The sequence below is a fragment of the Halomonas sp. B23F22_3 genome, assembly GCF_043496965.1.
Taxonomy (GTDB): Bacteria; Pseudomonadota; Gammaproteobacteria; order Pseudomonadales; family Halomonadaceae; genus Halomonas.
This window is the reverse complement of sequence record NZ_JBIEKG010000005.1, coordinates 441,537-489,404: the sequence shown is the minus strand read 5'-3', so window position 1 is coordinate 489,404 and position 47,868 is coordinate 441,537. Positions and strand designations below refer to the sequence as shown.

General features: G+C 67.7%; 44 protein-coding genes and 1 rRNA gene (1 of these 45 cut by a window edge). 21 read left to right on the top strand and 24 right to left on the bottom strand.

Features of this window, described 5'->3' with window-relative positions; all coding sequences use genetic code 11:
• The 3 genes from rrf to rlmM all read left to right on the top strand — a co-directional run.
• Window positions 1-75, top strand: a 5S ribosomal RNA gene (gene rrf, locus ACGTNG_RS18125); the annotation flags it as partial.
• A gap of 109 nt (window positions 76-184) precedes the next feature.
• Window positions 185-628 (top strand): DUF2721 domain-containing protein, encoded by a 444-nt coding sequence (locus ACGTNG_RS14340; RefSeq protein WP_394797197.1) that lies wholly within the window; start codon window positions 185-187, stop codon window positions 626-628.
• On the top strand, window positions 612-1,679 hold the full coding sequence (gene rlmM / locus ACGTNG_RS14335) for a 23S rRNA (cytidine(2498)-2'-O)-methyltransferase RlmM (RefSeq protein WP_394797196.1): 1,068 nt from the start codon (window positions 612-614) through the stop codon (window positions 1,677-1,679). Before ACGTNG_RS14340 ends, rlmM begins: the two co-directional genes overlap by 17 nt.
• Before the next feature lie 31 nt (window positions 1,680-1,710).
• On the opposite strand, the gene ACGTNG_RS14330 is transcribed toward rlmM, so the two are convergent.
• A complete protein-coding gene (locus ACGTNG_RS14330; RefSeq protein ID WP_349756950.1) occupies window positions 1,711-2,001 on the bottom strand; it encodes an antibiotic biosynthesis monooxygenase family protein in 291 nt (96 codons plus the stop codon).
• Between the two features lie 42 nt (window positions 2,002-2,043).
• Between ACGTNG_RS14330 and tusA the strand changes: the two genes are divergently transcribed.
• Window positions 2,044-2,295, top strand: a complete 252-nt coding sequence (gene tusA / locus ACGTNG_RS14325) for a sulfurtransferase TusA (RefSeq protein ID WP_394797195.1) — start codon at window positions 2,044-2,046, stop codon at window positions 2,293-2,295.
• A 15-nt stretch (window positions 2,296-2,310) separates the two neighbouring features.
• Here tusA and ACGTNG_RS14320 read toward each other — a convergent pair whose 3' ends face one another.
• From ACGTNG_RS14320 to ACGTNG_RS14310, 3 genes are all read right to left on the bottom strand, one after another.
• Entirely contained in the window at window positions 2,311-3,039 is a 729-nt protein-coding gene (locus ACGTNG_RS14320; protein ID WP_394797194.1) for a hypothetical protein, read from the bottom strand.
• Between the two features lie 97 nt (window positions 3,040-3,136).
• The gene (locus ACGTNG_RS14315; RefSeq protein ID WP_394797193.1) at window positions 3,137-4,144 is read right to left on the bottom strand and encodes a DUF3080 family protein; all 1,008 of its coding nucleotides are present in this window, start codon (window positions 4,142-4,144) and stop codon (window positions 3,137-3,139) included.
• Between the two features lie 46 nt (window positions 4,145-4,190).
• Window positions 4,191-5,582, bottom strand: coding sequence for an MATE family efflux transporter (locus ACGTNG_RS14310; RefSeq protein ID WP_394797207.1), 1,392 nt, complete (start codon window positions 5,580-5,582; stop codon window positions 4,191-4,193).
• A gap of 202 nt (window positions 5,583-5,784) precedes the next feature.
• On the opposite strand from ACGTNG_RS14310, the gene ACGTNG_RS14305 reads away from it, so the two are divergent.
• Together ACGTNG_RS14305 and ACGTNG_RS14300 are read left to right on the top strand one after the other, a co-directional pair.
• Window positions 5,785-6,369: an elongation factor P hydroxylase gene (locus tag ACGTNG_RS14305; protein WP_394797192.1), complete on the top strand. Its 585-nt coding sequence runs from the start codon at window positions 5,785-5,787 to the stop codon at window positions 6,367-6,369.
• A gap of 36 nt (window positions 6,370-6,405) precedes the next feature.
• Window positions 6,406-8,586 (top strand): thiamine pyrophosphate-dependent enzyme, encoded by a 2,181-nt coding sequence (locus tag ACGTNG_RS14300; RefSeq protein WP_394797191.1) that lies wholly within the window; start codon window positions 6,406-6,408, stop codon window positions 8,584-8,586.
• A 9-nt stretch (window positions 8,587-8,595) separates the two neighbouring features.
• Here ACGTNG_RS14300 and ACGTNG_RS14295 read toward each other — a convergent pair whose 3' ends face one another.
• The gene (locus ACGTNG_RS14295) at window positions 8,596-9,150 is read right to left on the bottom strand and encodes a hypothetical protein (protein ID WP_394797190.1); all 555 of its coding nucleotides are present in this window, start codon (window positions 9,148-9,150) and stop codon (window positions 8,596-8,598) included.
• A gap of 1 nt (window position 9,151) precedes the next feature.
• Window positions 9,152-10,039, bottom strand: a complete 888-nt coding sequence (locus ACGTNG_RS14290; protein ID WP_394797189.1) for a TatD family hydrolase — start codon at window positions 10,037-10,039, stop codon at window positions 9,152-9,154.
• 115 nt (window positions 10,040-10,154) lie between these two features.
• Here ACGTNG_RS14290 and ACGTNG_RS14285 point away from each other — a divergent pair, with 115 nt between their 5' ends.
• Window positions 10,155-12,092, top strand: coding sequence for an ATP-binding cassette domain-containing protein (locus tag ACGTNG_RS14285; RefSeq protein WP_394797188.1), 1,938 nt, complete (start codon window positions 10,155-10,157; stop codon window positions 12,090-12,092).
• A 67-nt stretch (window positions 12,093-12,159) separates the two neighbouring features.
• Here the strand turns inward: ACGTNG_RS14285 and ACGTNG_RS14280 are convergent, their stop codons facing one another.
• A complete protein-coding gene (locus tag ACGTNG_RS14280; protein ID WP_394797187.1) occupies window positions 12,160-12,606 on the bottom strand; it encodes a universal stress protein in 447 nt (148 codons plus the stop codon).
• 107 nt (window positions 12,607-12,713) lie between these two features.
• On the opposite strand from ACGTNG_RS14280, the gene ACGTNG_RS14275 reads away from it, so the two are divergent.
• The gene (locus ACGTNG_RS14275; protein ID WP_394797186.1) at window positions 12,714-13,259 is read left to right on the top strand and encodes a preprotein translocase subunit YajC; all 546 of its coding nucleotides are present in this window, start codon (window positions 12,714-12,716) and stop codon (window positions 13,257-13,259) included.
• Window positions 13,260-13,265: 6 nt separating this feature from the next.
• On the opposite strand, the gene slyA is transcribed toward ACGTNG_RS14275, so the two are convergent.
• Window positions 13,266-13,709 (bottom strand): transcriptional regulator SlyA, encoded by a 444-nt coding sequence (slyA, locus tag ACGTNG_RS14270; RefSeq protein WP_394797185.1) that lies wholly within the window; start codon window positions 13,707-13,709, stop codon window positions 13,266-13,268.
• A 236-nt stretch (window positions 13,710-13,945) separates the two neighbouring features.
• Entirely contained in the window at window positions 13,946-15,226 is a 1,281-nt protein-coding gene (locus tag ACGTNG_RS14265; RefSeq protein WP_394797184.1) for a DUF5924 family protein, read from the bottom strand.
• A gap of 145 nt (window positions 15,227-15,371) precedes the next feature.
• Here ACGTNG_RS14265 and fadB point away from each other — a divergent pair, with 145 nt between their 5' ends.
• Together fadB and fadA are read left to right on the top strand one after the other, a co-directional pair.
• Window positions 15,372-17,573 carry a fatty acid oxidation complex subunit alpha FadB gene (gene fadB / locus ACGTNG_RS14260; protein WP_394797183.1) on the top strand — a complete coding sequence of 734 codons (2,202 nt, stop codon included), beginning with the start codon at window positions 15,372-15,374 and terminating at the stop codon, window positions 17,571-17,573.
• 44 nt (window positions 17,574-17,617) lie between these two features.
• Window positions 17,618-18,796 carry an acetyl-CoA C-acyltransferase FadA gene (fadA, locus tag ACGTNG_RS14255; RefSeq protein WP_394797182.1) on the top strand — a complete coding sequence of 393 codons (1,179 nt, stop codon included), beginning with the start codon at window positions 17,618-17,620 and terminating at the stop codon, window positions 18,794-18,796.
• A 108-nt stretch (window positions 18,797-18,904) separates the two neighbouring features.
• Here fadA and ACGTNG_RS14250 read toward each other — a convergent pair whose 3' ends face one another.
• From ACGTNG_RS14250 to ACGTNG_RS14230, 5 genes are all read right to left on the bottom strand, one after another.
• The gene (locus tag ACGTNG_RS14250; RefSeq protein ID WP_394797181.1) at window positions 18,905-19,882 is read right to left on the bottom strand and encodes a TAXI family TRAP transporter solute-binding subunit; all 978 of its coding nucleotides are present in this window, start codon (window positions 19,880-19,882) and stop codon (window positions 18,905-18,907) included.
• Window positions 19,883-20,288: 406 nt separating this feature from the next.
• Entirely contained in the window at window positions 20,289-22,463 is a 2,175-nt protein-coding gene (locus ACGTNG_RS14245) for a patatin-like phospholipase family protein (RefSeq protein WP_394797180.1), read from the bottom strand.
• Between the two features lie 396 nt (window positions 22,464-22,859).
• Window positions 22,860-23,576, bottom strand: a complete 717-nt coding sequence (locus tag ACGTNG_RS14240; protein WP_394797179.1) for a response regulator transcription factor — start codon at window positions 23,574-23,576, stop codon at window positions 22,860-22,862.
• Window positions 23,573-25,396 carry a sensor histidine kinase gene (locus ACGTNG_RS14235; protein WP_394797178.1) on the bottom strand — a complete coding sequence of 608 codons (1,824 nt, stop codon included), beginning with the start codon at window positions 25,394-25,396 and terminating at the stop codon, window positions 23,573-23,575. Before ACGTNG_RS14235 ends, ACGTNG_RS14240 begins: the two co-directional genes overlap by 4 nt.
• A 376-nt stretch (window positions 25,397-25,772) precedes the next feature.
• Window positions 25,773-26,198: a response regulator transcription factor gene (locus tag ACGTNG_RS14230; protein ID WP_394797177.1), complete on the bottom strand. Its 426-nt coding sequence runs from the start codon at window positions 26,196-26,198 to the stop codon at window positions 25,773-25,775.
• A 379-nt stretch (window positions 26,199-26,577) separates the two neighbouring features.
• Here ACGTNG_RS14230 and ACGTNG_RS14225 point away from each other — a divergent pair, with 379 nt between their 5' ends.
• The 3 genes from ACGTNG_RS14225 to ACGTNG_RS14215 all read left to right on the top strand — a co-directional run bounded on the left by ACGTNG_RS14225 (window position 26,578) and on the right by ACGTNG_RS14215 (window position 30,606).
• On the top strand, window positions 26,578-27,111 hold the full coding sequence (locus tag ACGTNG_RS14225) for a hypothetical protein (RefSeq protein WP_394797176.1): 534 nt from the start codon (window positions 26,578-26,580) through the stop codon (window positions 27,109-27,111).
• Between the two features lie 4 nt (window positions 27,112-27,115).
• Window positions 27,116-27,970: a carbonic anhydrase gene (locus ACGTNG_RS14220; RefSeq protein WP_394797175.1), complete on the top strand. Its 855-nt coding sequence runs from the start codon at window positions 27,116-27,118 to the stop codon at window positions 27,968-27,970.
• A gap of 677 nt (window positions 27,971-28,647) precedes the next feature.
• Window positions 28,648-30,606, top strand: a complete 1,959-nt coding sequence (locus ACGTNG_RS14215; protein WP_394797174.1) for a DUF3604 domain-containing protein — start codon at window positions 28,648-28,650, stop codon at window positions 30,604-30,606.
• 174 nt (window positions 30,607-30,780) lie between these two features.
• Here the strand turns inward: ACGTNG_RS14215 and ACGTNG_RS14210 are convergent, their stop codons facing one another.
• The 3 genes from ACGTNG_RS14210 to ACGTNG_RS14200 all read right to left on the bottom strand — a co-directional run bounded on the left by ACGTNG_RS14210 (window position 30,781) and on the right by ACGTNG_RS14200 (window position 34,172).
• A complete protein-coding gene (locus ACGTNG_RS14210; protein WP_394797173.1) occupies window positions 30,781-31,242 on the bottom strand; it encodes a flavodoxin family protein in 462 nt (153 codons plus the stop codon).
• Between the two features lie 67 nt (window positions 31,243-31,309).
• Window positions 31,310-31,771 (bottom strand): potassium channel family protein, encoded by a 462-nt coding sequence (locus ACGTNG_RS14205; protein ID WP_394797172.1) that lies wholly within the window; start codon window positions 31,769-31,771, stop codon window positions 31,310-31,312.
• Between the two features lie 127 nt (window positions 31,772-31,898).
• Window positions 31,899-34,172, bottom strand: a complete 2,274-nt coding sequence (locus ACGTNG_RS14200; RefSeq protein ID WP_394797171.1) for a tetratricopeptide repeat protein — start codon at window positions 34,170-34,172, stop codon at window positions 31,899-31,901.
• A gap of 367 nt (window positions 34,173-34,539) precedes the next feature.
• Here ACGTNG_RS14200 and ACGTNG_RS14195 point away from each other — a divergent pair, with 367 nt between their 5' ends.
• The 3 genes from ACGTNG_RS14195 to ACGTNG_RS14185 all read left to right on the top strand — a co-directional run bounded on the left by ACGTNG_RS14195 (window position 34,540) and on the right by ACGTNG_RS14185 (window position 37,853).
• Entirely contained in the window at window positions 34,540-36,123 is a 1,584-nt protein-coding gene (locus ACGTNG_RS14195) for a thymidine phosphorylase family protein (protein WP_394797170.1), read from the top strand.
• Window positions 36,123-37,028 carry a ribose-phosphate diphosphokinase gene (locus ACGTNG_RS14190; RefSeq protein WP_394797169.1) on the top strand — a complete coding sequence of 302 codons (906 nt, stop codon included), beginning with the start codon at window positions 36,123-36,125 and terminating at the stop codon, window positions 37,026-37,028. Before ACGTNG_RS14195 ends, ACGTNG_RS14190 begins: the two co-directional genes overlap by 1 nt.
• Window positions 37,029-37,205: 177 nt before the next feature.
• The gene (locus ACGTNG_RS14185) at window positions 37,206-37,853 is read left to right on the top strand and encodes a hypothetical protein (RefSeq protein WP_394797168.1); all 648 of its coding nucleotides are present in this window, start codon (window positions 37,206-37,208) and stop codon (window positions 37,851-37,853) included.
• A 48-nt stretch (window positions 37,854-37,901) separates the two neighbouring features.
• On the opposite strand, the gene ACGTNG_RS14180 is transcribed toward ACGTNG_RS14185, so the two are convergent.
• The 5 genes from ACGTNG_RS14180 to ACGTNG_RS14160 form a co-directional block, all read right to left on the bottom strand.
• Window positions 37,902-39,167, bottom strand: coding sequence for a M20/M25/M40 family metallo-hydrolase (locus ACGTNG_RS14180; RefSeq protein ID WP_394797167.1), 1,266 nt, complete (start codon window positions 39,165-39,167; stop codon window positions 37,902-37,904).
• A 99-nt stretch (window positions 39,168-39,266) separates the two neighbouring features.
• A complete protein-coding gene (locus ACGTNG_RS14175) occupies window positions 39,267-40,220 on the bottom strand; it encodes a zinc metalloprotease HtpX (RefSeq protein WP_394797166.1) in 954 nt (317 codons plus the stop codon).
• Window positions 40,221-40,465: 245 nt separating this feature from the next.
• Window positions 40,466-40,705 carry a hypothetical protein gene (locus ACGTNG_RS14170; RefSeq protein ID WP_394797165.1) on the bottom strand — a complete coding sequence of 80 codons (240 nt, stop codon included), beginning with the start codon at window positions 40,703-40,705 and terminating at the stop codon, window positions 40,466-40,468.
• 482 nt (window positions 40,706-41,187) lie between these two features.
• Window positions 41,188-41,775, bottom strand: a complete 588-nt coding sequence (locus ACGTNG_RS14165; RefSeq protein ID WP_394797164.1) for an NADPH-dependent FMN reductase — start codon at window positions 41,773-41,775, stop codon at window positions 41,188-41,190.
• A 95-nt stretch (window positions 41,776-41,870) separates the two neighbouring features.
• Window positions 41,871-42,926, bottom strand: a complete 1,056-nt coding sequence (locus tag ACGTNG_RS14160) for an SO_0444 family Cu/Zn efflux transporter (RefSeq protein ID WP_394797163.1) — start codon at window positions 42,924-42,926, stop codon at window positions 41,871-41,873.
• A 229-nt stretch (window positions 42,927-43,155) separates the two neighbouring features.
• Between ACGTNG_RS14160 and ACGTNG_RS14155 the strand changes: the two genes are divergently transcribed.
• From ACGTNG_RS14155 to ACGTNG_RS14140, 4 genes are all read left to right on the top strand, one after another.
• Window positions 43,156-43,914, top strand: coding sequence for a VIT1/CCC1 transporter family protein (locus tag ACGTNG_RS14155; RefSeq protein ID WP_394797162.1), 759 nt, complete (start codon window positions 43,156-43,158; stop codon window positions 43,912-43,914).
• A gap of 195 nt (window positions 43,915-44,109) precedes the next feature.
• A complete protein-coding gene (locus ACGTNG_RS14150) occupies window positions 44,110-44,547 on the top strand; it encodes a nucleoside deaminase (RefSeq protein WP_394797161.1) in 438 nt (145 codons plus the stop codon).
• 583 nt (window positions 44,548-45,130) lie between these two features.
• Window positions 45,131-45,739, top strand: a complete 609-nt coding sequence (locus tag ACGTNG_RS14145; RefSeq protein ID WP_394797160.1) for an EamA family transporter — start codon at window positions 45,131-45,133, stop codon at window positions 45,737-45,739.
• Window positions 45,740-46,068: 329 nt separating this feature from the next.
• Window positions 46,069-46,572 carry an Hsp20/alpha crystallin family protein gene (locus tag ACGTNG_RS14140; protein ID WP_394797159.1) on the top strand — a complete coding sequence of 168 codons (504 nt, stop codon included), beginning with the start codon at window positions 46,069-46,071 and terminating at the stop codon, window positions 46,570-46,572.
• Between the two features lie 57 nt (window positions 46,573-46,629).
• On the opposite strand, the gene ACGTNG_RS14135 is transcribed toward ACGTNG_RS14140, so the two are convergent.
• Window positions 46,630-47,268: a DsbA family oxidoreductase gene (locus tag ACGTNG_RS14135; RefSeq protein WP_394797158.1), complete on the bottom strand. Its 639-nt coding sequence runs from the start codon at window positions 47,266-47,268 to the stop codon at window positions 46,630-46,632.
• A gap of 169 nt (window positions 47,269-47,437) precedes the next feature.
• Here ACGTNG_RS14135 and ACGTNG_RS14130 point away from each other — a divergent pair, with 169 nt between their 5' ends.
• Window positions 47,438-47,776: a zinc ribbon domain-containing protein YjdM gene (locus ACGTNG_RS14130; protein WP_394797157.1), complete on the top strand. Its 339-nt coding sequence runs from the start codon at window positions 47,438-47,440 to the stop codon at window positions 47,774-47,776.
• Window positions 47,777-47,778: 2 nt separating this feature from the next.
• Here the strand turns inward: ACGTNG_RS14130 and ACGTNG_RS14125 are convergent, their stop codons facing one another.
• Window positions 47,779-47,868: the 3' portion of a complex I NDUFA9 subunit family protein gene (locus ACGTNG_RS14125; RefSeq protein WP_394797156.1), read on the bottom strand. The gene runs 825 nt beyond the window's last position; 90 of the gene's 915 nt are visible here — the last part of the coding sequence; the start codon falls outside the window, past its right edge — the gene reads right to left on this strand; it ends in the stop codon at window positions 47,779-47,781.

Sequence of the window (47,868 nt, the reverse complement as noted above, 5' to 3'; positions counted from 1 at the left end):
GAACTCAGCAGTGAAACCGATCAGCGCCGATGGTAGTGTGGGGCCTCCCCATGCGAGAGTAGGTCATCGTCAGGCACCTATTCCGAGAAAACCCCGAGCTCAACGAGCTCGGGGTTTTTTCATGTTGAGTCTGTGACAGCGTCGACTGTCGCCATGAGCGTAGCCATCATCCCGGAGATCGCCCGTGACGCTGACCACTCCCGCCCTGCTGTTTCCCGCCATCTCACTGCTGCTGCTGGCCTATACCAATCGTTTTCTCACACTGGCCCAGCTGATTCGCAAGCTGGCCGACGAGGAGCGAAGCGAGCACCACGAGGGCAATGCCAAGCAGATCGTGCTGCTGCGCCGGCGCATCTCCCTGACCAAGCGGATGCAGCTGGCCGGTGTGTTGAGCTTCCTGTTCTGCACCCTCTCGATGTTTGCGCTCTTCCTGTCGCTGGATCTACCGGGGCTGGTGCTGTTCGGGGCCAGCCTCGTGCTGCTGTCCGTCTCGTTGATCTACTCCTGCTGGGAGATCCAGATATCCACCAACGCCCTCAACGTCCAGCTCCAGGACATCGAGGCGCTGGTGGCCTCCGGTTCCCGGCGACCACCGTCGAGCAAGGAACACCATGACCAAGCCGAGTGAACTGCTGCTCTACTGCCGTCCGGGCTTCGAGTCGGACCTGGCCACCGAGATCACCGAAAAGGCCGCGGCTCTCGGCCGATCCGGGACCACCGAGTATCGCCCCGATGGCGGCTTCGTGCGTTTCCTGGTCGAGGAGGGCGAGCCGGCCAACGGGCTGCATCGGGACCTGCCGCTTGCCGGCCTGGTGTTCGCGCGCCAGAGCCTGGTGGCCCTGCCGCCGCTGTCGCTCTCTCGGGAGGATCGGCTGTCGCCCATCCTCGACCAGGTGAAGGAAAGCGGCTGGAGTTTCGAGTCGCTGTGGCAGGAGACCCCGGATACTAACGAGGCCAAGGCCCTGGCCGGCCTGATCAAGGCGCTGAAGCGTCCGCTGGAATCGATGCTGAAGAAGCGCGGTGCCCTGCGGCGCAAGGCGGGCGGCCGTCGGCTGCACCTGCTGTGGAGCGACGGGGATCGGGTCCAGCTGGGCATGAGCTTTCCCGGCAACCGTAGCGAACTGCTGGGGGGCATCCGGCGGCTGCGCTTCCCCCATGCGGCCCCCAGTCGGTCCACGCTCAAGCTGGAGGAGGCCTGGCACGAGTTCGTTCCGCGAGACGAGTGGGACGAACGGCTGGGGGAGGGCATGCAGGCGGCCGATCTGGGGGCGGCTCCCGGAGGCTGGACCTGGCAGCTGGTCCAGCGCGGCATGCATGTCTATGCCATCGACAACGGGCCCATGGACAAGGGACTGATGGCCACCGGGATGGTGGAGCATCTGCGCGAGGACGGCTTCGTCTGGGCGCCTCCCGGGCGGCTCGACTGGCTGGTCTGCGATATCGTCGATCAGCCGTCACGGGTGATGGCGATGGTCCAGCGCTGGCTGGTGCGTCGCTGGTGCCGCGAGGCGGTGTTCAATCTCAAGCTGCCGATGAAGCGGCGCTGGCAGGAGGTCGCCGGCTGCCTGTCACGCCTCGAGTCGGCGCTCGCCGAGGCCGGTGTGCGGGCGGAGGTGGCGTGTCGCCACCTCTACCACGACCGGGAAGAGGTGACGGTGCACGTGCGACTTAGGGATTGATGGCGCTCTTTGCGAACGCCGGCGGCGGTCGTCAGCCGCTGGTCGCCTCGTAAATCCGGATGCGCTCGTCCTCGGTCAGCAGCGGCAGCAGGCCCTGCATGACACGGGCGCGGGTCTCGCTCTGGTACCACTCCTTCCAGGCGCGCAGGTCGCGCCACTTGGTGATCATCAGGCGTCGATCGCTGTGGCCGAACTCGACGAGGCTCTCGCCCCCGACGAAGCCCGGTGCGCCGAGGGAGTGGCGCATGGCGTCCCGGGCAGCCGCCTCGTATTCCTCCTCCAGGCCGGGCATGATACGACGTTCGATAATGATCTTGATCATCCAGTCACTCTCCTACTTTCCTGTCCTGCAACGAGGTCATCGATGGTTGATTCCGCGGATTCCTTGCCGCCCACTGATGCACGGCTCGATACCACCGGGCTCTACTGTCCCGAGCCGATCATGCTGATGCACAACCGGGTGCGCGACATGCGCCCCGGAGAGGTGCTCGAGGTGGTGGCCAGCGATCCGGCCACGACGCGTGACATCCCCAAGTTCTGCAGCTTTCTCGGCCACGAGCTGATCTACCAGCACGAGGATGACGATCATTACCGCTACCTGATCCGTCTCGGCTGAGGCGCCCCCGGCCCCTTACTCGGCCCCGGGTTTGGCTTCAGGGGCCGCGTCGCCGTCGGGCATGACCATCAGCGCCAGGGCCTCGAGGGTCGTGGGATCCTCCTGGCGGATGCGGCTGGCGATCTGACGCTGGAAGAAGTAGACCACCCGGTGCTGGCTATGGCCGGGATAGAGGCAGGGGTCGCCGGGCAGGATCGGCGTCGTCTCGATGCGGCGTTCATCGGCGAGCAGGGCCTCCACCGCGCCGTCGCTGTAGAGCCGCCAGCCGAAGACCTGCTTGAGCTGCCAGGGGGCGTCGCCCTCGTCCATGCACAGGGCGTGAGTGCCCTGCGTCTCCGGGAGCTGCTGGATCAGTGTGGTCTCGTCGGTCTCCTCGTAGTCGAAGTAGGCCGCGGCGTGCTCGAGCTCCAGCACCTTGTGCTCCGGCGCCTGCTCGAAGAGCTCCTCGGTCTCCGGATCGCGATAGCCGATGAAGTGACCGTGATCGGCGTCATCGAGGCGGTGGCAGGGCGTCAGGGCCTCCATCCAGGGTACCAGGCCCACCACTTCGCCATCCTCCTGCAACCCCCACGCCAGCAGCGGCATGCCGTAGAGGGTGTCGCCATCCGAGGAGAGGCGATAGACCATTTCCAGGTTGTCCAGCTCGGGTGACAGGCGAACCAGTCGGCGGCGTGCCAGCTGGCGTTGGCGCATGGCCTCGAGATCGATGACTCGAGCGCTGCGGGGTGACTGCGGGATTCCCATGATGTCCCTCCAAGTGCTGCATGGTCGCGGCATCGGCCTGGTCAGCAGCGCACTGCGTCACTGTAGCTTCATCAATAGCACAGAGTGATTGCCGAGGTTAAGTCCCGGCGGTGGATTGGCAGCGACGGTTGAAGCGAGAGAGCAGCGCCTGGTGGTGATCGCGGGCCTCGGCGAAGGCCGGCAGGGGGGCCTCGGGGTGGCTCAGCGACAGCCAGTCGCGGCGATACTCGGCGACCGCCGGAGGCGCGGCCACCTGCGCATCCAGCAGGGCATCGATGGCCTCGAGCCAGTGGCGGGCCGAGCGCTCCAGACTCGCCAGCCACTCGCTCAGGCGAGTGGCCTCGGGGGCGTCGGTCAGGCGCTCGGGGGCGACGCGACAGGCCTGCCTGTCGGCGCGGGCCAGCGCCTGCTCGAGCAGCGTCGAGGCCTCGTCCAGTCGCTGTTCGGCCAGCAGCAGGGTGCGCAGCAGCTCGGCGGAGAACGGGCGCTCCTGCAGCGTCTTGAAGTGGCCCTCCAGGGTGGCGGAATCGGCGCGCCAGTCGGGATCGAACTGGCGCAGGGTCGCCTCGCGCAGATAGGCCAGGGCGGCGCTGCGGGGCGCCGCCTCGCCGAGGGCCTCGGGCGCGAGGGGGGCACTGGCACGGGAGAAGTTCTTGACCCACTCCTCGGAGGCGAACAGGGCATTCCAGCTCACTCGCGGCAGCTGCTCGGTCTTGAGGTCGGTGAGTCGCGCGAGCCGCTTCCGGCTGGTGTCGGAGAGTGTCGCCGGCACCTCGGTGTTCCAGCACTCGCTGAGCTGTCGCCACAGCTCGAGCTCGTAGAGCCAGCGTTGGCTGGGCGGCGCCACCCGCCCCAGCTGATTGTTGCGTCCCGCCACCAGGGAAGCGATATGGCAGCCGCGCAGGGCGTAGACGTCGAGCATTCCCTCGCGGGTCTCGGCGACCTCGAGCAGCCGCTGGTCCCGCTCGGGGAAGGCGCCGATATTGTCCGGGGAGGCACGGGGCGGAGCCTCGAGGGCCAGGGTGTCGGCCAGATGCCGCTGATAGTCGCCCAGTAGCGCCTCGCTTTCGCCTTCGCCGCAGCCGGCCAGCAGTGCCAGCGCCATGGCCAGCAGCCATCGAGGCCGGTGGTGACGACGTGGGTGAACGCCGTTAATCGACGTAAGTCTCGAACCTGTCATGAGCCCTCGCCTTGCTGATACGCCTGAGTCGCTCACCCAACAGTATCGCGGCGGTGGTCAGGCCGGCCACCAGGCCGATCCAGTAGCCGTGGACGCCCAGCGGGTCGATCCAGCCGGCGAGGCCGACCTGCCCGAGCCAGTGACCGCCTCCCAGCCCCACCAGCCAGTAGGCCAGCAGGGTGATCAGCATGATGATCCGGGTGTCCTTGTAGCCGCGTAGGGCCCCCGCCAGGTTGACCTGCAGGGAGTCCGAGACCTGGTAGAGCATCGCCAGGCCGACCAGCGACAGCGTCAGGCGTGCGACCTCGCTGTTGTGAGTGTAGAGCGCGATCACCGGCTCGGCGGTGAGCCACAGCAGCAGGCTGTTGAGCCCGGCAACGCCGAGGGCCACCAGGATGCCGTTCCACGCCACCAGGCGTGCCTGGTCGGGGCGGCCCTGGCCGAGGGTGTTGCCCACCCGCACGGTCAGCGCCATGCCGAGCGACAGCGGCAGCATGAAGAGGATCGAGGTGTAGTTGAGCGCGACCTGGTGGGAGGCCACGGTGATCTCGCCGAGGCTGGCCACGAACAGCGCGATCAGCGTGAACAGGGTCACCTCGACGAAGATCGCCACCCCGATCGGCACGCCCACGCGCAGCAACTCGGCGATCAGCGGCCAGTGCGGCGGGGAGGGGGCCCGCCACAGGTCGATGTCGCCGTAGGCCTTCGAGCGGCGGGTATAGGCGAACATGGTCAGGCTCATCACCCACATCGAGATCGCCGTGGCGATGCCGCAGCCCAGCGCGCCGAGGGCGGGCAGATCCTGCAGCCAGTCCGGCAGCCCGGTGCCGAACAGGCCAGTGAGGCCGTCGCCGCCGTAGATCAGCACGAAGTTGCAGGGGACGTTGACGGCGAGTCCCACCAGGCTGATCCACAGCGACGGGCGGGTGTGATTCATGCCGTCCGAGAAGGCGCGCAGCGCCTGGAACAGCGCCACCCCGGGCATGCCGAAGGCCAGGGCCGCCAGGTAGGCCGTGGCACGGCTGGCGACCTCCTCGGGCACCGCCATCAGCCGGAAGATCGGCATCACCACGCTCCACAGCAGCAACGCGGCGACGATCCCCAGCGCCAGGGCCACCCACAGCGCCTGATGGACGCTTGGCCGGATGCCCGCGGTGCGCCCGCCGCCGAGCAGTTGGGCGACGATGGGCGTCAGCCCCATCAGGGTGCCGGTCATGAACAGCATCAGTGGCAGCCACAGGCTGGCGCCGACCGAGACCGCCGCCAGGTCCGTAGCGCTGAGCCGCCCGGTCATCATGACGTCGACCACGCTCATCCCGGCCTGTGCCAGCTGGGCCCCGCAGATCGGCAGGGCCAGACGCATCAGGGCGGGGGTTTCGCTGCGGCTGGTGGCCAGCAGGCGAGAGGAAAACGGCACCAAGGCGCGGCTCCATGCGGCAGTGGGGAAGGCGACGTCGATCCGCGACGAGCGCCGGGAAGGCACTCAGTCTATCAGGAGGTGGCGATTTTCGCTCCGCCCCCTCAGCGCCTATAATGGCGCCTTTTGTCACTGTCCGGGAGTCCGCGTGAGCCACCGCCTCGAGGATGTCATCGCCCTGTTCGACGGCCTCTTCCAGCCGACCTTCAAGACGCGACTGGTGCGCGGCGGCGACGAGCCGCTCTACCTGCCGGCGGACGCGGTGAGCCCCTGGCACCGGGTGATCTTCGCCCGGGGCTTCTTCGCCAGCGCCCTGCACGAGATCAGCCACTGGTGCATCGCCGGCGCGCGACGCCGTGAGCTCGAGGACTACGGCTACTGGTACCTGCCCGATGGCCGCGATGCCGACCAGCAGCGTCAATTCGAATCGGTGGAGGTGGCGCCCCAGGCGCTGGAGCGGGTCTTCGCCGAGGCCTGCGGGCTGCCCTTCAACGTCAGCGTCGACAACCTGGGCGAGGTCGAGGTCGACCGCGAGGGCTTCCGGGCGCGGGTCGAGGCGCGCGCCGAGCGCTACCTGCGCGAGGGCCTGCCCAGCCGAGCGGCGGCCTTCCGGCGTACGCTGGCGGCCTTCTACCGCGAGGGCGAGTCCCTGGAGGCCGCGGTGGTCGCCGGACGTGCCCTGCTCGAGCCCGTCGCCTCGGCCGGCTCGCGGCGACTGGAGACGGTCGACTAGGCTGTAGGCACCCGCCGCCGCGACCGGAGGCCGCCCGTGGCCGACGCCCTGCCCCAGGAACAGCGCTTCCTTGACGCCCTGCGCCACGATCACTGGCCCGCCCCCGACCAGCAGCACGGGCTCGATGAGGTCGGACTCGACGCCGAGGCGCTCATCGAGCTGTTCGACTCCCAGCTGATCAGCCGCCACCTCGATCTCGAGGCCCGCCGCCTGCAGGCGCGGGGCGAGGGGTTCTACACCATCGGCAGCGCCGGCCACGAGGGCAACGCGGCCATCGCCCGCGCCTTTCGTCCCGATGATCCCGCCTTCCTGCACTATCGCGACGCCGCCTTCTTGATCGAGCGCAGCCGCGGCGTGGCGAACCAGGCGCCGATCCGCGATCTGCTGCTGAGCTTCGTCGCCTCTAGCGCCGACCCGATCTCCGGGGGGCGCCACAAGGTGCTTGGTTCGAAGGATCTGGCCATTCCGCCCCAGACCAGCACTATCGCCTCTCACCTGCCCAAGGCGGTCGGCGCGGCCCACAGCCTCGGCCTGTGGCGGCGTCTGGGCGGCGGCGGCGAGTGGCTGGCAGATGGTGTGGTGGTGTGCAGCTTCGGCGATGCCTCCTTCAACCACTCCACGGCCCAGGGGGCCCTCAACGCCGCGGGCTGGGCCGCCTTCCAGGGCGCGCCGATGCCGCTGGTGCTGGTCTGCGAGGACAACGGCCTCGGCGTCTCCATGCCCACGCCCCCCGGCTGGATCGCCGCCAGCATGCGCGCCCGCCCCGGCATTCACTACCTCGCCGGCGACGGCCTGGACCTGCTGGACACCTGGCGGGCGGCCCGCGCGGCGGCGCACATCGCCCGCACCCGCCGCCAGCCGGTGTTCCTGCACCTGCGCTGCGTGCGCCTCTACGGTCACGCCGGATCGGATGCCGAGCAGGCCTATCGCTCGGCGGCGCGTATCGCGGCCGACGAGGCGCGCGACCCGCTGCTGGTCAGCGCCGGACTGCTGCGTCGCCACGGCCTGCTCTCGGCAGCCGAGATCGGGGAACGCTACCGGACGATCGGCGAGCGAGTGGCTGCGGAGGCCGAGGCGGCGGTAGGCCAGCCGAAGCTCGAGCGCCCGCAGGAGGTGATGGCGAGCATCGTGCCGCCGCCGCGCGCCGGTCGCCGGCAGGCCGGGCAGGGCGAGGTCGATGCCACCCCGGCACCCATGGCGCGGCTGATCAACCAGACGCTGTCGCGGCTGATGGCGTGCCATCCGCACCTGGTGATGGCCGGCGAGGACATCGGTCGCAAGGGCGGGGTCTACGGCGTCACCCAGCGGCTGCAGGCGCGCTTCGGGCCGCATCGGGTGATCGATACCCTGCTCGACGAGCAGAGCATCCTCGGGCTCGGCATCGGGCTCGCCCAGAGCGGGCTGGTGCCGATCCTCGAGATCCAGTTCCTCGCCTACCTGCACAACGCCGAGGATCAGCTGCGCGGCGAGGCGGCGACCCTGAGCTTCTTCTCCGGCGGGCAGTACACCAATCCCCTGGTGGTGCGCATCGCCGGGCTCGGCTACCAGAAGGGGTTCGGCGGCCACTTCCACAACGACAACGCCATCGCCGTGCTGCGCGACATCCCCGGGCTGCTGGTGGCTTGCCCGTCCGGCGGCGTCGAGGCGGTGGGGCTGTTGCAGGAGGCGGTGCGCCTGGCCGATGAGGAGCAGCGGGTGGTGGTGATCCTCGAGCCGATCGCCCGCTATCACGCCCGCGACCTGCTGGAGGAGGGCGACGAGGGCGCCTGTGGCGTCGATCCGGGCCCGGACTATCGCCTGCCCGTGGGGACGCTCGGCCAGTGGGACGAGGGGCGCGACCTGGCGATCGTCGGCTATGGCAACGGGATAGCGCTGTCGCGACGGGCCGCGGTGCGCCTCGCGGCCGAGGACATCGCGGTGCGCATCATCGACCTGCGCTGGCTCACTGCCATCGACCACGATGCCCTGCACGAGCGCGTGGCCGACTGCGCGAGGGTGCTGGTGGTGGACGAGTGCCGTCGCAGCGGCTCGGTCAGCGAGGAGCTGATCACCGGCCTCGTCGAGCGTGGCGTGGCGGGCGAGCGGCTGGCGCGCTTGACCGCCGAGGACAGCTTCATCGCCCTGGGGCCGGCCGCCACGCTCACCCTGCCCTCGGTGGAGGGGGTCGTCGAGGCGGCGCGCGCCCTGCTGGCGCGGCCGGGTGCCGGCGCGTCCTGAGCGCTCCGCTCAGTCGTCGACGTCGTCGCCGTCCATCAGTCGGCCATCGAAAGGGATCGCCTCGCGGTCCTCGGCGCCCGGCGCGAGACGCAAGTGCAGGTGCAGCATCACCTCCACCTCATGCTCCGGGCGCAGCGGCTCGAGCCCCAGCTCACCGAACAGGTCGCCGCGGGCGCGCGGCCAGTCGCCGGGTTCCAGGTCGCCATAGAGGCTCTCGGCCGGGGCCAGCTCCACGAAGGGATCGAGGCCGTAGGTGTCGAAGAGGCGCGAGATGGCCGCCTCGTCGTCGCCGACGCCCGCGGTGTAGAGGGTCTGGTTGAAGTGGTCGTTCTCCAGCTCGCGGATCACGTCCAGCGGGCTCACGCCGATGCTGGTGAGCTCTTCCATGCTGTAGCCGCCCAGCGAGTGCATCTCGCTGTCGAGCCAGTCGTCGTCGGGCTGGATCAGCGTGTGCTTGATGCGCCCGTCGGTGAGCGTCCAGGCGATCGCCAGCGGCAGGCCGTCGTCGTCGCCGGTCTCCACGGCGATGAAGCCGGGCGTCTCGTTGGTGCCGGAACCGGCCATGTCAGGAGTCCTCGTGTTCGGTGTCGGGGGATGTCGGGTCCGTCGGCAGGCGGAAGAAGGCGCGGGCGGTGGCCGTGGTGGCCCGCGCCAGGGCGGCCTCGTCGATGCCCCGCCAGTGGGCGATCTCGCGCACGATCCAGGGCAGCAGGGCCGGTTCGTGGCGCCTGCCCTTGAGTTTGGCAGGTAAATTGCGCGGCAGCAGGTAGGGGCAGTCGGTCTCCACCATCAGCCGGTCGAGCGGAATCTCGCCGACCAGTTCGCGCAGGTGGTGGCCACGGCGCTCGTCGCAGAGCCAGCCGGTCAGTCCGATGTGCAGGTCGAGGTCGCGGTAGCCGTAGAGCGTCTCGCGGTCGGCGGTGAAGCAGTGGATCACGGCGTCCGGGATGTCGTCCCGCCAGGCATGCAGCATCTCGCGCATGCGCCGACCGGCATCGCGCTCGTGGAGGAACAGCGGCTTGCCGCTCTCGGCGGCGAGGGCGAGCTGGGCCTCGAAGGCGCGCTCCTGCTCGGCGGGCGTGGAGAAGTTGCGGTTGAAGTCCAGCCCGCATTCGCCCACCGCGACCACTTCCGGGGCGCGGTGGAGCTCGCCCATGGCGGCGGCGAGGCTCGGCGACCAGCGGCTGGCGTCGTGGGGATGCACGCCGGCGGTGGCATAGAGCCCCGGATAGCGGCGCGCCAGCGCCACGGCCAGCTCGGCGTGCTCCCGGTCGGTGCCGGTGAGGATCAGCGTGCTCACGTTGGCGGCCCGTGCGCGCCGGATCGTCGCCTCGAGGTCGCGGGCGAAGCTCTCGTGGGTCAGGTTGGCGCCGATGTCGACCAGCGGGGCCGGGGAATGGAACCTCAGCGCCTCGGGCAGCACGTCATCGAAGGGGGGCGTCGCGTCGGCCACGGCGGAACACTCCTGTGAAGGCGGGCGCGCATTGTACCCGGGAGGGCGGGGGTGGGGCCACGCCGGCTCGGCCATGCGTTACACTAGCGGCCTTGATGAACGACGAGGTGAACGCGTGACCCTGCTACGACTGGAACAGCTGCAACTGGCTTACGGTACCCACGTACTGCTCGACGGCGCCGACCTGGTGCTGGAGAGGGGCGAACGCCTGGCCCTGGTGGGGCGCAACGGCACCGGCAAGTCGACCCTGCTGAAGATCGTGGCGGGCGAGATCCAGGCCGATAGCGGCCACATCTGGCGCGCGCCGGGGCTGAAGATCGGCGTGCTCGCCCAGGAGCTGCCGGACGCCTGCGGCCAGACGATCTTCGACGTGGTGGCCCAGGGGCTGCCCGAGGCCGGCGAGCTGCTCTCCGAGTACCATCACCTGATCCATGACGACGACCCGGACATGGATCGCATGGCTCGGCTGCAGACCCGCATCGAGGCCATCGACGGCTGGTCCTTCCACCAGCGCATCGACGTGGTGCTGACCCGGCTGGGGCTCCCCGAGGATGCCGCCATGGCCGATCTCTCCGGCGGCTGGCGCCGGCGCGTGGCGCTGGCCCGGGCGCTGGTCGCCGAGCCCGATCTGCTACTGCTCGACGAGCCTACCAACCACCTGGACCTGGACACCATCGCCTGGCTGGAGGAGCAGCTCGCCGACTTCAACGGCGCCGTGCTGTTCATCACCCACGACCGGGCCTTCCTCTCGAAGCTCGCCACGGCGATCCTCGAGCTCGATCGCGGGCGCCTCGGCCGCTACCCGGGCGACTACGCCGCCTATCAGGAGCAGAAGCAGCACGAGCTGGAGGTCGAGGCGCGGGAGAACGCCGAGTTCGACAAGAAGCTCGCCCGGGAGGAGGCGTGGATCCGTCAGGGCATCAAGGCCCGCCGGACCCGCAACGAGGGCCGGGTACGGGCGCTGCAGCAGCTGCGCCATGAGCGCAGCGAGCGTCGCGAGCGCCAGGGCAAGGCCGCGCTCTCCGTGGACAGCGGCGCGCGCAGCGGCAAGCGGGTCGTGGAACTCTCCCACGTCACCCATCGCTTCGGCGACGAGGTGGTGATCGACGACCTCAGCCTGGAGATCCAGCGCGGCGACCGGCTCGGCTTCATCGGCCGCAACGGCGCCGGCAAGACCACCCTGCTCAAGATCCTGCTCGGCGAACTCGAGCCCAGCGAGGGCAAGGTGCTGCTCGGCACCAAGCTGCAGGTGGCCTATTTCGACCAGCTGCGCGCCGGCCTGGAGCCCGAGAAGACCGTCTACGACAACGTCGCCCAGGGCAGCGATCGCATCAGCGTGGGGGGCCGCGACCGCCACGTGATGAGCTACCTGCAGGACTTCCTGTTCACCCCCGACCGGGTGCGCCAGCCGGTCAAGGCGCTCTCCGGCGGCGAGTCCAATCGCCTGCTGTTGGCCAAGCTGTTCACCCAGCCGGCCAATGTGCTGGTGCTCGACGAGCCGACCAACGATCTCGACGTCGAGACCCTGGAGCTGCTCGAGGAGCTGCTGCTCGACTTCGACGGCACCCTGCTGCTGGTCTCCCACGACCGGGCCTTCATGGACAACGTGGTGACCAGCGTGCTGGCCTTCGAGGGCGAGGGCCGGGTGCGCGAGTACGTGGGGGGCTACACCGACTGGGTGCGCCAGGGCGGCAAGCTGCCGCCGGCGCCCTGGGAAGGGGCGGCCCGCCAGGGCGTCGAGCCGACGGCCGAGGCGGCCAGCAAGGAGAGTGAGGCCAGGGCGCCGAGCGAGGCGGCCCCCTCGCCGACGGCGCCCAAGCGGGTCAAGCTCTCCTACAAGCTGCAGCGCGAGCTCGACGGCCTGCCCGCCGAGATCGAGCGCCTAGAGGCAGCCGTGGCGGCCTTCGAGGAGCAGGTGGGAGCGCCGTCCTTCTATCAGCAGGAGGCCGAGACCGTCGCCGCCACCCTGCAGTCGCTGAATGACACTCAGGCCGCGCTGGACGCGGCGATGGAGCGCTGGATGGAGCTGGAGGCGATGGCCGCCGGCGAGTGAGCCGCGACCCTTCACGAAAAAGGCGCCCGAGGGCGCCTTATCCAGGAGACGAGACTAGCGCGACAGGCTACTCCTCGCTCTTGGCGCCCACCCGCACGGCGAGCACGTCGCACTGGGCGCCATGCAGCACGCCGGTCGAGGTGGAGCCCAGCAGCAGGGCGAAGCCGTGACGGCCGTGGGAGCCGACCACGATCAGGTCGACGTCCTGCTCCTCGGAGAAGCGGTGGATCTCGGTGTCGGGCATGCCGACCACCACGTGCTGGTTCTCGCGGTCGACGTGGCCGTCGGCGATCTCGGCGAGGCGCTGCTTGGCATGCTCGTCGAGCTGGTCCTGGATGCTGGTCAGGTCCATGGGGATGTCGCCGCCGTAGGCGAAGCCCAGCGGCTCCAGGGTGTGCATGATGGACAGCTTGGCCTCGTTGCGATCGGCGATCTGCATCGCGCGCTCGAGTACCTTGTGGGAGTCCTTGGTCAGGTCGACGGCGACCAGGACATGACGATATTCATTGCTCATGGTGTGACTCTCCGTACCGCGTCCAGCGTGTCTGATGGTGCTTCAACTCTAGGACGCCTTGTAAGACAAGACAACGACTTGCGTCAATATTCAGCGAGGAGACCCGCATGGTCTGGTTACTCATCATCGCCATCGTCGCCCTGGTCTTCGCCCCGGTGATGTGGCTCAAGCCATCGCCCAGCCAGCGGCGCATGGGCAAGCTGCGCACGGCGGCTCGCCAGGCGGACGTGACGGTGCGACTCGAGGCGCCGCCGCTGCATGGCTCGCGCGGGCCCATGGCGGCCTACCGCTGGTCCTATCCCCAGCAGCAGCCGGGGCCCGACTTCGTGCTGGTGCGCGAGGAGGCTGCCAGCGCCTCACTGAAGCCCTTCCGCGAGGGCTGGCGCTGGCGCGTCGAGCCGCTGCGCGCGCTGCCGGCCGAGGCCGTGGAACGACTGGAGGAGGCCCTGGTGTCGCTGCCCGGCGATGCGCTGGTGCTGGAGTCCGGCAGCCACGCCCTGACCCTGTGGTGGGGGGAGTCCCTGTCGGTCGAGGCCCTGTCGCCGCTGCTGGCGCGGCTCACGGCGCTGCGCGATGCCCTCTCGGGGCGCCCGGATCGGCCGGGCCGCGACCGGCCGGGCCATGAGGCGCGCGCGCCCTCGATGCCGCGCTGAGGCCGATCACTCCTGGGCTTCGCGAGCCTGGATCGCCAGGCCGTTCTCCTCGATGCGCGACAGCAGGCTCGCCAGCTGCGCGACGTCGTCGTCGTCGAGGCCGGCCAGCATCTCGGCGCGGGCCTGGTTGACCACCGCATCGATCTGCTGGAGCAGGGGGGTGGCCTCGTCGGTCAGGAAGATCCGCTTGGTGCGCCGGTCCTGGTCGCAGCCGCGCCGTTCGATCAGCCCCTGTTCGGAGAGCTGGTCGAGGGTGCGCACCAGGGAGGGCGCTTCGACACCGATGGCGCGGGCCAGGTCGCACTGGGGCTGGCCGTCGCCGAGACGCCACAGGTGATAGAGCGTGATCCAACGCGTCTGGGTTAGGCCCAGAGGGGCCAGTCGGCGGTCGAGGACGGCGCGCCACAGGCGGGGTAAACGAGACAGCTGTAGGCCGATGTTCTGGTGCATGGGTCTGTGCATCCGCAGGAAGTCTGTCGGGATTGTCGGAACCGCTAGCGTTAAATGCAAGCAGGCTTACTATTTTACCGGCCGCTCTCCACGTGCTGGCCCCTCCCGCCCCGATGTCCCTCGTGTCTTGCCCTTCGCCGACGGCCGATCTTGCGAGGCCCCTTCTTCGATCGTGCCCACGACGGTCGTCCCCCATCAACGATCGCCGGCGGCAATCGACACGGCGGGCGATTCGCTCATTGCTCCTCGTCGCTCGCCCCGTCGGCCGGGGGCGGCGATGCCTGCATGGCGTCATCCTGCTGTGATGACACCGGCGCCTCGTCGGAGGGCGCGGGCTTCGGCAGCAGTCGGCGGATCTCCAGGCCCGGAATGCCGGAGGGCGCCTGGATCGTGCCGTCGGCCAGGGTCGCCGCCTCCCGGTCGTCGCTGACGGTGAAGCGCAGCATCCCGATACGCTGGCCGCTGTCGGTCATCACATCGATGCGCCATGAACCGCTTGGGTCCTCGGGGAAGTTCTGCTTGTGGCTCCAGGCCCGATAGCCCGCCTCTCGCCCGCCGCGGATCGCCAACGGTATGCGGTCGACCTCAACGCCGTCCTGCCGCCAGACGTGCACCACCTCCTCGTTCAGCCCGCGGGGCGCATGGATCGCCGTGTAGGCATAGAGCCCCTTGCCGGTCAGGGCCGCCGGGGTCAGCGGCGTGCTGCCGAGCGGGTGGCGTGCCTGGCGTGCGAAGGCCGGGGAGAGCGCGCTGCCCGAGATCCACAGGCTGGCCGGCGGCACCCAGACCCGGCCGACCCAGGCGGCGCCCGCCAGCAGCGGCAGCAGGGCCAGCATCGCCAGCACTCGGGGCGTGCTCAGCGGGCTCAGCAGGTGCATCAGGCTGGGCAGGCTGAACAGCAGCATGGCCACGATGGCCAGCACCAGGCTCTGGCCGGTGGTCAGGTGCAGCAGGGTCGGCAGGGTGACCAGCACCACCACGAACACGCACTGGGCATGGAAGGCGAAGTAGAGCCAGCGATGACGCTCGGCCATCCGATAGTAGAGCGGGTCGAGGATCGACAGCAGCGCCATGGCGAGTATCAGCAGGGTGAAGAGCGCCTGTCCGCTCTGCCAGACCGTGGTGGCCAGCAGGAACGGCAAGGTGAAGAACAGGGTCTCCTGGTGGATCAGCTGGGCGATGAAGGCGGTCACCCCGCGGGGCAGCGCCGGATAGCCGCGTCGGACCAGCAGGCGGCCGATCAGGCTCTCGGAGAGCAGCAGTATCCAGGCCATCAGCATGCCCAGGGCGAGCATGGCCCCCAGCCACTGCTGGCGCTCCACCAGGAAGAAGCTGGCCAGGCCCGCCGCCAGCGCCATCGGCGGCCACAGCCAGCGCCAAGGATGCAGCCGCGCCATCAGGCGCTCGAGGCGAGCCTGCCAGGTAGCCAGCCGCGAGGGCGGCTCAGCGGAAGGCGCCTCGTCCGGGGGGCCCTCGTCTGAGGAGGAGGGGGGATCGATGTCGGGTGCTCGCGTCATGCTCGCATCTTAGCAGCACGGCCTTCGCCAGGGTGAGCCGCCAGCCACGTGCCATGCTGGTGGAACGGGCTTGACGTGGACGCGGGACTGTCCCAAGCTGTCCGAAATCAAACGGCCGTATGAATTCCTGTAGGGAGATTCGTGGATGATCTATCAAGGCAATGCCATCACGGTGGCGCGGGGTCCCGAGGGCGGCGGCGATGACATCGCCAGGCTCACCCTCGATCTGAAGGACGAGTCCATCAACAAGCTCTCCAGCGCCGTGGTCGAGGAGCTCGGCCACGCCGTCGAGGCGATTCGCGCCGAGCAGGGCCTCACCGGGCTTGTGATCGGCAGCGCCAAGGAGGTCTTCATCGTCGGTGCCGACATCACCGAGTTTCACGCCATGTTCGAGCAGGGCGAGGCATCGCTTGCGGCCATGCTCGAGCGCGTGCACGGGATCTTCAACGCCATCGAGGACCTGCCGTTTCCCACCGTCACCGCGATCAACGGCCTGGCACTGGGCGGTGGCTGCGAGCTGACCCTGACCACCGATTTTCGCGTCATGGCCGAGTCGGCGAAGATCGGCCTGCCCGAGACCCAGCTTGGCATCCTGCCGGGCTGGGGCGGCTGCGTGCGTCTGCCGCGGCTGATCGGGGCCGACAACGCCGTGGAGTGGATCGCCGGCGGCAAGGAGAACCGCGCCGCGGCGGCCCTCGCGATGGGGGCCGTGGATGCGGTGGTGCCCCAGGCGGAGCTCGAGGCGGCGGCGCTGGATATCCTGGCCCGCGCCACCGCTGGCGAGCTCGACTATCGCGGGCGCCGGGCGCAGAAGCAGGCGCCGCTGACCCTCGGTCCCATCGAGCAGATGATGGCCTTCGAGACGGCCAAGGGCTATGTGGCCGGCAAGGCGGGGCCGCACTATCCGGCCCCGGTGGAGGCCATCAAGGTCATCCAGAAGGGCGCCGGCGAGACCCGCGAGCGGGCCCAGGCCATCGAGGCCAAGGCCTTCGCCAAGCTGGCGCTCTCCGACGTGGCCTTCAACCTGGTCGGGCTGTTCCTGAACGACCAGGTGGTCAAGAAGAAGGGCAGCCGCTATGAGCGCGAGGCCCGCCCGATCGAACAGGCCGCGGTGCTCGGCGCCGGCATCATGGGCGGTGGCATCGCCTATCAGAGCGCCTCGAAGGGCACGCCGATCCTGATGAAGGACATCAAGGACGAGGCCATCGAGCTCGGCCTCAAGGAGGCGCGCAAGCTGTTCGCCAAGCAGGTGGAGCGCAAGAAACTGACCAGCGCCCAGATGGCCGAGAAGCTGACCAACATCCGGCCGACCCTCTCCTATGGCGACTTCGAGCGGGTCGACCTGGTGGTCGAGGCGGTGGTCGAGAACCCCAAGGTCAAGGACGCCGTGCTGACCGAGGTGGAAGGGCGGGTCGGCGAGCACACCGTGCTTACCTCCAACACCTCGACCATCTCCATCACGCGCCTGGCCGAGAACCTCAAGCGCCCCGAGAACTTCTGCGGCATGCACTTCTTCAATCCGGTGCACCGCATGCCGCTGGTCGAGGTCATCCGCGGCGAGAAGACCTCAGATGCCGCCGTGGCGGCGACCGTGGCCTACGCCCGTGCCATGGGCAAGAGCCCCATCGTGGTCAATGACTGCCCGGGTTTTTTGGTCAACCGGGTGCTGTTCCCCTACTTCGGCGGCTTCAGCCAGCTGGTGGCGCAGGGCGCCGACTTCCAGCGCATCGACAAGGTGATGGAGCGCTTCGGCTGGCCGATGGGCCCCGCCTACCTGCTCGACGTGGTGGGCATGGATACCGCGGTGCATGCCGGTGAGGTGATGGCCGAGGGCTTCCCGGAGCGCATGGCCGACATGGGTGGCGACCGGGGCGATGGCCAGGGCAAGAGCGTCATTCAGACGATGGTCGACCACGACCGCCTGGGCCAGAAGAACGATCGCGGCTTCTATGCCTACGAGGAAGACAGGAAGGGCAAGCCGAAGAAGGTCGTCGACGACGCCGCCATCGAGCTGGTCAAGGGCGTGGCGACGTCGCACCGGGAGTTCTCCGATGAGGAGATCATCGCCCGCATGATGGTGCCGCTGTGCCTGGAGGCCGTGCGTTGCCTCGAGGACGACATCGTGGCAAGCCCGGCCGAGGCCGACATGGCGCTGATCTACGGCATTGGCTTCCCGCCCTTTCGCGGCGGCGCGCTGCGCTACATCGACGCCATGGGCCTGGCGGCCTTCGTCGAGCAGGCCGACCGCCTGGCCGAGGAACTGGGGCCCCTCTATGCGCCCACCGAGCGGCTGCGCGAGATGGCCGCCGCCGGCGAGCGTTTCTATCCCGCCCCGTCCCGGGCCTGATGCCACGACCCACGAGTGTCGGACAGAATTCCAAGGAGTAATCGATGAGCGTGAATCCGAGAGACGTGGTGGTGGTCGACTGTGCCCGTTCCGCCATGGCCAAGGCCCGGCAGGGGGCCTTCCGCCACGTGCGGGCCGAGAACCTTTCCGCCGCGGTGATGCAGGCGCTGCTCGAGCGCAATCCGGGGCTCGACCCGGCCGAGATCGACGACGTGATCTGGGGCTGCGTCAACCAGACCCTGGAGCAGGGCATGAACATCGCCCGTAACGCGGCGATCCTGACCGGCATCCCGCGTAGCGTGCCGGCCCAGACGGTCAACCGCCTGTGCGGCTCCTCCATGAGCGCGCTGCACATCGCCACCGCCAACATCCGCGCCGGCATGGGCGATGCCTACCTTATCGGCGGCGTCGAGCACATGGAGCACGTCGGCATGACCCATGGCGTCGACGTCAATCCGGCGGCCAGCCAGCACGTGGCCAAGGCGGCCATGATGATGGGCCTGACCGCCGAGCTGCTGGGCAAGATGCACGGCATCTCCCGCGAGGATCAGGACGCCTTCGGCGTGCGCTCCCACCAGCGGGCCCAGGCGGCCATGGAGAACGGCGGCTTCGACCGCGAGATTGTCGGCATCGAGGGCCACGATGCCCGTGGCTTCCGCGTCCGCGTGGATCGCGACGAGGTGATCCGCGGCGATGCCAGCCTGGCGAAGATGGCCGAACTCAAGCCGGCCTTCGACCCACGAGGGGGCACGGTGACCGCTGGCACCTCCTCGGCGCTGTCGGTAGGCGCCGCCGGCATGATGGTGATGAGCGGCGAGCGGGCTCAGGCACTGGGGCTCGACCCCATCGCGCGTATCCTCTCCACCGGCGTGGCCGGCTGCGATGCCTCGATCATGGGCTACGGGCCGGTGCCGGCCTCGAAGCAGGCGTTGAAGGCCGCGGGCCTGACCATCGAGGACATCCAGACTGTGGAACTCAACGAGGCCTTCGCCGCCCAGGCGCTGCCGGTGCTCAAGGATCTGGGGCTGCGCGATGCCATGGAGGAGAAGGTCAACCTCCACGGCGGCGCCATTGCCCTTGGCCATCCGCTGGGCTGCTCCGGAGCGCGGATCAGCACCACCCTGCTCAACGTGATGCAGGAGCGTGACACCACCCTTGGCCTGGCCACCATGTGCATCGGCATGGGCCAGGGCGTGGCCACGGTGTTCGAGCGGCTGAAATAGCCGTCAGGAGCTCATGGCCCGATCAGGCCATGCATGACGCGACGCCGCCCCTCGGGGCGGCGTCGTGCGTTTTGGTGTCGGCTCGGCGATGGCGCGCGGCGGAGGGGGTCAGTCGGCCTCGTGCGCCATGCCGTCCTCCTCGATCCATCCCCGCTCGCGGTAGTAGCGCAGGGCCCCTTCGTGCAGCGGCGCGGTCAGCCCGTCATGAATCATCTCCTCGGGCGTCAGTGCACCGAGCGCTGGGTGCGAGGCCTTGAAGCGCTCGAAGTCGTCGAAGACCGCGGCCACCAGCCGGTAGACCAGTTCCGGATCGGTTGCCTCGGAGGCGACCAGGGTGGCCTTGACCCCGAAGGTCTGCACCGCCGGCTGGTCGGGGCCGTAGAGGTCGGCGGGGATCCAGGCGCGGGTGAAGTAGGGATAGGCAGCCACCAGCAGGTCGATGACGTCGCCCTCCACGTCGACCAGCATGGCATCGCACAGCCGTATGGCCTTGGCCACCGAGGCGTTGGGGTGGCCCACGGTATAGACCATGGCGTCGATGTTGCCGTGACACAGCTCCATCGCCTGCTGGTCGGCCGGCAGGTGATGGACCGAGCGGAAGTCGCTGCGGCTCCAGCCTTCAGCGTCCATCAGCCTCAGCATGGTGCCGCGCTGGCCCGAGCCCGGGTTGCCGATGTTAACGGCGTGCCCGGTGATGTCTTCAAGGCGATGAATTCCGGCATCCCGGCGCACCACCAGGGTGAAGGGCTCGTTGTGCAGCGAGAACACCGAGCGCAGCGCGTCGTCCGCGCCGTCCTTCTGAAATCCCTCTGTGCCCAGGGCGGCATAGAGGTGCAGGTCGGACTGGGCCAGGGCGAGTGTCAGGTCGCCCCGTCTCAGGCCCCTCAGGTTGGCGCTGGAGCCGTCGGTGGGCTGCGCCTGGCAGGGGATATCCAGGGTGCGGCAGAGTGCGCGCCCGACCACGTGGTAGACCCCGGCCGGGCTGGCGGTGGCGATGACCAGGGGCTCCTCGTCCTGTGCCGCGACCGGGCCCGAGAGCAGCAGGCCGCCCAGAAGGGCGGCCAGGAGTCTGGTGGATGTTTTCATGACGTACCTCGTGGAGAGCGTCGACCGCCAGGCCTGGGCCCCAAGCCATCCCCGAGAGATCGTCAGGGGCTGACGGCAGGGCGCCGGTCGAGGCGTAAGGTGTCCGGGGGGTTAGGGGGCCGGCCAACATTCCGGCGGCTCATCGATGCCGTGATTCCGGAAATGCCGAGACACCCTGAGGTATAGCATGACGCGCCCGAGAGAAGTGGTGGTGTTCATAGTCCTTCAAAAAATACAGCCAGCCTTTTGACTGAGGCGTCTCACAGGATGCCGGCGTCGAGTCCCGCGGCCATGGCCATGCCCAGCTCCTCCCCCTGGTCGATGAAGCCCTCTTGCCACAGGCTGAATGAGTGGCCTCGATCGATTCCGGACAGTCCTCTGGACTAGCCGCTCATGAAAGCTGGTGTTACTGAAACTGGGGCCGGCCAAGATAGAAGAAGATCGAGTCATACCCTCCTTCCGCATGTCCGTAGCCAATGTAGAGCGGGCCGATAGGGCTATCGGCACCGAGGAAGACACTTCCTGAAAAGATGCCGTCATCAAAGAGCTCCTCTTTGTCTTCCCAGACACCGCCATACTCGAATGAACCACCTAGATACCATGGCAGAAAGGGGAGAGCCTCGAACCGCCTGTAGTAGATCGCACTGAGCACACCTGCCTGTTGGCCGCTCAGGCTATCTTCTGTATACCCTGACAGATTGAGAAAGCCACCGATTCGATAGCGGTCCTGAACGTCGGCTGACCCGCTGATGGTCGAGTGTGATAAACCACCAAGGCCTACCACATGACCATTACCGAGGCTGGTAAAACCATTGGCAGCTAACCTGATCTGCTCAAACTCGTTATCACCACCAAGGTCTTCCCGGGCGACATCGTACTGTACCGATCCCAGCCAACCATTTTCCGGGAAATTGTAATTATCTAGCCGGTCCACCGAGAGACGGGCGAAGGCCTGCCCACCGTCATAATCGAATTCAGGCGAGTCGGGTGGGCCCGTCTTGACGTCAACGTCACCGCTGCGGTAACGATAGCCGATTCGAGACTCTCCATACACACTGAGCTCACGCCCAAGGGCCAGCTCGGCATTTGCCTCCTTGACACGGTATTCCGCAATAGAATCTCTCCGACCATCGAAGATATCAATACTGATGGCGCCGTAACGGGCCGCTGTATAAATGAAATAACGTGACAGGCTATCGAGGGGCTGATGCCACTCTGCGGCGAGCAGCGGATCCTGCCCAACCTGAGTCGCCAGGCGTACTTCTCCACCTAGAGGGTTGATCCCTGTGCGAAGGTAGGACGCACCCAGATCATAACTGTTGTCGCCCCGGATATCGCTGGAAAGATCCAGGCCGAATTGAAGATAGTTCGGCCCCCAGCTCTTGGCGCGTGCGTCGATCAGCAAGCCGGTTTGGCCCTGATGCTCGACAAGGTCGTAGCGAACGTTCTGAAAAAGCTCAAGACCGTAAATGCGTCCGATATCCTGCTCCAGCTGCTTTCGATCGAGTGGTGATCCGGTTGCTTGTCGTATCCGGTCACGAATCATCTCGTCGGATATCCGTGAGTCATTGTTGATGTTTATGAACTGGATGATGGGCACATGGCGAGAGGGCATGGAGGCACGAGCGGCAAGATGCGCCTGGTACTCTCTTGCTGTTAGTGACAATTTCCCTAGCGCTTGCCTTCGAGCGTCGGCGGCTTGATAGCCGATAGGCACCGCATCGGTGGCATTCACGAAGTCAGCGCTGGAAAAGTCTTCGAGGTCAGGAACGATAAGGATGTCGGACGCTGTCAGATCCTTGATCTGTTCCTCCACATTATTGCGGGTCATGAGTGACGTCAGCTGGCCCGTTATCGCGAACAGGTTGTTGACATCTTCTGCCTGCATGATGGGGGTGCTGATGTCCACGGCAATCACGATATCGGCCCCCATTCCCCGCGCCACATCCACCGGAAGGTTGCCCGTGATGCCTCCGTCGACCAGCAGGCGGCCATCGATCTCGGTGGCAGAGAAGATGCCGGGGACCGCCATGCTGGCTCGCATTGCCGTTGCCAGATCTCCCTCACCGAGCACGACCATCCTTCCGTTGCCTATATCGGACGCCACTGCGCGGAACGGAATCTGAAGCCGGTCGAAATCCGTGATATGGGTCGCCGGAAGGGAGAGCTCTCTCAACGCCAGGTCAAATTTCTGCCCCTGTATCGCGCCGGTCGGGAATAGAGGTTCGCCGTCATCGGAGATACCCATGCTGGCCTTGACCAGGTACAGGTCATCGTCACGCTTGCGCCGAAAAGAACGCTCCACGCGGGGTGGAGAGTCACTGAAGATGTGTTCCCAGTCCATCTCCTTGAGTGCGTTCTCGATCGCATCCGGCGTCATCCCCGAGGCATAGAGACCACCGACGATGGAGCCCATGCTAGTCCCGGCAATGTAGTCGACAGGCACCTGCAGCTCTTCGAGAACCCTCAGGACACCGATGTGGGCGGCACCCCGCGCGCCCCCACCGCTGAGGGCCAGGCCGACCTTCGGGCGCACCGTGTGGGAACCCTCGATTTCTACGGCTACAGCCGTGTTGGCCATCAGCCACCCTATACAGCACCCCGACACGATTAATGTCCGTACAAACATCCTGATCATCGCTCTCGCCTTATACCTTTGGGGGACTGAAGATCGATGCTATGGCACCGCCTTCTGCCACTATCGATGACTCGATGTGGTCAATGACTAGGCCAGATATGCCCAGACCTGGTGCCTCTGCCGACCATCCTTCCATCAATCCTCGCCGCCGAATGAAGAGGCTGCGACGATTGCTTGTTTCTCGAGGGTATTTCCTGGTGTTTGAGCCGATTCACAGTCGCGGATCACAAGCGCAGCACCAGCTCCGGGCCGAGGACGGACGGGGGCCACCCGCGAACGGCACGTCAGGGGATGCGTCTCCCTCACGGGGATGAGGGGCGGCGAGTACGGGAGGGCCCTTCACCAGGGGGAGGGCCCCTGCGGTCGTGTCTTTCTGCGGGGGGGGGCTCCTGGCAGGTGAGGGCCAGCAATGCCGAGCGCCTGACACCGTCGCGCCAGCTCCACGACGCTGCGGACGCCCATCTTGGTCATCACCCGGCTTCGGTGGACCTTGACGGTCTTCTCGGCGATGCCCAGGTCCGCGGCGATCTGCTTGTTGAGTCGTCCGCCGACCACATGCTCCATGACTTCACGCTCGCGTCGGGTGAGCAGCGCCATCGCCTCGCTGATTCGCTGCTCGGCGGCCAGCTTCACCCGTGTTCGGGCACTTCGGAGCAAGGCTTCGCGGACTGCCGGAAGGAGCGTCTCCTCGGAGGCCGGCTTGATGAGGTAGTCGACCGCGCCATGCTTCATGACGGTGACGGCGGTGCCAAGATCGCCATAGCCAGTGAGGAAGATCGCCGCCAACGCCGGACTGTGGGTGGCCAGCCATCCTTGCAGCTGCACCCCGCCCACGTTCGGCAGGTGGACATCCACAAGGGCGCATCCCGTCGAATTCTCCGGCAGCGTCGTGAGAAGGCTCTCGGCGCTTTCATGACACTGCACGGTGTAGCCGTGAGCCTCCAGAAGGCGGCCGAGTGATCGGCGGACGCTGGCGTCATCGTCGACAACGTACACACGCGACTCGACGGGAACCTGAGCCTCGGACTGCTCGTGGGCCTCTACCTGAACCGTCATGACCCGTTGACTCCGCTGGCGGCGCGTGGGCTCTCGAATGTCGATTGGCGGGCGGGCAGAGTGAACCGGAAAGTGGTCCCCGGCCCTGGCTCGTTGCCCTCCGCCCATATGCGACCATCATGTCCCTCGACAAGGTTGCGGCAGACGGCCAGCCCGATCCCCATACCCTCCGGTTTGGTGCTGTAGAAGGGCTCGAAGAGCCGCTGTATCTCGTTTGCCGCTATGCCCGTCCCGCTGTCTCTTACCGCTACCAGCACCGCCCCGGAGGGATCCAGTCCGGCACGCACCTCGATCCGGCGGTCTCCCTCGGGTTGCCGTTCCACGGCATGGAGTGCGTTGAGGAGTAGGTTGAGTATCACCTGCTGGATCTGCGATTTGCTCGCCGTCGCGAGGCAGTTCGGGGCCAGGTCGCTGATGCAGGCGATGCCCTTCAGCGCCATGTCAGCACTCACCATTTCGAGCACCTCGTTCACCGCATCAGCGAGATCGACGGTTTCCTGGGCCGTCTCCGTGGGGCGCGTCATGTCCCGCAGTGTCCTGATCACCTGGCTCGCTCGCTTGGCGTCGGCGGCAATGTCGTCAAGCACCTCACGGACCTGCTCCATCGATAGAGAGTGAGCCTCCTGGAGGCGCAACCCCGCCTGGGCGTTGTTCAGGATGGCGGCGAGCGGCTGCATCAGCTCGTGGGCCAGGGAGGCACTGATCGCGTCCAGTCTTGTGACGCGGTCCATGTGCGCGAGTTGCCGGCGAAGCTCGAAGGCTTCCAGCTCGGCATGCCGCGAGGCGGTCACGTCCACCGACACGCAGCCCAGGGCCCACGGATTTCCCTTGGCGTCGTACAGGGGGAAGCGCATGGAGCGAAGGAAGCGGGTACCGTCCGGTGACGGCACCCTGTCCTCCGTCTCTACATCGTCTCCTGCCGCGAAGAGGTCCACCTCGGCGTCCTGATGTCGCCAGGCCGCCTCGCTCGGGAAGAGTTCTCGATCCGTGCGACCGCGCATCTCGTCCATGTCGAGGCGGTGTTCATCCGCGAAGGCCTTGTTGACGAGCAGATACCGCAGATCCCGATCCTTCAGGGTCACCATCGCCGGCACGTGGTCCAGCAGTGCCTGCACCCGATCCTGGCTCAGTCGCCGATCCTGGCCAACCGCGGCGCTCATCAGCACGACGGTGGGAAGCAGGCTCAGCTCGAAGGCCGGGAAGGTGTCGGCAATCCCCAGCAACCACATCAGTTCGAGCACGCTCCCCACAGCGAACACACCGAATGACGCGCCAATCGCCAGGAGGCGTCCACTTGCCCCTGATCGATACTGCCTCCGGCACGCGAGAACACCGTCGAGCAGCACTCCCACGAGCCCCAGAAGAAGGGCGATATAGATATAGAGGAGCACGGGGTCAGGAGACGTCGCTGCCTGAACCTCGGTGGCATGCCAAGAAGACCATTCACCGGTCAGGGAGGCCGCTGCGGGAACGCCCAGGGCGCCGAGCGCGATTGCCAGAAAGTAGAGACTCAGCGCTGCACGGGACCACCGGGGGCGAGCGCCGGTGCATGCGAGCACCAGCCAGGGAACGATGGCGAACGCCATGGCGGCGGTGACGATCTCGACGCGCCACAGGCCCGCGAGCGCCTCACCCGCGAGCGGATGATGGCCCAGGGCCCGCACGATGAGATAGCCGGCCATCAGTGCGCAAAAGACGGCAAACAGCGGCTGCGAGCGCTCTACGGGGCGTCCGCGGCTCAACATGCTGTGGTGGATAGCTCCGAACAGCCACAGCCCCGCCAGGATCAACAGGGCTGACGTGTAGACCTGAACAGGCACTTTGGATTCCTCGCTGGCGCCAACGTCGACGACGACATCTGCGCTTGGCCCGAATCTTTATGAAGATAGTCCAGATCCCCACGACGATGTTGTCGCGGCTCAATGCAGCATCCCCTCACCGACCATGCCGCCTACCGGATCGACGGCCGTCGGATCCCGTTGGTGTAGGGCATCGTCGGGACCGAAGTCGCCTCGGGGGTGGCCTCTCGGCTGTGCACCGCCGCGTTCGGCATACCAGTGAACGGGGGCTCGACGGGGATGGTGACCAGGATGCGGCCCTGCTGCTGAACCGGGGAGTCGAGTCATCGACAGCGCTCTGCCAGGCGCGAAGGGGGGCAGGCGGGCGACGCGTTTACAGGATGGTGCGTCGGCCGCATCAGCCATCGGGCTGGTTCGGTGCGGTCACCCACTCGATGGCGTCGATCAACGCCTTGTCATCGACCGGCTTACTGAAGAACAGGCTCGCCCCAAGACGCTTGGCCATGTGGCGATGGCCGCCGGCGTCGGTGGCCGAGAGGGCGATCACCGGTATGTCGATTCCCTGCCGGTGCATGCGCTCGACGACCTGCAGCCCGCTCGCCCCCGGCATGACGATATCCAGGAGCAGGCAACAACGCCCCGTCCTGGCGAACCGCACCGCGTCGAGAAAGCGGTCCGGAGCGTCGAAAACGGTGACCTGGAACCCGGCAACTCCCAGCAGTCGCGACAGGCTGCGACGCACGGACTCGTCGTCATCGACCACGAACACGGACACCTCTGAGCGAGTCGCTGCCACCTCTTGGCCCTCCTGCTTGAACTCCAAGGTGTAGCCCTTTCCAAGTCCTGGCGTCATTGGACCTTGGGCCCAGCGCAGAGGATCGGTTTGTCCTCCGATACGATCTCGACGGAAGGCGGGTGGACCCAAGGTCCAACTTCCAGACCCGCGGGGAAGGACCTAGGCTATTTCCAGCGATGACGGTAGACAACAGGGCCCGGTGCGGTGGAGGCAAGCCCTCTAGCACGACCGCCGCTGCCACGTCAGTGCATGACCAGACTGCACCGACGCTGCAATCGCCCCATGACATCCCGGACCGAATCACGAGGTCCGACGACATCCTGCCTCTGCCGACATGCTGGACCCATAGCGAATTGGCCTTCAAGGGAGCGACTGCAGGGTCGATCACCGTGAGGAACAGGACCCCATGGCAATACGGCAAAGGTTGATCCACGAGCTCAAGGCGGTGGGGGTGACCACGCTCTATTTCGGTAGCTGGCTGGCCGCATTGCTCGCGCTGAAGCAACTCATCCTGGCGGAATACCATATCGAATTCAGTGGTATGACGAAGGCGGTCGTGGGCGCGCTGATCCTGTCCAAGGTCGTGCTGGTGCTGCAGCACGTATCCTTGGGGAACTGGGTGCGCTGCCGGCCCGCCTGGGTAGACGTCGTGCTGCGTAACGCCTTGTACGCCCTGGGGGTGCTGGTCGTCCTGCTGCTGGAAAAGGGGTTCGAGGGAAGGCATGAGCACGGTGGCTTCGTTGCCTCACTGAGCGCGTTGTTCCGGCAGGTGGATATGCCCCACGTCTGGGTGAACGTGATATGCCTGACTGGCGCCCTGCTGGGCTACAACGTGCTGTCCGTGATCCGCAGGCACGTGGGTGGGGGCGTGCTGGTGCGGATGTTCCTGACCCCCCTGCCGGAAGAGCCCGCAGCAGGGAAACCAGAGAAACCAGACTGAGCCGATGTTCAACAATATCGGGCACGAATATCGGGCACGCCTGACCGGTCGGTTGATGCCATTAAAGCGGTGGTGGACCAGCGATGGATGTCTTTCACCAATGAAAGAGGGGAAGAGCATGAAAGCGATGCAGAGGAAGTCGGCAATTCTGGGGATCTTCGCTATGGGATGGGCCTGCACGGTCCTGGCCGAGCCTTGGGGCTATAGCGGCGAGACCGGCCCGGACCGATGGTCGGAACTCGATGCCGAGTACGCCATGTGTGACATGGGCCGTAACCAGTCGCCCATCAACCTGGCTGCTGCCGTGGAAGCGGATCTCACGCCGCTGGAGCTCGATTACCGGAACGAGGCCGCCGATATCGTCAACAACGGGCACACCGTCCAGGTGAATTACGCAGCGGGCAGCATCCTGACCGTGGACGGCCACGCGTTCGAGCTGAAGCAGTTCCATTTCCATTCCCCCAGCGAGAACCACATCCAGGATGAATCCTTCCCGTTGGAGGCCCATCTGGTCCATGCGGACATGGAAGGCAACTTGGCGGTGGTGGCGGTGATGTTCGAAGAGGGCGAGCCAAACCCCCTGCTGTCCGAACTGTGGCAAGCCATACCGGCCGAGGCCGAGGCCGACAATACCCTGCCTTCGGGCCTGAGCGTCGAGCAGATGCTGCCCTCGGATCGTGACTACTACCGCTTCAATGGCTCTCTTACCACGCCGCCCTGTTCCGAAGGCGTGTGGTGGCTGGTCCTGAAGGAGGCTGCCACGGTGTCGACGGCACAGGTCGAGCAGTTCTCCAAGACCCTGGGCTTCGCCAACAACCGGCCCATCCAGCCGGTGAACGCCCGTCCCGTGTTGCAGTGATCTCGAAGGCCGGGCGTAGTGCGGCATCGCCGTGTTCGGCCTCGACGGCGCGCGAGTGGGCCCAAGGTCCAACTACCGGCCCCACGGCGAAGTACCTAGGCTTTTTCAGCAGCGGGATTCGTCAGCAAGCTCCCGGTGCGCCCTTGGGCCGCAACGGCGACGTCCCTCACCGGCCGACTGTCTCACGCTCATGATCGTCGCCAGTTCCATGCCCATGGAGGGTATCGGACATGCGCTTCACTCACACCATCGGGTCGCGCAGCGGGAGGGAGCTCCTGGTGCACGTCCTGGTGATCGTCGGCTTTATGGCGCCAGGGGCAGAAACGGACGCCCGCTCACTCGGTGACCGGACCGCCGTGACGGCGGGGGATATCGAGCGGTTGCAACGCTGTGGCAGAAGCATTGGCAGCCGGCCCCGGCAGATGCCGAGACCGCTGGCCTCATCGATGAGCAGGTCCGTTAGGAGCCCGCTGTATGATTTGAGGCGGATCGAGGGCGGTATCGCACGCCGCCTCGGTGCTCCTTCACTCAAGGTTATTTCGCCCCGGACGGGCGCGGTGCGGCAGGCGAGCAGGAGGCCTTCTGGCTGATCGAGCGTGTGACAGGGTCCGGGTGAGCACAGCGGATGTGACGGTGCGAACCACCCGGTTGATTCGAGCGATGGAAGGAGAAAGACGATGTCCTGGGGAACACTTCACCGAGTTCTACTTGCCGGCTCAACGGCAGCCGTATTGAGCCTTCCGGCCGTGGCGCAAGAACGTTCGACCGTGGGAATCAACACCAGCACGATGGATGAGCAAGCTCTTCAGGGTATCCAACAGCCGCGACCGTACTCGCCTTATGCCGGGCGCAATTTCCCCACGCGGCCGTTTTTCGGCGACACGCATCTGCACACCGGCATGTCCATGGACGCCGGTGCCGCCGGTGCGCGGCTCATGCCGCAGGACGCCTACCGCTTTGCAAAGGGTGAAGAGCTCATGGCCTCGAGCGGTCAGCAGGTGAAGCTTTCGCGCCCGCTCGATTTCCTGGTCGTCGCCGACCATTCCGATAACATGGGGTTCTTCCCGCAGCTGCTCTCGGGCGCCCCGTCCTCGCTGGCGGATCCAACGGGAAGAAAGTGGTACAACATGGTTCAGTCCGGCAAGGGGATGGAGGCGGCGCTCGAGATCGTCAACTCTTTCTCGGATGGATCCTTCCCGAAGGATCTGCTGTCGATGCCGGGCGCGAGTGTCTATCGCTCGGCCTGGGAGGACACCATCGAGGCGGCCGAGGCGGCCAACGAACCGGGCCGTTTCACCGCTTTCATCGGCTATGAGTGGACCTCGAACTCCGGCGGCAACAACCTGCACCGTAATGTGATCTACCGCGACGGCGGGAGCTATGCCCGGCAGATGGAGCCCATGGTGACCCTGGCGCCCTGGGGCAGCGACAACCCGCGCGATCTCTGGGCGTGGATGGAGGACTACGAGGCGAAGACCGGCGGCGACGTGCTCGCCATCGCGCACAACGGCAACCTCTCGAACGGCCGCATGTTCCCGCGCATCGAGTCCTTCACCGGCGAGCCCATCGATGCCGCCTATGCCGAGGGCCGCGCGCGATGGGAGCCGCTCTACGAGGTGACGCAGATGAAGGGTGACGGCGAGGCCCACCCCTTTCTCTCGCCGAACGACGAGTTCGCCGACTACGAGACCTGGGACAAGGGCAACCTGGTCCTGAGCGAGGCGAAGACGCAGGACATGCTGGAGTTCGAGTATGCCCGCTCGGCGCTGAAGAACGGGTTGGCCCTCGCGCCGGAGCTCGGCACGAATCCCTACAAGTTCGGCCTGATCGGTTCGACCGATTCGCATACCGGCCTCGCCACCGCCGAGGAGGATAACTTCTTCGGCAAGGTCTCAAGCATGGAGCCGGGGCCGGAGCGGGTAAAGCGCCCCTTCATGAAACAAGGTGACCTGCAGATCATGGAGTGGGAAGTGACCGCCTCCGGCTACGCCGCCGTATGGGCCGCCGAGAATACCCGTGAGGCGATCTTCGATGCCATGGAGCGGCGTGAGGCCTATGCCACCACCGGCAGTCGCATGATCGTCCGCTTCTTCGGCGGCTGGGATTATACGCCCGAGGATGCGCAGAGCCGGCTCCCGGCCGAGACCGGCTATACCAAGGGTGTGCCCATGGGCGGCGACCTCAGCGCCGCACCGGAGGGGAGGGCGCCTACCTTCCTCGTCGCCGCGCTCAAGGACCCGATCGGCGCCAACCTCGACCGCATACAGATCATCAAGGGCTGGGTCGATGCCAACGGCGAGGAGCAGGAGAAGGTTCATGACGTGGTCTGGGGCGATGCCGATGAGCGCCAACCAAGCACCGACGGCAAGCTGCCGGTGGTCGGGAGCACGGTGGATGTGGCGGAGGCGACCTGGACCAATACCATCGGCGACCCAGAGCTGATCGCGGTCTGGACCGACCCCGACTTCGACGCCTCTCAGCGCGCCTTCTACTATGCCCGCGTTATCGAGATCCCCACCCCGCGCTGGAACGCCTACGACGCCAAGTTCTATGGCTTGACGCTGCCGGACGAGGTGGTGATGACCACGCAGGAGCGGGCCTACACTTCGCCGATCTGGTACACACCGGAGGACTGAGCAGGCACGCAGAAGGCGGTCCCCGGACCGCCCTTCTCGTCGGACCACTCCTTAAGACCGTGCTCCGGCTCTCGCAGCAAGCGGCGCTGGATCGCGAGAGAAGGGCCGATGGATGATCGCCACATGGAAGGGGGGCCTGACCCAGTCACCCCTTCGAACGTGAGTAACAGCCCCCTAGAGGATCCCGCTTTCGAGCCCCGCGGCCATGGCCATGCCCAGCTCCTCCACCTGGTCGACGAAGCCCTCCTGCCACTCGCCGTGCAGGATCAGCGGCGCCTGCACCCACTTCCAGCGCAGGCCTTTGACGATGCTCTCCACGGCGCGCCGGGTGCCGGTGCCATCGTGGCCGGCGCGCACATAGAGCGCGCAGGGCAGTCCCTGCTTCTCCTCCAGCACGGGGTAGTAGCTGCGATCGAAGAAATCCTTCAAGGCGCCACTCATATAGCCGAGGTTCTCGGTGGTGCCGAGCAGGATGGCATCGCAGGCCCACACGTCCTCGGGGCCCGCCTCCAGCGGCGGCCTGACCACCACCTCCACCTGCTCGATGTCGGGATGGCGCGCACCGCGCGCGGCGGCCTCGCAGAGTCGTTGCGTATTGGGCGAGGGCGCATGGGCCACGATCAGCAGGCGAGGCATGGTGATCTCCGGCGGTGAGTGTTGCCCGCCATCATGCCATGTGGCAGGCGCGTCGACAGGGGCGCCGTTAGCGCTCGCGGCGGGCCGACCAGTGGCGCTGCATCTCCAGGAAGGTGATCGACGCCGACCAGGTGATCAGCATCAGGCCGATCAGCGCCTCGGTGCCGGTGATGAAGCGGATCGGGCCCGTCGGGACCAGATCGCCGTAGCCCAGGGTGGTGTAGGTGATCGCCGAGAAGTAGACGTAGTCGAGGAAGTCGAGGCTCGTCATGCCGATGAGCTCGCCGGTCAGGGGATGCGCGCCGAGCAGGGCGAGGGCGACGGCGAAGATCCAGATCTGGGCCACGTGGGTGCCGAACAGCACGAAGCTCAGCAGCAAGAAACGCACGCGCAGCGAACGACGCGACGTCTCCAGGTGCTGCCAGAGGCGCAGCGACACCTCGTAGTGCATCAGGATGCAGATCAGGACGGTGGCCAGGGTAATCGCCACCGCCCAGAGATGGCCGTTGTAGAGCGAGGCAGCGAGCACGATGGGCATTCCTTTGAGCGGATAGACGGCAAGCCTAGCGCGATCCCGGTCCCACCGTCACGGGCCTGGCGAGGACTCGGCGCGTCCGGCGAGCCGCCATGACGACGCGCCGAACGCGGCCGGGGCGTTACTGGCCTTTCAGCTGCTGCTCCAGGCGTTGCAGGCGAGGATCGTCGGGCTGAAGTCGGCGCAGCCGCTCCAGATGCGACAGCGCCTGGGGGATATTGCCCGCGGCGGCATTCAGGTAGACCGCGGCATAGAGCAGGTCCGGCGCCTCTGGCGCCAGGCTGAGCCCGCGTTCCAGGGCCGCCAGCGCCTGCGGTTTTCGACCCAGGCGATCGAGCAGCAGGGCGCGATTGTAGTGGGTGCGCACGTGCTTGGGGCGCCATTCGGCGGCACGGTCCAGCCAGCTCAGGGCCTCGTCGAAGCGTTGCGCTTCGGCAAGCGACAGGGCGAGCAGGTAGGCCAGGTGGGCGCGATCGGGCGTGGGCATGTCGGTCCGCGACAGGCCCTCTTCCAGCACCCGTCGTGCCTCCTGGCCCTCGCCCCGCTGCGAGAGCAGCGTGACCAGGTTGCCACGCGCGGGCAGGAAATAGGGATCCATCGCGAGCGCCGCTCGGTAGTGCTCGATGGCCTCGTCCTCCTTGCCCGTCCGGCTGAGCAGCACGGCCAGGTTCAGGCGATTCCCCGGCAGGTCGGCGTTCTCCCTCAGGCGACGCTCGACATCGCGCCGCGCCTGCAAGAGGTCATCACGCCGTGCCTCGGGCACCCTCATCATCGAGGTGCCGGCCAGCGCCTTCACGACCTCGTCGCGGACCGCCAGCAGCGGATCATCCAGAAGCGGCAGCAGCAGCGCCACCTTGGCCGCATCGGGAGCCCGGGCGAAGGCCGGGACGCCGGCGGCACGCACCAGGCCGCCCGGGTCCTGCAGGGCGGCCTCCAGGGTAGGCAGCGCCGGCACGCCGACGTCGGCCAGCGCATCGACCGCCGTGGCACGTACGATCTCCGGCGTGCCCTGGTCGGCCGCCAGCCGCTGCAGGTCAGGCAGGGCGTCATCGCGGCCCTGACGGGCGGCGGCGAGGATCTCGCCGTAATGCGTGTTGCCGCGCTCGGCACGGGCGAGATCGCCGAACCAGGTGGCGAGGCTCGTGGCCGCGCGTTCGGGGGCCATGTCGTCGTGGCAGCGGGTACAGGCATCCGGGCTGCCCGTGGCCTCGTTGAGGTCGGGGCGCGGCACGCGGAAGCTGTGGTCTCGCCGGGGGTCGACCACCATGTAGGTGGTCTCGGGCATGTGGCAGCTCACGCACTGCGCGCCTTCGCTGCCGGAGGAGTGATGGTGATGGTCGACGCTGTCGTAGTCGGCCGGCGTGATGCCGGGAAACCGAGAGGGAGGAGCGGCATTGTGGCACTGGGTGCAGACCGCATTGCCTTCGAGGCGCAGGCGGTTGGTGTGTGGATCGTGACAGTCCGTGCAGCTCACCCCGGCCTGATACATCTTGCTCTGGGCGAAGGAGCCATAGACGTAGACCTCACCCTGGATCTGGCCATCGGCGTGGTAGAGCCCCTCCGTCAGCAGGCTGGGCAGGGCGCTTTCGAGCAGGGGCTGGCCATGTGCCGGGCCCACGCCCAGCATCTGGCGGCGGCTGTGACAACGCGCGCACTGCCCAACGAGTGCCTGGCCCGACATGTCGCCGAGGTCCACGCCGAGCCCCATGTCCGTGTTGCTCGCGTTGTCGGTGGGCGTCGAGGTGTCATCGGTTCGGGGGGACCCTATCTCAACCCAGTCGAGATGTGCCTGGCTAGGGCCGTGACAGCTCTGACAGCCGACGTTCTGCTCGTGCCAGGTGGTGTCGAAGACGTCCTCCACCGGGTCATAGCCCTTCTGCAGGTTGGTGGAGTGGCAGTCGGCGCACATGGCGTTCCAGTTCTGGTAGCGCCCCTGCCAGTGCAGCGGGTCGTCGGGGGTGAAGGTCCGCCCCGGGTAGAGGGAGAACCAGCGTTGCCCGCCGTCCTCCGCGGCGCGTGAGTCCCAGGCGATGGTCAGGCTCTGCAGTCGGCCGCCCGGCATCTCGATCAGGTACTGCTGAAGCGGAAAATAGCCGAAGGTGTAGGCGATCTCGCGGGTGGTCTCGGGCTCGCCGGGGCCCGCGAGGGTCACGAGGAAGCGCTCCGCCTCCCGATGAAAGCGCGCCTCGACCTCTCCCTCCTCGAAGCGGGCACCGGCAAAGTCGCCGAGCACGTTGTCCGGCGTGGCCTCGCGCATGGCCCAGCCGTGATCGGAATCCCGCCAGGCGAGCGTTTCTTCCTGATGGCAGCCCGCGCAACTGCCCTCCGGCGCATAGCCCATGGGCTCGCTGGCCATCCGCGGCGAGGCGGCTTGGCCGATGGCGCTCCAGGCCAACAGCAGCAGGCAGCATCCCGCAAGGGCCCAGCGTGAACGGCTTCGAATGAAGAACCAACGGGTGTGCGCGTATCGTCTGAGTGCGTCCAATGCGACCTCGATTCCTGGGGGCGGTGATCGGTGAGTGGCAGGGGGCTCGCTGGTGCATCACCTCGACGCCGTGTCGCACGCCCACTCCCTCAAGCTAGCCCACGGTGTGGGCTTGGCAAGAAAGGGGGTTGAGCCTGGAAGAGGAGCCTCGGTGCGTCCGCCGCGCCGCGATGACGCTGCCCCGGGGCGCTGCTAGGATGAAGCCATCTCTCATTCGGGTGACCCAGCCGCACGTCCCGGGCGCGGCGCCAGCCCGTCACCCCGCAAGGACGACACGATGACCCGATCCCTCGCCGCCGAGGCGGCGTCCGCTCAGGATCACCTCTCACCGCTCAAGCTGACACGCGTCGGCATCGATACCTATCGTGAGAACGTGGCCTACATGCACCGGGAGTGCGACCGCTACCGCGCCGAGGGCTTCCAGGCGCTGGCCAAGGTAGAGGTGCGTGCCAACGGCCAGCGCATCCTCGCCTCGCTCAACGTGGTGGACGACGCCTCGATCGTCTCCTGCGGGGAGCTGGGGCTCTCCGAGGATGCCTTCGCTACCTTGGGGGTGGCCGAGGGCCATCCGGTGAGCATCCTGCAGGCCGAGCCGCCGCCCTCGATTCCCGCCCTGCACCGCAAGATCGCCGGCGAGCGCCTGACCCGCGACGATTTTGTCCAGATCGTTCAGGACATCGCCGAGCGGCGCTATTCGAAGATCGAACTGACCGCCTTCGTGGTGGCCTGTGATCGCAACGAGCTCGACCGCGAGGAGGTGTTCTACCTGAGCGATGCCATGAGCCGGGTGGGGCGCCGGCTCGACTGGCACGAGTATCCGGTGGTCGACAAGCACTGCATCGGCGGCATTCCCGGCAACCGCACCTCGATGCTGGTGGTGCCGATCGTCGCCGCCCACGGCCTGCTGTGCCCCAAGACCTCCTCCCGCGCCATCACCTCGCCCTCGGGCACCGCCGATACCATGGAAGTGCTGGCCAAGGTCGACCTGCCCTTCGAGGAGCTGGGTCAGCTAGTGCGCACTCACCGTGGCTGCCTAGCCTGGGGCGGTACCAGCCAGCTCTCGCCGGCTGACGACGTGCTGATCTCGGTGGAGCGCCCGCTCTCCATCGACTCGCCGGGGCAGATGGTCGCCTCGATCCTCTCCAAGAAGGTCGCCGCCGGCTCCACCCACCTGCTGCTCGACATCCCCATCGGCCCCCACGCCAAGGTGCGCTCGATGCCCGAGGCGCGCCGGCTGCGCAAGCTCTTCGAGTTCGTGGCCGGGCGCATGGGCCTGACCCTGGACGTGGTGATCACCGACGGCAGCCAGCCGGTGGGGCAGGGCATCGGCCCCGTGCTGGAGGCCCGGGACGTAATGCGAGTGCTCACCAACCATCCCGAAGCGCCCATGGACCTGCGCCAGAAGGCCCTGCGCCTGGCCGGGCGGATGCTGGAATTCGATCCGGACGTGCGCGGCGGCGACGGCTTCGGCCTGGCGCGGGACATCCTCGACTCGGGCCGAGCCCATGAGAAGATGCAGGCCATCATCGCGGCCCAGGGTGCCACGCCCTTCGATCCCGAGCATCCGCCGCTGGCGCCGCACTGCCTGGAAGTGACCGCTCGCTCCGACGGCGTGGTGACCGCCATCGACAACCTACAGCTGGCGCGTATCGCCCGGCTCGCCGGGGCGCCGCGGGCGGTGGGCGCCGGGGTCGACGTGCTGGCGCGGATCGGCGATGCGGTCGAGGCCGGCCAGCCGATCTATCGCGTCTACGCCGCCTACCCCAACGAGCTGACCTTCTCCCGCCAGGCCAGCGAGCGCGACAGCGGCTTCGCCATCGGTCAGCCCGATCAGATCACCCGACTCAACGTGGAGGGCTGATGACGCCCGTGCTGCTCTACTGCGACGACGAGGCCGCTGCCGCCTGCCGGCTGGCCGAGGCCGCGGGGCTGACGGCCGCCGCCATCGAGCGCCACCGCTTCCCCGACGAGGAGCTGCGCCTGACGCTGCCCCTTGCCGATGCCGCGGCCTTCCCCGAGACCCTGGTGATCTATCGCAGCCTCGACCGGCCCAACGACAAGCTCGTCGAGCTGCTGCTGATCGCCCGCCATGCCCGGGCCCAGGGCGTGCGCCGGCTGGTGCTGGTGGCGCCCTATCTCGCCTACATGCGCCAGGACATCGCCTTTCATCCCGGCGAGGTGGTCAGCCAGCCGCTGATCGGTCACTTCCTCGCCGAGCTGTTCGACGCGGTGATCACCGTCGACCCCCACCTGCACCGCATCGAGCGCCTCGACCAGGCAATTCCTCTCGAGCATTCCGTCGCGCTCTCCGGCGCGCCGCGCCTCGCCGAGCTGATCGCCACGAAGCGCTCGACCCCGCTGCTGGTCGGCCCCGACGACGAGGCGCGCCAGTGGGTGCAGAGTGCGGCCGCCGCGACCGGGTTCGAGGTCGGGGTCTGCCACAAGACCCGCCATGGCGACCGGGACGTGGCGATCACGCTGCCGGCGCTCGACGTGGCCGGCCGCCAGGTGGTGCTGATGGACGACGTGGCGAGCTCCGGCCATACCCTCGCCCGCGCCGCCGAGGCATTGCTCGATGCCGGGGCGGCCTCGGTGGACGTGGCCGTCACCCATGCGCTCTTCGTCGGCGATGCCCTGGCGGTGATCGAGGCCGCCGGGGTGGGGGAGGTGTGGAGCACCGACGCCATCGCACATTCGAGCAACGCCATCGCCCTGGCGCCGCTGCTGGCGCCGGCCCTCGAGCGGGTGTTGACGGCCTGGCCGTAGCCCACGCCGCTCTTCTTTGGCATCGACAGGGGGGCCCGACACGAGACGGTCGGGCAAAGCGACGAAAAGCGAGGGTTCCGTGCGGTTGATCTCGGTATGAGCGCCTTGTGCGCACTGCATCGCCATGTTCTTGTTTAAGGTCGACGATGCACTGCATGAGGGCGAAGCGAGATGGACATGACGAACGGAGCCGTGCTGCTGGCCGGCGTGGCCCTGACCATGGGGCTGGCGACCGTGGGCGTGCTCTGGCGTCTGCGCCGCGACCGCCGCCCCGAGGCTACCGCCGAGACTGACCCCGTCGAGACCGCCCCCGAGACGCCGGCGCCCGCGCCCTCTGCCGGGCCCCCCGCTTCGCCGGCACCGGCGCCTCGCGCCTCGGCGGCACCCGAGCCGGAGCAGGTGGCGCGGCGCTTTCGTGTCGCCGCGGAGGGCGAGGTCCGGCAGTGCCTGTTCGTGGTCCTCGATTGGCCCGGACTCGACACCAATCGCCGTATCCGCCGCCGGCTGGAGGAGGCCGGGGCGGTCTATGACGCCAGGCAGCGGGTCTACAACATCCATCCGCCGCGCACCGGCTATCGCATGATGATCGCCAACAGCACACCGCCCGGCGCGCTGCCTCCCCTGCACGAGGAGGGCCAGCATCCGGTGGTCGACGGCCTCTCCATCCTGGTGCACTTCCGCAACCGGCGCCGCGTCGCCCACAGTCCCGATGCGCTGATTGACTTCACCCGCTCCATCGCCGCGATGGGCGGCAAGATCCTCGACGCCGAGCGCCACGAGGTCAGCGACGAGGAGTTCGAGCAGCTGCGCGGCGCCGCCCCCTAGGCGCCGGCCCCTCGGGTCCGCCCGGGGGACCGGTCGCGGTGCGCGGGCCTAACTGGCGTCGTCACTCTCCCTGGACGCCTCGGGCTTGGCACCACCCTGATGCCCCAGCGGGCCCGCCTGGTCCAGGCGAGGGTGGTGGTCGAGGAACTCGCGATGCGGATCCGGCAGGGCATCCAGGGCCTGGACGGTGTGGGTGATGGCATGGATCGCGGCCAGCACGTCTTTGGTGTAGCCGGTCTCGGAGATGGTGTGCATGTTGCGGATCGGGAAGCCGATCGAGGTGGCGACGCAGTCCACGGCGGCGAGCACCCCGGCCATGCCGTCGGTGCCGGTGTCGGGCCCCACGATGTCGCGCTGCATGGGAATGCCCCGCTCCCGGGCGGTGGTCTCGACGATCCGGTTGAGCTGTTCGCTGGCGATGGCGCCCACCGACATGGTGAAGCCCTTGCCCATCTCCAGCGGCTGCATGCGCCGATCGCCGATGCCGGGGGCGGCCACGTAGTCGTGGTTCACGTCCACGGCGATGACGGCGTCGGGGCGCAGCTCACCGGCCAGCACCCGACTGCCGAAGCGGCCGATCTCCTCGTAGCTGGCGATCGCGAACAGCACGCGCACCTGCTCGGTGCCGCCCGCCTCGGCGATCAGCCTCGCCACCTCGGCGGTGACGAAGCAGCCCAGGCCGTTATCCAGGTAGGCGCCGTAGAAGGTGTCCGGGCTGAAGCCCGGGCGGATCGGGCGATTCAGCAGGATGGCATCGCCGGGGCGCACGCCGAGGTTCTCGACCTGCTGCTTCTTGTTCTCGCCGTGGATCTGCAGGTCGAGGTAGATCTGCTCCTTCTTGATGCCCTTCTCGCCGGAGCGCTGCGCCGGGTCGGAGAAGTGAATGGCGCCCAGCGCCTCCACGGTGCCGCCCTCGAGGCGCCGATAGTGGCCCGGCGCCTCGGGATCCTCGCTGAACAGCGTGACCTCGTGGCCGATCAGCACGCCCGGCAGGAAGGAGTCGGTGTTGATCCAGATCTTGCCGTCCTCGCCGATGGAGCGCACCTGCATGCGGATCTTGTCGGCATGGCCGATGATCATCACCTTGAACAGGTCGTCGCGACCCGGATGGGTATCGAGCACCACGCCGGCATGGCCCTTGAACTGCTGCAGTCGCCAGTGGGCGGGGGTGACGGCCTCGAAGTGGGGCTTCAGCACGCCGTAGGTCATCGCGCCTTCGAGCCCCACGGGGCTCGGGGCGGCGAGGATGCGCCGCATCAGGTCGAACTGTGCCTCGGGCATGGCCTGGGTCCAGGGGGCTTGGGGATCGCTCATGGGGCTTCTCTCTCGATGGCTCGGGTCAGGGAGGAGGTGATGATGTTGGCGGTGAGCCTTTGATCCACAGGATGCGGCCTCGTCCCACGGGCGCGCAACTCAGCGTCGCAGCCAGTAGCGCCGGCCGAGGGGGCCAGGAGGCTCGTTGATCATCGGGGAGTGAGCCGGGTCGCCGAGCAGCGAAGGCTTCGCCTGACCCGCGGGCACCTCGGCCGCCAGCAGCCGACGGATGCGCTCGCGGGTCGAGGGGTGGGTGCGCAGCCACTCGGGGCCCGCCGGCGGTTGGCGGCCGAAGAGCGTCAACAGCCAGCGGCCGTGATGACGCTCCAGCACGGCCAGGGCCGAGGCCAGGGCCTGGGGATCGCCGGTCAGGCTCGCGGCCTCCTGGTCGGCGGCGTACTCGCGGTGTCGCGAGAGGGCCAGCTGCAGCAGGGTGCTGAGGGTGGGCGAGAAGGCCACGATCAGCAGTACTCCCCAGGGCAGGCGCAGCTCGCCGGCGAGGATCATCGGCAGCATCAGCAGCAGGCCGACCTGCAGCACGGTGGTCAGAAAGAGCGTCAGGCGCGTCATGGCCGCGGCCATCGACATCACGCGGGTATCGCCATGGCGCAGGTGGCTGACCTCATGGGCCAGCACCCCGGCCAGCTCGCGCATGGTCAGGGTGCGCAGCAGACCGGCGGTGACGGCGATGCCGCCATCGTGGCGAGAGCCCACCGCGAAGGCGTTGAGATCGGGGGATGGCGCGTAGAAGAGCTGGGGGGCGGCGGCGAGCCCGGCCCGCTGGTAGAGGGCGTCGAGCAGTCGATAGAGGGTCGGCGCCTGATGGCGCTCGACCAGGCCGGCGCCGGCCTCGGAGAGGATGACGCGAGCCGGCACCCAGCTGCCGGCCAGCGATCCTACCACCGCCGCGCCGAGGCTCATCAGCAGGCCGAGACCACCGGCCAGCAGATAGCCGGGTACCGCCAGCACCAGCCCCAATCCGCTCATGATCAGCAGGGTCTGCAGGCCGTTCTTCAGGCGGCTTCGCCCGCGTCGCGGTGTCTCGGTCGTCATGAGGCTCGATGACCCTGGGGTGGTGGGCGATACGCTCAGTATCCCTCGTCGAGTCGAGGCTGTCATGGCAGGCAGGCCTCTACGCAGGCAGGCCAGGCTCCTCGCGGGGCCTGGCCTGTGTCGGGGGAGGGGCAGAGTGTCTCGCCTGAAGCCGTATCGAACGGGCGGTCGTGACCGGCTTGAGCCTCGCTCTCGTCTGTGCACGGTCATGGGTCAGCGAGACAGGTTCTGCTTGGCTGCCGACGTTACTTCCACCAGCGCTCCTGCTGGCGGGGTTGCTGGCCCCTCTGGAAGGTCTGCTGGAGCTCCCGGGTCTGGATACGGTCGGTACCCATCATCCCTTGGCCCGCTGCCTGGCTCGTGTCGGCGATTCCCTGATGCAGGCGCGCACTGCGCTCTTCTAGATACGTCGAATCACCCGCCAGGGAAGCACTCACGGAGCCCAGGCTGATCACCAGGATGGCCGTCAGTGTCGTGAGTTTCATGGGACGCCTCGTCGTGTCGTGTCATGGCGCTGACGCTGTCGGGTCGGTCGGGCGCCAACTATCGGGCCGACCCGTGAGTGTCCATCATCGCAGGGCTCGCCGGTCGAAGGCGGACGTGCCATGGCGGACAACCGGGGTGCCGGTCGTCAAGGCGGGCTGAGCTGGAGAGGGTCGCGTGAAGAAGGAGGGTCTGATTGACATGACAGCCGAGGTTCTTGGCGCTGGCCTTCGGATCGCCGTCGCGGGCGCCTTGGCGCTGGCCCTATCAGTATAGGGCCCGGCGTTTGCGTCGCGGCATGACGGCGCCCAAAAGCGCCGCCTGATCGGTGAAAATCAGCCGTTCGTCTGCCCATGGCAGCGAGCCCATCGGCTCCTGTCATGATAAAGCTAGGGCGCCGGACTCGAGATGCGCGGCGATCCTCGACGGCCGCTCAGCGCCTCGGCCGAGGCGTTCAGGCGGCGCTCTCGTTCAAGCCGTTCGTTCAGCTCCTCAGTCGGTGCAGGGTGTCGACCAGCCGCTGGCACAGGCCGTCGAGCTTCTGCTGCTGTTCGTCGCCGAGCCGGCCCTGATCGTCGAAGGCCTTGGCGGCCCTGGCCACGGCGAGCTGATCGGGCAGCACGGTCACGCCGATGTTGGTGAGCAACTGGCGGGTCAGCATCAGGCTGCGTAGGCCGCCGAGTCCTCCTGGGGAGGCGGAGACCACGCCGGCCAGCTTGCCCGCGAAGAGGTCCAGGCCGCTCTCACCCTCGTGGGGGCGCGTCAGCCAGTCGATGGTGTTCTTGAGCAGCGGGGTGATGAAGCCGTTGTACTCCGGCGAGGCGATCAGCAGGCCATCGTGCTCGGCCAGGCCGCGACGCAGCACCAGGGCGTTCTCGGGCAGGCCCTGCTCGGCTTCCAGATCGCCGTCGTAGAGCGGCATCGGATGGTCACGCAGGTCGATGAAGGTGGGGCGTCCGCCCGCCCGCTCGATGCTCTCGGCGGCCTGGCGGGCCAGCAGCTTGTTGTACGAGCCGGCGCGGGTGCTGCCGGCGAAGACCAGGATGCGGGGATGTGGCTGGCGATCGGTCATGGGGTCTCCTCGTCGTTCCGTCGATGTGGTGCGCTTCTCACGGGGAGCGGCGTGGCCCGTCATGCCTTGTCGGGGCCATGGCGGGCTTCGCCGCCTCAGGCGTGGTGGAGCAGATGGCCGGCAAGTGAGCGGCGCAGCGGCTTCACGGCCAGCAGGATCAGCACGCTAAGTCCCAGCCATTCGACCCAGCCGGGCAGCAGTTCGCCGACCTCCTCGATCTGCCGGGCGATGTCCAGTTGCCACCAGCCGGCCAGGGCATCCACCCCGAGCCCCAGCGCGATGGCGCTCACCAGGATGCCGGCGAGATAGGCCAGCAGTGCCCGGTTGCCCATCTCGCGGCGGAAGACGCCCAGCGTGGCCAGGCTGGTGACCGGTGCGGCGATCAGGAAGACCAGCACGGTGCCGGGCGAGACGCCCGCCAGCAGCAGCCCGGCGGCGATGGGGGTGGCGGCGGTGGCGCACAGGTAGAGCGGGATGCCGATCATCGCCATCACCAGCATGGCGACCGGGCCGCTGCCCAGCACGGCAAGCTGCTCGGGCGGGGCCAGGGCGATGAGGACGCCGGCGACCAGCAGCCCCGCCAGCAGCCAGAGGCTGATGTCGTCCAGAATGTCGGTGAAGGCATAGCGCAGCCCGCCGGCCAGCCTGGCAGCGAGCCCGGGGGACGCCTCGAGCGCCGCCGGCTCGGCCTGGCCACCGTCGCAGCAGCCGCCGCAACCGGGCTCGGCCTTGGCAGGGGCCTGCTCGACCGCCGGCACCGTGCGCCCCACCAGCAGGCCGGTGACGATGGCGGTGAAGACCGCGCATATCGCTCGGGCCGCGGCCATGAAGGGGCCGAGCAGGGCATAGGTGATGGCCAGGGAGTCCACCCCGATGCCCGGCGTGCCGATCAGGAAGGCGGTGGCGGGGCCGCGGGAGGCGCCGCCTCGATACATGGCCAGGGCCGTGGGAATGGCCCCGCAGGAGCAGAGTGGCAAGGGGGCGCCGATCACCGCGGCCCGCGCGATGCTGCCCAGCCCGCGTCCGCCGACCCAGCGCGTGAGCACGGCCTCGGAGACCAGCGCCTTGATCAGCCCGGCCATCACCAGTCCCAGCAGCAGCCAGGGCGCGGCGGAAAGGGCAACGGCCAGGATGGCGTCGAGTAGTGGCATGAGTTGGCTCCTCGAGGGCATCTCGTATTCTGCGACTGTCGACCACCGGTGGGTCAAGCGCTGTTGCGCTCCCGGACGTCGACGATCACCTCGCGGTGGCCTTGCCAGGCCGTGTTGCACGGTCGGTTATGGTGCCTCCCTCGGAGCGGGCCGTCGGGGCCGGGCCTTCAACTGTCCCAGGCCGGCTGTGCCAAGCTTGGAGCAGGATGAAAGACGCGCGGGGTGGTCCATGAGTGATCGGAGGCGGGAGGCGCTGGAGCAGGAGCATCGACCGGAGGTGATCGAGCGGCGGCTGCGAGCCCCTTCCCGGCACCGGCACCTGCCCGATGCCATCCTCGGCGGTATCGACGGCTGCGTCACCACCTTCGCCGTGGTCACCGGGGCCTTCGGCGCGGGATTTTCCTCCACGGTCGCGCTGGTGCTGGGGGTCGCCAACCTGCTCGCGGACGGTTTCAGCATGGCGATCAGCAACTACGAGGCGATCCAGGCCCAGCGCGAGCATGTCGACGGCGTGCGTCGCACCGAGCATCACCATATCGACCTGGTGCCGGAAGGGGAGCGCGAGGAGATCCGCCAGATCTTCCGGCGCAAGGGGTTCGCGGGGGAGACCCTGGAGCGGGTGGTGGAGACCATCTGCAGTAATCGCGAGACCTGGGTGGAGACCATGGTGTCCGAGGAGCATGGTCTGCAGACCGTGGGACTCAGCCCGTTGCGCTCGGCGTTGGCTACCTTTCTGGCCTTCCTGGTGGTGGGCGCCATGCCGCTGCTGCCCTATGCCCTGCCGGGGCTGGAACCCACACGGCAATTTCTGGCGAGTCTGGCAGTGGCCGGGCTGATGTTCTTCCTGATCGGCATGGGCAAGAGCCTCGTCTATCACCAGCCGGTGCTGACGTCGGGGCTGCGGACCCTGCTGATCGGAGGGGCCGCAGCGGGGCTGGCCTTCTTCACCGGCCATCTGGCACGGGCGATGTTTGGCGTGGGGCCGTGACGGGGGAGGTTCGCGACGCTTAGGGGGCGGAAGTGTCGCCGCTCGGGCCGAGGAATGCTAGGCGGCGGCCGTCGCCATCTCGGCTATCCCGCAACGGCCGGTCGCCTGGCCGACCGGCATCAGGCTGGCGCGTTCTCGGTCGGGCGACGTAGGCTGGTGCACATTGTCATCCAGCAGCCAGCAGGAAGTCCGCCAATGAAACACTTCATGCAGGCCGCGCTCGAGGAGGCCCGTCAGGGGCTCGACGAGGGCGGCATCCCCATCGGCTCGGTACTGGTGCATCGCGGTGTCATCATCGGCCGCGGCCGCAATCGCCGCGTACAGCTGGGCAGCGCGGTGCTGCATGGCGAGATGGATGCCCTGGAGAATGCCGGGCGCCATCCCGCCGAGGTCTACCGCGAGAGCACGCTATACACCACGCTCTCGCCCTGCGCGATGTGCAGCGGTGCCATCCTGCTTTACGGCATCCCCAGGGTGGTGATCGGCGAGAACCGCAGCTTCCTGGGCGAGGAGGCGCTGCTCAGGGAGCGCGGCGTCGAAGTGGAGGTGTGGCAGGATCCCGAGTGCATCGCGCTCATGGAGGCCTTCATCGCGGCCTCGCCCGCGCTGTGGCACGAGGACATCGGCGAGTAGCACCTGCCCGTCAGGGCAGGGCCAGACGCTCTTGATCCGGGTCAAGTCGGCCGGGTGCTGCTAGCTTGGGAGGAGCTGCTTCCGGGGTGATGCCTCGATGCCGTCCAGCAGGATGCCCGGGAAATCGCGGCCGCTCGTTCGGGCATGCCCGGCGCAGGGTCTCCAGCCGCCAGGGCGCGTGCGCCCGGTATGACGCCCTTCCTGTCTACGCGGACAGACGCTGCCAGGACCTTCATCTTGTCGACTCGCCGTCTTTCCGGGCCATTCCTCCGCATACACTGTGCCCAATGAGACTTCCATTGCCGCGCGCCGTCTTCTTCGCGCTGGGCGCCGCGATGATCGGGCTCGTGGTCGTGCCAACCGAAGAGGCATTTGCTCGCGGTCTCAGTACTTCCGAACTCGTCACCGGGCGCCTCTTCTGGGCGCCGTGGCCGTCATGGGCGTCTGTCGCATGCAACGCGGCAGGGCGTCTGGCCGGCGAACCCCTCGGGACCATCTCGCGCTACTGCGTAACGGCCTGCTCATCGGGTGGGCGACCATTTTCCTGTACAGCCTGGCGCTCGAGACCAACGACGTGACCCCCGTGATCATCACCCTGGTCGGCACGTCTGCGGTCGTCGGTTTCCTGGTGGAGACCTCCGGGCGTCTGCGCCTCGAGCATGTCTTCATTCTCACCTCTGTTCTGGTGGCGCTGATCGCCACGGTGCTGTCGGCGCACAACGCCCATGCACAGGTCTCCTGGACGCTCTGGGCCGCCGTGGTGAGTGGTGCGATCTACGGCCTGCTACCTGTGCTGCTGAGAAGTTGGCAGGCTGCCGACGACCTGACTTCCGTTGGCTGGTACCTCGCCTACGGGTGCATCATCGCCGCCACCCTCGCGCTGCTCACCACCGATACAACGATCTCGGCCTTGCTGGAAGCCGCCGGGAACGGAGATGTCATCCTTGCTGGCGTGGTGGGCACCGGCTTGGGTTACACGCTCCTCCAGCTCGGTGTGGCGCAAGGCGATGGCGGCGAGTCGCTGAGTCCCGGGGTGGCGGGCGTTCTTTACGGCTTCGAGCCGATCACGGCAATAATCGCGGCGGCGCTCTGGCTGCGACAGCCGATCTCGCCCGAGACGATCTTCTTCAGCGGCGCCTTCCTGATGCTGGCGTTCTCGGCAGGATCGGTCCTCAAGGCGAAAACGCCATGAACCCTGGCCGTTTGATGGTCATGCCGATGCCCCGACGCCTCGCCGTCGTCGGGGCTGTTCAGGCATCGCTGGTCGCGGCAACCCGCTAACGGACCACGGGTCCCGTCCCTCGGGCCCAGGGAGGCACTCCCTGGTGGCCTGCTCCTGGCTGCATGGCGGCCCCGGGGAGTGGCGATTCGCCTTTGATATGGATCAACGCGGGGAAGCAGGGCGAGGCTATATTTATTGTTGGCGAGCCCTCACCGGCGAGCGTGCCGGTTACTCCCGGCGTGTTCTCTCCGGCTTCCCCGCTCGCTCCCCACAAGATTCGATCACGAGGAGTCATCGTCATGGCCAAGAAAGCACCCAAGGAGGTTCCGGTCTCGAGCGAGTCGTCTGCCCAGCCGTCGGAATCCCGGGGGATGAGCCCGTTTCGCGAATTCGATCGGCTGCTCGACAGCTTCTTCGATCGGGGCCGCATGCCATCGCGCTGGGAGCATCCCCTCTGGGAGCGCTTCGCCGCCTTCGAGAAGGGCATGCCCAAGGTCGATGTCATCGATCGAGACGCCGAGGTGGTGGTGCGTGCCGAGGCCCCGGGCTTCGAGCGCGAGGAGCTCGATGTCTCGGTGACCGACGGCGCGGTGACCATCAAGGGCGACCACCGTGAGGAGAGCAAGCAGGAGGAGGGCGAGTACTTTCGCTCCGAGATCTCCCGCGGCTCCTTCACCCGCACCGTGCCCCTGCCCGGCGAGGTCGATACCGACAAGGCCGAGGCCAGCTTCAAGAACGGTGTCCTGGAGCTGACGCTGCCGAAGCTCAAGCGCGCCAACCGCCGCAAGGTCGAGGTCAAGTAGCCCGGGGCCGAGCGTGCCCTACTCCATTCGATCAGCCCATCAGGTCAGCACATAAGGTCAGCCCATCAGGTCGCGCAGCCGCTCCACGGCCAGGAACAGCTGTCGCCGCGGCTGCGCGCCTTCGAGTACCCCGGCGTGCTCGCCATCCAGCGAGAAGCGCAGCCCCGGCACGCCGCCGATGCCGAGCTCCCCGGCGAGGCGTTGATCGGCCAGCACCTGCTCGCGGTAGTCGCCCGCGGCGAGCGCCCCGTGCAGGGCCGTGCCGTCGAGAGCCAGGTCGTCGGCGACCCCAGCTAGGGTCTCGGGGTCGGCCAGGTCCAGGCTCTCCTCGAAGAAGCCGCGAAACAGCGCCGTGCGCATCGCCGCGCCGGCATCTGGGCGCTCATGGGCCTGATCGACGGCCCAGGCGCTGGCCTCGTGGGCGAGCCGCGAGCGAGGCTGCCGGCGGGGCAGGCGCAGGGTCATGCCGCGCTCCGCCGCCATGGGGAAGACGGCCCGTTCCCAGACATCTTGCAGGTAGTCGCCATCGGGGTCGAGGGTCGGCTCGGGCGCGGGGCGCAGCTCGAACGCGCGCCAGTGGATCGCCACCTCGCCCGCGAAGCGCTCGGCCAGGGCATCGAGCTCCGGCGCCTCCAGGTAGCAGAACGGACAGACATAGTCGCTGAAGACATCGAGGGTGATGCGCGGTGGGGTCATCGGGGCCTCCTGTGGCGATGTGGCAAGGCCCACTAGGGTAACAGCGAGCGGGCGGCCGAGCTTGGGGTCAGGGGATCGTCGCCCGGGACCGCGACAAGGTGTCGACTGGAGCGGCGCGGGCGCCGGGTGTAGGCTTGCCGCCTTTCTCTTCATGCACAGGACATCTTCGATGAGCGATCTGCCCAACTGCCCCGAGTGCGGCTCCGAGTTCACCTACGACGACGGCATGCAGTACGTCTGTCCGGAGTGCGGCCATGAGTGGTCGAAGGACGCCGCGGCGGCGAGCGAAGAGGCGGCGGTGATCCGCGATGCCAACGGCAACCCGCTGGCCGACGGTGACACCGTGACCGTGATCAAGGACCTCAAGATCAAGGGCTCCTCCTCGGTGGTGAAGGTCGGCACCAAGGTCAAGAACATCCGCCTGGTCGACGGGGATCACGACATCGACTGCAAGATCGACGGCATCGGGCCGATGAAGCTCAAGTCGGAGTTCGTCAAGAAGGCCTGAGGTCAGTCCCGGATAGACGCTCTCGGCAGGCAGTTCGGCAGGCTCTCGCGCAGCGAGTGGGGCAGGATTTTCAGGTCGCGAAAGCCGCCGAC

Coding starts and splice junctions, on each gene's coding strand:
- rlmM (WP_394797196.1), top strand. CDS start 612: ATGACCAAGCCGAGTGAACTGCTGCTCTACTGCCGTCCGGGCTTCGAG.
- ACGTNG_RS14330 (WP_349756950.1), bottom strand. CDS start 2,001: ATGATCAAGATCATTATCGAACGTCGTATCATGCCCGGCCTGGAGGAG.
- tusA (WP_394797195.1), top strand. CDS start 2,044: ATGGTTGATTCCGCGGATTCCTTGCCGCCCACTGATGCACGGCTCGAT.
- ACGTNG_RS14320 (WP_394797194.1), bottom strand. CDS start 3,039: ATGGGAATCCCGCAGTCACCCCGCAGCGCTCGAGTCATCGATCTCGAG.
- ACGTNG_RS14315 (WP_394797193.1), bottom strand. CDS start 4,144: ATGGCGCTGGCACTGCTGGCCGGCTGCGGCGAAGGCGAAAGCGAGGCG.
- ACGTNG_RS14310 (WP_394797207.1), bottom strand. CDS start 5,582: ATGCGTCTGGCCCTGCCGATCTGCGGGGCCCAGCTGGCACAGGCCGGG.
- ACGTNG_RS14295 (WP_394797190.1), bottom strand. CDS start 9,150: ATGGCCGGTTCCGGCACCAACGAGACGCCCGGCTTCATCGCCGTGGAG.
- ACGTNG_RS14280 (WP_394797187.1), bottom strand. CDS start 12,606: ATGAGCAATGAATATCGTCATGTCCTGGTCGCCGTCGACCTGACCAAG.
- ACGTNG_RS14275 (WP_394797186.1), top strand. CDS start 12,714: ATGGTCTGGTTACTCATCATCGCCATCGTCGCCCTGGTCTTCGCCCCG.
- slyA (WP_394797185.1), bottom strand. CDS start 13,709: ATGCACCAGAACATCGGCCTACAGCTGTCTCGTTTACCCCGCCTGTGG.
- ACGTNG_RS14265 (WP_394797184.1), bottom strand. CDS start 15,226: ATGACGCGAGCACCCGACATCGATCCCCCCTCCTCCTCAGACGAGGGC.
- fadB (WP_394797183.1), top strand. CDS start 15,372: ATGATCTATCAAGGCAATGCCATCACGGTGGCGCGGGGTCCCGAGGGC.
- fadA (WP_394797182.1), top strand. CDS start 17,618: ATGAGCGTGAATCCGAGAGACGTGGTGGTGGTCGACTGTGCCCGTTCC.
- ACGTNG_RS14250 (WP_394797181.1), bottom strand. CDS start 19,882: ATGAAAACATCCACCAGACTCCTGGCCGCCCTTCTGGGCGGCCTGCTG.
- ACGTNG_RS14245 (WP_394797180.1), bottom strand. CDS start 22,463: ATGGCCAACACGGCTGTAGCCGTAGAAATCGAGGGTTCCCACACGGTG.
- ACGTNG_RS14240 (WP_394797179.1), bottom strand. CDS start 23,576: ATGACGGTTCAGGTAGAGGCCCACGAGCAGTCCGAGGCTCAGGTTCCC.
- ACGTNG_RS14225 (WP_394797176.1), top strand. CDS start 26,578: ATGGCAATACGGCAAAGGTTGATCCACGAGCTCAAGGCGGTGGGGGTG.
- ACGTNG_RS14220 (WP_394797175.1), top strand. CDS start 27,116: ATGTTCAACAATATCGGGCACGAATATCGGGCACGCCTGACCGGTCGG.
- ACGTNG_RS14215 (WP_394797174.1), top strand. CDS start 28,648: ATGTCCTGGGGAACACTTCACCGAGTTCTACTTGCCGGCTCAACGGCA.
- ACGTNG_RS14210 (WP_394797173.1), bottom strand. CDS start 31,242: ATGCCTCGCCTGCTGATCGTGGCCCATGCGCCCTCGCCCAATACGCAA.
- ACGTNG_RS14195 (WP_394797170.1), top strand. CDS start 34,540: ATGACCCGATCCCTCGCCGCCGAGGCGGCGTCCGCTCAGGATCACCTC.
- ACGTNG_RS14190 (WP_394797169.1), top strand. CDS start 36,123: ATGACGCCCGTGCTGCTCTACTGCGACGACGAGGCCGCTGCCGCCTGC.
- ACGTNG_RS14185 (WP_394797168.1), top strand. CDS start 37,206: ATGACGAACGGAGCCGTGCTGCTGGCCGGCGTGGCCCTGACCATGGGG.
- ACGTNG_RS14180 (WP_394797167.1), bottom strand. CDS start 39,167: ATGAGCGATCCCCAAGCCCCCTGGACCCAGGCCATGCCCGAGGCACAG.
- ACGTNG_RS14175 (WP_394797166.1), bottom strand. CDS start 40,220: ATGACGACCGAGACACCGCGACGCGGGCGAAGCCGCCTGAAGAACGGC.
- ACGTNG_RS14170 (WP_394797165.1), bottom strand. CDS start 40,705: ATGAAACTCACGACACTGACGGCCATCCTGGTGATCAGCCTGGGCTCC.
- ACGTNG_RS14165 (WP_394797164.1), bottom strand. CDS start 41,775: ATGACCGATCGCCAGCCACATCCCCGCATCCTGGTCTTCGCCGGCAGC.
- ACGTNG_RS14160 (WP_394797163.1), bottom strand. CDS start 42,926: ATGCCACTACTCGACGCCATCCTGGCCGTTGCCCTTTCCGCCGCGCCC.
- ACGTNG_RS14155 (WP_394797162.1), top strand. CDS start 43,156: ATGAGTGATCGGAGGCGGGAGGCGCTGGAGCAGGAGCATCGACCGGAG.
- ACGTNG_RS14150 (WP_394797161.1), top strand. CDS start 44,110: ATGAAACACTTCATGCAGGCCGCGCTCGAGGAGGCCCGTCAGGGGCTC.
- ACGTNG_RS14140 (WP_394797159.1), top strand. CDS start 46,069: ATGGCCAAGAAAGCACCCAAGGAGGTTCCGGTCTCGAGCGAGTCGTCT.
- ACGTNG_RS14135 (WP_394797158.1), bottom strand. CDS start 47,268: ATGACCCCACCGCGCATCACCCTCGATGTCTTCAGCGACTATGTCTGT.
- ACGTNG_RS14130 (WP_394797157.1), top strand. CDS start 47,438: ATGAGCGATCTGCCCAACTGCCCCGAGTGCGGCTCCGAGTTCACCTAC.